This is a genomic window from Endozoicomonas ascidiicola (genome assembly GCF_001646945.1).
GTDB lineage: Bacteria > Pseudomonadota > Gammaproteobacteria > Pseudomonadales > Endozoicomonadaceae > Endozoicomonas > Endozoicomonas ascidiicola.
Genome location: NZ_LUTV01000009.1, coordinates 27,268 through 67,868, shown reverse-complemented (window position 1 = coordinate 67,868; position 40,601 = coordinate 27,268). Strand labels below are relative to the sequence as shown.

Below are 40,601 nucleotides of genomic sequence, written 5' to 3'. Positions count from 1 at the left end.
AACATAACGAGAAGCCCAAGCCGTTTATATGGACAGCCAAGGCTAATGACATACTGGAGAAGGTAGTTCGAGCTAATTGCCGCTTAAGCAGCAAAAAGAACGGSGCACTACACTAGCTTAAGAAGATTTAGGCTCACCTGCCTTGCAACTGCTAGATTCTCCGCTGCATAGCCCTCACGTGACCTGCAACGATCTTCATCAAAAGCAACATCAAGAACCCAGTGCAATTGATTCTCGATCAACCAGTGCTTTCTTGTGGCTTGAACCACCTCTTCAGCAGACAGCTTGCGGCTGGATATAAAATAACGGATTAATGTACTCCCTTTGCCTTTTTTCTGACTGTCTAACTGGACGGCAGCTATCGTTTTGGTTTTCCAGCCAAATGCGTTGGAATTTTCAGCAATGTCGTTTATAACCCAACATCGACGGTGTTCCATGCGACCATGTGATTTACCTTTCTGTTCGGCAAACTCAAGGCAGGGCGCATCTTCCGGATTTTCTTGCCAAAGCTGTTCGAAAGCTTGTGTCAGTTCGCCATAGAGCTTCTTCTGGTTGCCTTTCACAGCAAGCAAATAGTCTGCCTCTTTCTTTAGGATTGCAGTGGCAATTTTCTTTTGGCAACCCATTGCATCAATAGTGACCAGACTGCCAGCCAGTTCAAGGAGTTTGAGCAGCGCTGGAATGGCGGTAATTTCATTAGACTTGGCATCCACCTTATATTGGCCCAGGGACAATCCAGCTTCGGTGCACCAGGCGTTGACCATGTGAATGGCGTCTTTGCCCTTGTTCCAGGCCGAACCTTTAACCGTCTTGCCATCTATCGCGACGATTCTGCTGTCAGAAAGTTCAAGACCCGAAAGAACGTCCCGTATCCACTGGATAAAGATCTGACGAAACTCATCTGGATCGATTGCAGCAAAAACACGATTAAATGTAATGGCGACAGGAATTCCACCGGGTAAGGTCAGATACTTTCGAAACCATTTTTCTTTAGTTTCGGCGAACAGTCTAATGGCGTTCCAGTCATCTGCGCCGCACAAAATGGCACAAACGGAGATAAACATAATCTCAGCCAGAATATGCGTTGTTTTCTTGGGATCTCGAGGATCGGTGAGTGTGCTGAATTTGGAGAACAGGGCTTTTGCTGACATAGATAGGTAGAAAAAAACGGTATTCTGCCGTTTTTCAGCCCGCCTGTCTGTTCAAAAAATACTCATGTTTTTGCCGTGGTCATTGTCCCAACCCGCAGCTAACCGTTTCAGTTTTATACTGTCGTTGGTTTCCGTGTCCTGAGTGTGGATATTCAGTGCTATTCGGTTAAGGATCGAGACGTTCTCAATGGCGCAATTATTGGTAGTCTGATTTTTATCTTCGCCAAAAGCAACGTCAAGCCTCCAGTGAAGTTTGTTCTCCACCTCCCAGTGCTTACGGGCAATGTCCAGTACCTCTGCAGCACTGAGCTGTTTGCTCATGATGTAATAATGTACCTCCGTAGTGACTTTATTATCAATTTGTCGATCACGCTGTATCATGGCTACTTGCTGTAATCCTTCCCACTTTTTGGCTTCCGTAATTTCAGAGAGGTCTTCCATAACCCAGACCATACGCCGCTCAGTCCGGCCATGTCCTTTTTCCTGCGTTTCTGAATAATTGAAACCAAGGGTCTGCTCCGGGTGCCATTCACATTGTTGCTCAGCTACTTTTTCAATCTGCTTGTGAAGGTTCTCCTGGTTGCCCTTAACTGGAAGCAGATAATCGCCGCCCTGCTCGATGCAGACTTTAACAATCTCTCTCTGGCAGTTGAGTGCGTCTGCAGTGATAACGCAACCCTTTAGATACATAGACCTCAAGAGTTCAGGAACGGCAGTGATTTCATTGGATTTTTCATCAACCTTTCGTTGACAGAGAACCATTCCTGCGCGGGTGCTCCAGGCGCTTACCATATGAATGGCCTTTTTGGATTTACTCCTTGAACCTCGAAGACACTTTCCATCAATGGGGATAACATCCAGTCCATCGCCGGAAAAGTTTCTGAAAGTATCGGAAATCCATCGTGTAAAGCATTCTTGAAAGGCAGTTGGGTCGAGAAGGCAAAAAGTTCGGTAGAAAGTGTCATGAGATGGAATACCGTTGGGTAGTTCCAGAAAAGTAGACAACCAGCCTTTTTTCTTACGGCCAAACTTTGTCATACCCTCCCAAGTCTCAACGCCACAGAGGACAGCACATATGGCGATAATGAGGATATCTATAAAGTTATGTATGCGCATTCCTTCACAGCGGGGATCCGGTACAGTATCGATATAGGTAACCAGTGTATTCTGTTGTAGAGTTTGCATAGCGAACATCTCTGAACCGATACACTATCTAAGCGACAGATACAGTATTATTCAAATTGGTTACTGAAAATAATAAGGAACTTTAGTACCTAGTTGATGCGTAAGCCCTGAGTGCCTCCACCCGAACCTGGACTACTCGAACCGAAAATCCTGAACATTATAAAACCTCTAATTAATCAATATAATTCATCTTCCCTGTTTAAAAGTCCATATTATTCAGACAATGCTATGTAATGAAAATTCAAATCGATCATTGATTTTTCTCTTTCAAAAAATAGAGCGCCCCATAAAAACAGATCAGCCCTGAAAAATCTGCCAGCATATCAGCAAAAGATGGATCACGATAACCAGTCTGCCCCTGTAACACCTCAATCAGCCCACCATACGCCAACAGAAGAACAGGCTTTATAAATACAAATTGCTCTGAAGGATGGGCAAGCTCCTCCATCACAAACGCCAGCATCATAAACACCAGCCCATGCATTACCTTGTCATTCAGTAATGTCGCAGGCCCCTCCTCTTCAACAGGAAGCAATGCCATCACTAACACAGCCAACAGCAACAAATAAAAACCGGTTTTCAACAATGGCGAAGGTAAAGATTTCATCCATTTCAAAATAAACATAGGCACACTCCCTACAAAAAAGCCGGCACAAATGCCGGCTTTTTTGTGTTAGAGCGAATCAGGGTATCTGATCCAGCTCTTCGTTTTCCTTAACAGGCACTATCAGGTCTTCTCGGCTGATCTTCATATACACCAACATATTGGATGCAATATAGATGGACGAATAGGTACCAATACCCACACCCACAATTAGTGCCATCGCGAAATTGTGAATCATCTCACCACCAAACAGGAACAAAGACAGCAGAACCATCAAGGTGGTTCCAGAGGTGGCCAACGTACGACCCAACGTTTGCGTCAGGGAGACGTTGATCACCTCAATAGCATCGCCTTTACGGAGTTTACGGAAATTTTCACGGATTCGGTCATAAACGATAATGGTATCGTTCAAGGAGTAACCGATTACCGCCAGCAATGCCGCCAACACCGTCAGGTCAAATTGCAACTGAAGGAAAGAGAACAGACCCAGAGTAAAAATCACGTCGTGCGCCAAAGAAAGAATGGCACCCACAGAAAATTTGAACTGAAAGCGGAAGGCAATGTAGAGCGTGATCAGCACCATGGCAAACAACATGCCTAAACCGCCCTGATCTCTCAGTCGATCACCCACCTGCGGGCCAACAAACTCGACCCTAACCGCTTCTACCTTACCTTCATAGTTCTGCCCCAGCAGCTTACTGACCGTAGCACCCAGTTTCGGATCATCACCAGGAATACGCACCAGAATATCTTCTGCGGAACCAAACTCCTGAACGACAACGTTATCGTATCCTTCAGCAGCAAGTTGCTCACGAATATCGGCCGTTTTCACCGGCTTATCGTACACCAGTTCAATCAGGGTTCCGCCAGTAAAATCCAGCCCCCAATTGATGCCTTTAGTCAACAATGTTGCTAAAGAACCCACCACCAGTATCAGCGACAGCACCGACGCGAGGCTGCGCAGTCGCATGAAGTTAATGACTTTTAAATCACTCATCACTGCCACCTCAAATATGTAGTTTCTTAAGATTGCGGCCGCCATGGGTGACATTCACCAATGAGCGAGTCAGCACAATCGCCGTAAACATAGACGTCAGAATACCGATACACAGGGTCACCGCAAAACCTTTGATAGGCCCGGTACCCACCGCAAACAGAATGATACCCACCAGCAACGTGGTAATGTTACCGTCAAAAATGGAAACAAACGCGCGGTCAAAACCATCATGAATAGCACGTTGAATCGGTCGTCCGTTACGAATCTCTTCCCGGATACGGGAGAAAATCAGAACGTTCGCATCCACCGCCATACCCAACGTCAGAACGATACCCGCAATACCCGGCATGGTCAGCGTCGCGCCAAACAGGCTCATGACCGCCATCAACAACACCAGGTTGATTGACAGTGCAATGTTCGCCAGCAAACCAAACACACGGTACACCACCACCATAAAGATCAGCAGCAGAATCAGACCAATCACCGTGGAATGAACACCCATCTGAATGTTTTCAGCACCCAGGCTTGGGCCAACAGTACGCTCTTCAGCAAAGTACATAGGCGCTGCGAGAGAACCGGCACGAAGCAACAATGCTAACTCAGAGGCTTCCCCAGAAGAGTCCAGACCGGTAATACGGAACTGATTACCCAACGCACTTTGAATGGTTGCCAGGCTGATGACACTCTCTTCCTGCTGGAAACTTTGAATCGTTTCCTTAACCTTCACACCATCAACGGTTTTGGTCACTACCTTGGTAACAGGCTTCTGCTCAATAAAAATCACCGCCATGGCACGCCCCACGTTATTACGTGTTGCACGGTTCATCACCGTACCGCCATGACTGTCCAAATTGATATTGACCTGAGGCTGCCCACTTTGGGTATCAAAGTTGGACTGCGCACTGGACACCTGGTCGCCAGTAATGATGATGTCTCTTTCCAGCGCAACCGCAGGACGTGCAGAGTTTCTGAAACTGAAGGTTTCGGTACTCACACGGGAAGCATCAGGCAACGCCTCTAAGCGGAACTGCAGGTTGGCCGTCTTACCGAGAATACGCTTGGCTTCTGCGGTATCCTGAACACCTGGCAACTCGACGACGATACCGTTACGACCCTGGCGCTGAACCAATGGTTCAGAAACACCCAGTTCATTCACACGGTTACGAACGGTTGTCAGGTTCTGCCGTACTGCATAATCTTCAACTTCACGAATCGCCGTTTCTGAATAACCGAAAGACACCACCGGGCGACTATTCACTTCCGTATTTTCAACGGTCAGATCTGGGAAATCTCTACTGATAAGTCTCGCCGCTTTATCGCGGGAAGCCACATCATTAAATGCCATCTGTCGTGCACCGTCGGCACGCTCTGGCATAGTACGATAACGAAGCTTTTCCTTACGCAATGCGGTACGGATTTCCGAATTAGCAATATCTAACTTCAACTGCACCGCTTTTGCTGTATCCACTTCTAAAAGAAAGTGCACTCCGCCTGAAAGGTCCAAACCCAGTTTCATTGGGTAAGCGCCGATGGAGGTCAGCCATTCAGGTGTCGTCTGGGCAAGATTGATCGCAACCACATAATCATCACCCAGCGCTTCTTTTACCAATGACTTGGAAAGCTGTTGCTGGTCGGCATGATTAAGACGAACTAACAAAGAACCGTCGTCCAGTTCTACAGATTTAATGTCAACATCCGCGGCAGACAATGCCTGCTCAACACGACGCTGAACCCGTTCATCCATCACTTTGGATGAACTTGCACCAGAGACCTGAACAGCAGGGTCTGCGGGATAAAGATTGGGAAGGGCATAAATAAACCCAAGACCTACCACGACCAGAATCAGCAGGTACTTCCACAATGGATAGCGATTGAGCATGGCTCACCGGTTCCTGATTTAATAAGTATTATACCAATTTTGCTTTAAAATTATGGCTGCGCAGTTCTTTTGACCAACTGGATCTGCTTTGAAGCTCCTCGCCATAGCTTTGGCTATGACTCGTCTCTTCACCTTGCCCAGTTGCCCAAAATAACTTGCTCGCTGCATAATTTAAAAGCGCTATTGGTATTATGCGACTTTAAACGTTTATTGCATGGGCAAATCGAATTGCGCGGGCAGTCCATTCAGTCGTAAAAAAGGCAGCCTAGTGACTGCCTTTTTGTCATTTACTTAATAGCCTTAATCGTGCCTTTTGGCAAGGTCGCTGCTACTGAGCCTTTCTGGAAATTCATTTCCATATTGTCAGCTACCTGAAGAGTGACAAACTCATCAGTAACATTGTTGACTTTACCCAGAATGCCACCAGTGGTGACCACTTCATCACCCTTAGCAAGGCCACCAATCAAGTTCTTATGCTCTTTGGCACGCTTGCTCTGTGGACGCCAGATCAGCAGCCAGAAAATCAGCACAAAACCGCCCAGCATCACCAGCTGGCCAATCATTCCCGGTCCGCCAACTGCTGGCGCCGCGCCTTCGGCGGCAGCTTGAGCCTGACTGATAAAAGGAATCATTCCAATACTCCTAAAACATTCTTACTGTTGATGCAGCAATTTACCTGAAAAATAAACAGTCCGGAAGACAACGCCGTCAATACTGCGTAACAAAGCGTTACCGGAAGTCTTATAACCTAACGGTTTATTGGGACTGACTGAAAAATATCAACCCCAGTCCGGCACTTCCTGACCACGTTTGCGATAGAATTCCACCACAAACGCTTCCAGCTCGCCTTTTTCGATGGCGCCACGCAACCCTTCCATCACTCGCTGATAATAGCGAAGGTTATGAATCGTATTCAGCATGGAGCCCAGAATCTCACCACACTTATCCAGATGGTGCAGATAGGCACGACTAAAATTCTGACACGTGTAACAGTCGCAATTTTCTTCCAGTGGACGCTCATCTTTTTTGTGTGCAGAGTTGCGAATTTTAATAACACCCTCGTCCACAAACAGATGACCATTACGGGCATTGCGCGTCGGCATCACACAATCAAACATGTCCACGCCTCGACGCACTGCCTCCACAATATCTTCCGGCTTACCAACGCCCATCAGGTAACGCGGGTGATCTTCCGGAATCTTGTGCGTAATATGAGAAAGAATACGCATCATGTCTTCTTTACTCTCACCAACCGACAAACCTCCGATGGCGTAACCGTCAAAGCCAATCTCAGTCAGCCCGTCCAGAGATACATCACGCAGCTCTTCAAACATCCCGCCCTGAATAATGCCGAATAGCGCTGAAGGACTTTCACCATGAGCAGCCTTGGAACGTGCCGCCCAACGCAGAGAAAGCTCCATGGACACACGAGCCTGCTCTTCATTGGCATCTCCCGGTGTGCATTCGTCAAAGATCATAACGATGTCAGAACCCAGTTCTTTTTGAACCTGCATGGAGACTTCCGGATTCAAAAACACCTTGGAACCATCCACCGGTGACTGAAAGGAAACGCCCTCTTCAGTAATCTTGCGCAACTTGCCAAGACTGAACACCTGGAAGCCGCCGGAGTCCGTGAGAATCGGCCCATGCCATTGATTGAAATCGTGCAAATCACCGTGCTTCTGAATAATTTCCGTGCCCGGGCGCAACATCAGGTGAAAGGTGTTACCGAGAATGATTTCAGCACCAATCTCCTTAATATCACGTGGCAACATACCTTTAACGGTGCCGTAGGTGCCCACCGGCATAAAACACGGCGTTTCTACTGTACCGCGAGGAAACGTCAGCCGACCACGACGGGCTTTACCGTCGGTCGCCAGCTGATCGAATTGCATAAAACACTCTTCTCTTTTCATGACCGTTTAATCACTTTCAAAAATCAAAAACTACAAATCTCGCACCCATACTTCGAGGTTGTCGCAACCCCCCAAGAACCTCGTTCCCATGCTCCGCGTGGGAATGCATACCGAACTCAGACACAGCGCATAGAAATGAAACATCATCAATCCGTCTTACGTTCCAGCAACATCGCATCGCCATAACTAAAGAAGCGATACCCCTGCGCCACCGCTTCATCATATGCGCGCAAAACATGATCACGGCCAGCAAACGCGCTAACCAGCATCAACAAGGTAGACTGAGGCAAATGAAAATTAGTCACCATCAAATCCACACTCTTAAACTCATAACCGGGGTAAATAAAAATCGTCGAGTCCCCCTGAAACGGCTGAATCTCGCCAGAAGCAGACGCTGACTCCAAACTCCGCACAGACGTTGTTCCCACAGCAACCACACGATTGCCGCTCGCCCGGGTCTCTCGAACCGCCTGACAAACTTGTTCAGACACTTCGATATATTCCGCATGCATCACATGATCTTCGATCTTATCCACCCGCACCGGCTGATAAGTACCCGACCCCACATGCAGCGTCACAAACACCTTATTAACGCCTTTTGCTTCCAGCCGCGCCAGCAATGCTTCATCAAAATGCAGCCCTGCCGTTGGCGCTGCAACGGCACCGTCTTTCTCGGCGAATACCGTTTGATAACGCAGGCGATCACTGTCACCGTCTTCCCGATCAATATACGGCGGAAGTGGCATATGGCCATGTTCCAGCAATATCGGAAAAATTGAAGTTTCAAATCGAAGAATAAACAGAAAATCCTGCCGCCCTTCCACCACAACACGAACAGAACCGTTACCCAACAGCAAAACCGAACCAGGCTTGGGAGATTTACTGGCTCGAACCTGCGCAAGCGCCAGATTATCTTCCTCCACGCGCTCAATCAGCACTTCAATCTTGCCGCCAGTTTCTTTCTGCCCGTACATTCGTGCCGGAATCACACGAGTATTATTCAACACCAGCAAATCGCCGGGCTCCAGCATGCTTTCGATATCTGCAAACTGTCGATGGTTGATGATGCCGCTGTTGCCATTCAGGCACAGCATACGGCTGCCGGTACGATCTTCCGCAGGAAACCGGGCAATCTGCTCATCGGGCAGATCAAAATCAAAATCACTGACTTGCATGGACAATCCGGTAGGTACTCACTACAACACTCTCGCCATTATCTATAAATGCTGCTTATAGTAAGTAGCGCATTAAACAAAGCGTAGAAAAGCTGCGAAGGATACTGCAAAACGGCAACGGTGTCAGGAGAGCTTACCCATAGTCAGCAAACCTTAACCAATAAAATATGCAATAACTGCTTGATCTGAATAAAGTCTTTGATATACTTCGCCGCACTTGAGAGACGCCTCTTCTGGAAAGATTGAAGACTAAAAGAAAGTTTGAAATCAATCGGGAGATAACATAATCTCAACCCAATGCCGGTGTGATGGAATTGGTAGACATAGGGGATTCAAAATCCCCCGCCTTAACGGGCGTGGCGGTTCGAGTCCGCCCACCGGTACCAGATTCATCAAATAAATCCCTCAATGTCCCTGATTGACTAACTTGTCCGTTCGGACACCTTCTACGATCATAGTAGAAATTTAGGTTGTTTTTTTTGTAGAAACGGACACTTTTTTGCAAAAAATCATCTCTATTATTCCAATAACCGGACAGCTTTTCTGAAAATTTTCCGGTCATCTTTGAGCAAAAAAAAAAAATCATTTCACAGCTCAAAATAATCCAAATTCCCCGATATCAAATAGGAATAAAAAAGCCTACCCAATCATTGGAAAGCTGCGTGGTTTATAAAGTGAAATTTCTCGGAACGAGAGTAGGAAGAATATTCAGGAAGGAATTTTAAAAATACAGTTTTTGTTACAACCTTTCAGTTACCTCTCTCCATATTCTTGTGAATTCACCAAACCCATAATTTTTCAACTCGTGCTTCAGCGCTTTTCGCACATAATTATGAGAGGGAAAGACACCAGCACCCAGTAGATCCTGGCACACAGTTTCAACCAATAAAACATTTCTGCGATTTCGCCTTTCTCGCTTTTCATCACGCAGAACATTATTTTTCTCAACCAACCGATAGGTTAATTCTGGAAAATGATACCGCAAATAATTCACGCCAACCTTTAGCTGATCAGCCGCCTGCTTAACAGAAAAAACACGGCTGTGGCCATCTACAATATTCGTCAATTGTTGTTTAACCCAGTCGTACTTATCCGCATTATCATAAGATTTTCTACCATCAAGTTCTGCCACTTTTGCGACAGGATCAATACGATCATGCTGGAACAGCAACACAACCGGGCTGACCTCCACAGCAACACAAAAATTTAACAAAGTACTCAGAGTTGGCCTAGTACCTCGACTTCCATCAGAAAGCCACTGACTGATTGTTGCCTGGGAAAAACAAAGCAGCTGCTCTAATTTTTTTGTTGATGTCACACTCAACTTAGCCATCACTATCTTGATTCCACCTCTTAATAGCTGCAGGAGCTGCATATTTTCTGTTACCCGATGGCGGCTAGCGACAAGATCCAAAAGATACTGTTCTTTTTTCGAAAGCACTTTCTTCCCCATTCCTTTAGCTTCGCTACCAAGAAATGAGCCACACTCAGGACAAAAACCAATCGGAAGCACTCTCTGAACCATGTACTGCTTTGCGCCACACTCAAAACAATTTCCTGCATATAAACATTGATGAACAGGGCATATCGTTAAGCTCTTTAAACTCCAGATTAGCGGCTCATATAAAACCTCTTTATTTGTCCGCCATTCTTGAAAACATTCCGGACACCATTTTTTTGATGGGTGAAATAGCCCCTTCCCCATTGAATCGAGCAATGATTTCCAGGGCAACATCGATAACAAGCCAACACCTTTCTGCCCAGTAAACACTTCTAAAGCATTTAAATACATTTCAGCCTTTGGTCGATACCCATTCATTGCTGAAAATCCATAATTCAGGAATAAATCATTAGACACCGCCCCCTGCCCAAGGGCAGGATTTAAAAAATGACGCAAAAAATGATGCGGCGCTTTCCGGTGAGCATAGGCCAATCGCACAAGATAACTTCCTGCTGACTCAAACATAAACCCATTACCAGAATCCTCTGGTTTTAACTTATATAGAGCAGTTCGAGGAAACTGTTCAAACACACCCATCATAATCAGCACCCCCTGCTTCATCTCGCTCAAGTTTTCGCTGAACACCCTTCGAATCATTTGCAGGCACCACCTTTGTTTTATCACCCAGCAACATTTCTTCAACCTCTAGCATGGATACACGGCAAAAGTAGTCTCTACCCATTCTAATTTCTTTGGCCACCTGTCTCAGTTCACGCGGATCCATGCGATTTGCCATTAAATCTTTAAAAGTCACGTAACTCTTACCTGACTTCAAGGTTCTATAGAGCGTTTTTGTTAGCCAATCCTTAAGAATACCGATGCACCCACAACAAGCGAGATGGATATCTTCTACTTTTTCGAAAATTATGTCTGCGAAAGCTGTAGGGTAACGTTGCAGTAAAGCATCAAGAGCTTCGCCAAAATTTTTTAACTCAGCAACAGAGCCACGCTGATAGGGTCGCAACTCAATAATCTCTGAACGTCTTCCAAGCTGCGCACTGATTTCACCAAATCTCAACAATCGGTAAGTGCCCACCAAAACAATGATACACCCGCTCAAGGTTGCTATTGACTTCAGCATCTCCATGCAACGAAACGCTTCCTTCGGGGTACGACAAGCATCAATAATATGCTGCGCCTCATCAATAATAAGATATTGAACTTTACGTTTTTTCAAAAAACCTTGAACCACTTCAGCGAGATCTGGAATGCTGTTATCTTTCAGTAAAATCCTGGATATTTCTTTCTGGCTAACGCCCTCAGAATAATCCAAAACGTAGTTTCCTCGGTCTAGCAATAACTCTCCTCCTGTCTTCAAAATATTTTTAAATAATGGCTGCCAAGGGAATCGGTCACCTACAGACGCTGGGCACTCAACATAAACAACAGGAACCACCTCAGGATTTTCCTGCATATATGTCTTATTTTCTTCCAACTTCCCCTTGGCAAACTTCTTGGCCGCCCTAGTTTTTCCAGCTCCCGTTGAACCAACCAGCTGAATAAACTCAACCCCCCCGACAGGCTCCGCTTTAATCAGTAAATCATCATAGGCTTCGCTTAGATTCGCATGCTTGATTCTCTGATTTGAAAAGAAATCAATTTTTTCCTCAATAGACGACTGCAATACTTCATCGCCAAAAGTTCGGTTTTCGTGCAATTTGTTTTTCATTAAAGACCTTCCTAAGCCTTGTTAATTTTCGCTTAATACCTGAACATGTCATTTACAGCACTCAATACTGCTCAGACAATTGTACTTTCATTACTGAATGGTACTTGAGGGTCGCTTTTAGAAATCCTCAATATTATTTTCACCTGGCACAATTCTGATCGATGAAGCATCACTATCACTAACCGCTGTAGACTTATTCTCAACCTCCTCTACCCCCTCCCTTAATCGCTTCTCTTCATCTGAAATTTTCCGATTAAATGGAACAGCACGCTCCGCTATCTCTTTTTGAGAGTAAAAGGAATGTGTATAACCGTTCGCCTCTGTTAAAACTGAGCGGTCAATACCGGGAAAATATCGTCCCTCAGTAACCACCCGTTCACATCGTTTCCACCCATCCAGATTACAGTAAACATAAGAGTCATCCTCGGGATCTATACGAAGCTCAACCTCTTTCCCCAACCAATCAGCACTGCTGAATAATTCATGTCCGTAATACAACCCCTTTCTGACAACCCCTTTAACTGGCTGAATAACTCGAGTACGCTTGTTCCCATCATGAGGAAGCATCATAATGCGCAGATTCTCATCATCCGCACCCACTTTTCGATAATCACGCTCACCATGACGTATAAAACTGTCTTCCAAAACCTCGTCCGGGATCATTTTGTGCGCAGGATGCTCTGTTTTGTTGTAGTGCCCATAGAAGAAATCTTCCAAAAGCTGTTTCAATGACTGAAAATCCCACAACGCATTAAGAACAGGGTTTACACTAGCTGACAACTGACGTGGGTTTTTCATAAGCTTCGAATTGCCTGTCAACGTATGAACAACGGCCTCATTAAGCTGTTTAAAGACACTTTCAACTGCCGACCCACCCCGCGGGTTACTTTTACGACTGTGAATTGTCACAGAAAAGTAAGCACAAAATTGTTCGAACTGGACACTCTCAAACTCTGCACCACCGTCAACACAAAATGATTCAGGCAGCCTTCCGTGACGCTTAATCAGCTCTCTGACCACCATCATAACTGAGTTATTGGATGGACTACTCATCGTTAAATAAATTGCCAAAACACTCCGGGAGTACAAGTCAACTATGACCGTCAACCACGGTTTGGCAGGTTTTTTATTGGGAAACTTCAAAAACTCATCAAGCTGAGTATGATCAACATGAAGATATTCAAATGCACGGGTTCCCCGCCTACTTTCTATAACACCATCACTGGTTGTGATGGGCATCAATGCATTAGCTTTCTTATGACCCTGCCTGGTTCGAACCCGCTTGCTAAGACTCACAGTTTTAATCCGGCGCCTCATCCAACTGTACGACCCCGGCTCTACACCTTCATCCTTACAAAGCCGAACATAGTCACGATAACAGGCAGCTACACTTTTACACTTCGCATCAAGATATTCTGACTCAATAACATCATCAGCCAACTCCAAAGGCTTGCCATTAATGAATGATTGACTATTCCCCTTGCCGCGATGATTATCAACCAGCTCCGCAAGTCCATTTCCTCTGCGATCAATGCCTTCGGCATATCGCTTCATATATCGTCGCAGTGTTCTTGTAGAGCATCCCAAATACTCTGCTGCTTGTTGGCGATTCATATCTCCCATTAGCACTTGATGCAAGGTGTGATGCCGCTTAAGCGCCTCTTTTTGATGATCTTCATTAGCCGCCAACATCATCTGTGTTTGCTCATCATTCAGCTTATCGTTGCTCTGATCACCCTCTACAACTTCTAATTCTTTAGATTTGATCAGCTCTCTAACATCCTGAATCCTTACAGGCTTTAGCTGAGACAAACCTTCACCCGTAATTTCGATCAGCACCGTTTGCCTTGAAGGATCAATAGACTGAAGCTTCCATACCTGTCCTCCTCGCTGGCAAACCATTCCCTCCTTAACCGCCATCTCCGAAGATTTAAAATGAAACCCATTCGATGGTTTCACATCTCTTGTTGTTATATACACTTGACACGCACTTTTAGACGTAAAGACCCTGCACGTTTCAGGCTCAGACAGCAGCTCTCGCTCCATGGCCACATAAAGTGCGCCAGAAGCAACAAGCTGCAACACATGATCAATTTTTAAAGCGGGATGCCCAACCAAAAACTCACTAATAGTCATCGTAGGCGAACTGCCGATAAAGCTGACGCAAGCCTGTTCTATCTCACTGGAAACAGCTTCCTTCTTCTTTAGCACTCTTATGTAGTCCAATAAATGCCTGATGTTGGCCAAAAGCTTGGGGTTACAATCCGCATCAGTAAAAAACCGATATTTAACACCAGTACGCTTAAGTTCCCGTTCCATCACTGGCGAACGAAAACACCCCTCAACTTCGTCATAGATATATCTGTCCGGATATTTCTCACAGAGCTCCATGAGTTCAGCCACCCGTTTACACTCAACAAAAGAAACTGCATCTTCTTCAACCAAAAAAGCATCCGGCGTGTGTCGTATTCCCTGACGCTTACCATTTTTCATTACTGGCGATATCTGAAAAGTAATTGGCTGATCGAAGATCCCCCGAACAGAGGGCTTCATTTCACTCATTATCTGAAGCGCTTTCTCTAAATCACTTTCTGACTTGTTGACAACTCCCATCAGCGGGCTTGGGAATAAACTGGCTCTACCCGGCCCCCCTCGATTAATGTGTCGAACTGGGTTACCCATTGATTGCTGAACATAGTCCAACCCTTCATCATTCACACCCAAACGCTCAGCGTTAGCCTTAACATACTCCAGCAGCGCTTTTGGCTTATCCATGCAGAACTCCTATATTCTTTTTTTTGCGTAGCTTTATATTCAGAATTCACAAACTTTTTCGTTAACTCAATCATTTTTTTTCAACCACTTGCACTTGACCCTGAAACATAAACAATGTTACATTGGCTATTAGCCAAAAATATAAATTAATTTTTTTTACCGTTGTAAATCAGCAGGTAACGGAAATAAATTTTATGTATATCCGGCAGGATTGCTCCAGCATGACAGGATTACTGCCTATTAATTCCATGGAAAATAATTTCAAAATTTTCTGATTTTCTTGATTTTTAGCATATATGCTGTCAGCTTATATGCTTATTATAGACTTTTTATGACATTTAACCAGGAAGAAAAAGATCGCTTTATTAAAACTGTCCGCGACAATATCGTTTGTGCTTTAAACAAAGCATCATCAAAATCGAAGCCTGGTTCTCATATGACAAAATCAGAACTGGCTACCTTATTGGGCATAACACCACAACAACTCTTCAAAATTCTCAAAAATGGTAATCCAACCCTTGCTACCATCTGGCAAATCAGCACTGCATTGAATGTATTACCAGAGTCTCTCTTTGCTGGCACAAAGCAGGGTCAAAAAAAACGCATTGAACCCAATATGGAGAAAATGCTGAATGATAGAAAAAAACAGTCATAGCCAGCGTATACACTAGACAGACTTCTTACGGTGGATATTAAGGAGTGTTCCACGTGCGCTTCAGCAGTACTTCGCCATCGAAATCAATTGATTCATTACATGAATAACGTCTCTTTTTCGCTGCCCTCGGAAACAGCGGACAAATCCCTCTATCCTAAGAGACAGGCTTAATGCATAGCAGTCCTTACTAGGTGACTCCCAAATAGCTACAACTCAGCAACTCATAAGCCTACAGGCTAGGTTACATATAAGCTTTAATGCTGAAAGAAAATGATATAACCTCTCTTCAAACTTACCCCCTTGAAAATTTACTGCCAAAGAATCTGCCTGAATAATTCTAACCAGCTATGACAAGTAGCTACATGCTTACTACCTAAAACACCACATCGGTAAAACCGTATTCCCAAACCCTGCCTCATCACCTATGTTCACCCTTTCACCTGCTTATACCTCCTTCATGCGCCGCATACTATTTATCTCCACACTTGCAGTAATAACTCTTACATTCGGCATCGTCACTTTGACCAAATCCGCTCAGGACGAACAGCTGAAATCGGCCATGTCGCTAGTGCACCAAGGTGATTTTGTAGAAGCCATCAGCCGGTACCAGGACTTACTGGCTCCGGAAGAGTTGGATAATGACATAGATGAATCCCACTATCGCGCGTGGATTAATGCATTACTACTGTTCGGAGATAAAACCCAGGCAAATACATTACTTGAGCAGCGAACAGCACTGTTAAAAAAGTATCAACCTGAAGCAGAAAAACGACTGCTGACAATCACTGCCGCTTCGATGTTTTCGAAATTATTGAATGGCAATCCGCAAGGTGCCATTGACGACTATGTGCAGTTACCGACTACTATCCGCCGTGAAGGACCAGAAGCCGGAAACCTCTTCCTGTTATTGGGCGATGCATCAAGGCAGCTCAATAACGTTCCAAACGCAGAATACGCTTACCAGCTGGCCTTGCTGAACACTGGCAATCATCATTCGAAAGTCACCATTTTGCTCCACTATGCAGGGTTGCTCTACGAAACACGAGGGAGCCAAAAAGCCATTGAGCTACTCAGTCAGCTTGACGACTTTAACCCGGATGTTCAGCCTGAAGTCTTACCCATCTATTTTAACGACAGAGCACTGGCATTCGCTTTTTACGGCCGCTTGCTAATTGATAAGGCAAAAGCCAATCCAACGCTTCGAAGGGATACCGCAACCAAAGCGCTCAAACTCTATGAAGAAGCCATGAAATCCCTCAAAAAACTGCCCAGAACAACCATGTTCCAAGGAACAAGCCTCGCAGTCACACTCGAAGCGGCAAGAGCCTTTGAAGATATGGGCTACCGAGAACAAGCGCTGGCGCTTTACGAGTTATTAGATGGCTTTCTTGGCAATCAAAAACCCAACAATCCGCTATTCGCCCGGGCATTCTGGGAGGTCAAATTCCGTCAAAGCCAGCTCCAAAAAGAAGATAAATCGATTCAGGCTCACTTGGCTATGTCCCGGGTCAATGCATTTACTAACACCATTCCCGCCGACAGTCCTTTACTGTTCGCCCCTAAAGCAGAGCTGGCCTGGAAACTAATAGACATTGGTGAGACCAAAACAGCAAGAAATCTACTCTTCAATATTTTCGATACCTATAACCAGCATATAGATGCCTTCGGTACCTGCGACAATGGTTTAGACAGTCTTTACGCCAACAATTTGCTCAAAGCACTCACTCCCAGCGAGCTGGTTTTCATTGCTGATGAAGTACTGCAAAGGTTACTTATGGCAAATAGCCAAGGTCGCAATATCTGGCAGTCACGAAATTGTCGAATGGCGCTGTACACCATCATGGATGCCATGGAGAAATTTCAGCACCTGTTCCCTGTAGAATCCCACCCTGCTGAAAGGGCAAAACTGGACAGCATTAATGTACTGGCCGCACAGTTGCATCGCTACAGTCCTATGGCTCACTCTCTGGCCATTAGAAAACTCAAGCGCGATACACAGACACTGCCTTACGGTTCGATGATCAATCGCCTTCTCTCTATCGGTGAGGAACAGCATCGTCTAAGAGTGCAATTGCGAGACTCTATGACAACGCAGGGGCAATCAGCTCAAGCGGACGAACTTGCCAAAGCGATAGAGCGTCTGACAGAAGAGCATCAATTGCTGCTGATAAAGGTACAGAAACAATACCCCAATGCTGTGATACCTACATTGCCAGCCCCAGCCCACCCTGCATCCATCATGGAAAATTTAGCCGATGACGAAGCAGCTATTCTCTGGGCAGTGGACGACTATGGATCAAAAGCCATTGTGATCACCAAACAGCGAGTGCAGTCAGTGGCACTGCCCATCGACCTTGCTGATATGGATAAACTGGTCAACGACATCCGTCTGACACTGGATCAGCCAGACATCCGCTCCCCCATAGATATACGACCTTTTGCCATGGAGCCAGCCTTTCAACTCTATAAAGAGGTGTTTGCACCGCTAATCCCCCTTCTCAAGGATAAACAGCGCCTCTATCTGTTGCCCGATGGCCCACTGTCCAAGCTGCCGTTTCAAGTGTTACCCATGGCGCTTCCAGAGAAACCCGTTAACTCAGCACTGGACTTTATCAACTATCGAACCGTTGCCTGGCTTGGCGACCAGTTCCAGATGAACTATCAGCCATCGCTAAACAATCTCTACGATCAGCTGATTGCCCAAAAAAGCGGGAAGACGTCAGCCTCTAGCCACCCGTTAGCGTATGCCGGATTTGGCAACCCTGTGATGCCCAATAATGAAGAAAGCGCTATTGTCGATCAGCTATTTTCTTCTACCAGTAACCGTATCAATAAAGTTCGCCAGTCATTGCAGTCGTCCTTTAACTTTATGGGCGACAGTGCATTAGAAAACCTCAGTCGTTTGGCTCCTTTGCCAAAAACCGAGCAACAGTTACATGCCATTGGTGAAATACTTGGTGAAGATGATTATATCTATACTGGTAGAGCCGCCACCCTTCAGCAGCTGGAACAACTGCCTCTGGAAAAATTTGAAACCCTGGTCTTTGCCACCCACGGTCTGACTGCCGGTAAAGACATGCCTGAACCCGGCTTGGTGATGACGCCCAACGGGAATGACTTCACTTCTGCCATTCTCGATAGCAGCACCATTGCCGGGCTTAACCTGAATGCCGATCGTGTGGTGCTGTCTGCCTGTAACACCGCAGAATTGGGTCAGGATAACGGCCTTGCCAGCCTCAGTACTGCGTTTTTTCAGGCCGGTGCCAAAAGTCTTTTAGTGTCCCACTGGTCTACGGAACAGTCGGCTACTACGGAACTGATGGTCAGCGTCTTTCAACACATAAAGCAGTATCCGGAACAAGGCCTTACCCCGGCACTGCGTCATGCAGCACAAACCATGCGAGATCACGACAAAAACTCGTTTCACGCCCACCCCATGTTCTGGGCACCTTTTGTGGCCATTGGCCAGGATCAATAAAGAAGTCAGTGTATGAGCAGTAAACCAGCCCCCGATATCATGGCGGATGAAGCACTCATTGAACGCTACAACAATGGGGATGCTGCTGCTTTCGATATTCTCTATGAACGCCATCGAAAGCAGTTCTACAACTTCCTGGTAAAAACCACCCGGGACACTTCCCTTGCAGAAGACATCTACCAAACCTGCTGGGAGAAAATCATCGAAAAACGGGATGAATTTGTGCTGCGGATTCACGCCGGTGATCCGCCGTTTAAATTCATCAACTACCTCTACACCATGGGGCGAAACGCTTGGCTGGATCACACACGGTCTTCAGCCTACAAAACTCAGATATCAATGACGTCAGAAGACGACGATGAACCATCGCCATTTGATGGTATCAGTGATGACGATTCATCCAACCCCGATGAACGTTATCGCCACCAGCAACTGCTGAACAAAATAAACGACGCTATTTCACTGCTGGCACCTGAGCAACGAGAAGCTTTTCTCTTAACCCGAGATAATCGCCTCACCCTGGAGCAGGTTGCTGAAATACAAGGCGTGGGCAGAGAAACCGTGAAAAGCCGCAATAAATACGCATTACAGAAACTCAAACACCTTCTGCAGGAGTGGCTGCCATGACCAACGATCATGAACTGCACGCGTTCGAAGAGGCCATTACGCCACTTGCCCAAGAGGCCATGGTTGAACCACCCGCACACCTGGATAATGCCATCAAGGCAAAAGCCCGAAGAGCGGTGAGTGCCGGCCCAATGTCTGCAACGACTGCCCAGAAAAAACAAGGCATCTTCCGTCGTAAGGAGTTATGGCAGGTTCCACTATCGCTGGCAGCCGGGCTAGTGTTGGGTGTATTGATTATGCCGGGCATGCAGTCGACAGAGTCAACATCGCCACTGTCATCGGATATGGTATTTATGGGAGATAAGCACTCTGCGCCAGTTGAAGCCGAGCCATTGGCCAATCAACCACCGGAAGAATGGCTTCGCACTATAGCGGGTTTATTATTGCAGGGTGAGCCTCGTAAGGCGGAAGCATTATTATTAGAATTTAATCGTCGATTTCCAGATTACTCACAAGATTAAAATTTAATCTCTTTACACTGCAAGCCCTCTTGGCAGGGCTTGCAAACATAAAAAATCATAGACCTAACAATTTCCTTACCCAGGCTTCAGACGCTTTATTTGTAGTGATCGTTTTCTTTCGCAGGACTCTTTTTTGGCTCACTGCTACCTTCTTCGCTTTATTTCTCGGTTTCACCGTGCCTTTAATGCTCACCGCATTAATCACTCTACAGCCACTGTATTGATCTCTGTTTTTCTGCATAGTCAGACAGTATTCCAAGTCATGAATCCGGTTTTTAATAACAATCTTTTCTGAAATATCGCGAGTCATCTTCAGGTTATGTCTTAGTGTATTCAGCTTGAGCTGAATATTGTTAACCTCAGCATAAGGGTCTCCCTTTGCACAAGACGATTTGATCATGGAATGAACTAGACTGGTTGTATATTGCATATCACTCTCTATCAGTATTTCGTTAAGTTGTCGTATAAAAAAAACGCTATACTTCTATAACGAACGGAGATCAGAGGTGGGGCTAAAAAAATATTATTTTTTTGCAGATATAGAAAAACACCCCGAAAACCAATCACATAAAGGTCTTCAGGGTTAAGAAATGAACATTGAGCAATATAAACACTTCCACCGTTCCCCACATCAACACAAAGAACGGCAGAAGATTTTATTTACACCTGAGGCATCAGGACTCAGCTCCATGACACATCGGCGTCACCGTATACAGTGTCGGGCTGGTCTTCCAGGCCGCTCCGGAAATCAAATCGATAGGAATTGAGATCAGTCCGAAGTCCACAAAGAAGCCCAGCAATGTGGTGGCATCAAACGACTCACCGGTTTCGATAATGATATCTTCACAACCTTCCTTGGTGACTTTGATAGTATGCGGATTACCCCGCCCAACCTGGGCAACCGCATCATCAATGCCGCGTCGTACACCATCCACGTAAATCGTGGTTCCTCTTTCCAGGGAGTTTACCGTCACGGTATCCTGGGTTCCTTTAATTACCGAAGCACAACCTGTCAGAAAAACAGACAGAATACAGGCAGACGCTATGACAACTTTGTTCACACATAACTCCAAAAAAATGTGCAGAATAAAACCACGCTTTAAAAAACGCTGAAGTTAATCTTCAGCTTCACTATAAAAACCAACCCCAGCCATCGCAGCGACTTCATCAAGAAAGTAATTCCACAATGCCTGAGACTGACTCTTAATTTTTACTTCTGATTCAGAGAACTGTTTGTCCACCGCCCAGCGAACAGTTCCATCTGCTATACGATCCTTATATCCCGGTCCTTTGCCCCACTCTCGCTGCTGGGCATACCAGAACTCACCATCCTGTTTCAGCGTTTGGTCCAGAGATAAGGTGGCCAGTGCAGCACCTTGTTCATAAATTTTCTGAATCTCTACATCCAGTGTGGCTCTAATTTGATGCACTAATCCTGTGGCACCGGACTTCTCCCCCAAACGTTGCTGCAAGTTGTCCAGTAACGACATGAGCTCTGCCTGGTTTGGCTCAAAGTGCCGAACCAATTGACTTCTGCACGCCTGAGCAACCACATGGTACACATCCAGGTTGTACCAACTCCCCCAGCGATTGACACTGGCCCGGACACTGCCGAGGTGAGTTACCCGAACCTCCCGGGCTACAGTCTCGAAGAAACTCTGCTGATTCCAAACACTTCCCGACGCTTTGTACAACCAGGGCTCAATGGTGGCTCGAACGGTTTCAAGATCCGGGTTTTCTCCCAACCTTTTTGCCTGCTCACTGAGTTGACTCACTGATTCTGCAATGCCATCGATCTCCTGATAAATGCGAGCCTGTAAGCGCATCAGCTGATCAGCAATGGCCATCAATACTGGCGCTGTGTCATCCTGTTTCATATTATGAAACTGAATAGCCACATCACTCAGCTTCAACGTTTGCTGAATCTGCTGCTCAACCTGTTCCTGGCGAATCGCCCGCCCCAACTCAATATCGCCCACCGGCTCATCAACCCCGATCACATTCTCGGCATCACCCGGACGATCCAAAACCAGCAGCAAAGTTTCATCAGCCAAGTATTTTGATTGCCCACCTTTTACTGCCAACTCCAATAATGATTGGGTGGCTTTATCCGGTGCATCGTTAAAGCCAGTACACAAAACATTCAGAGTACGTCGGCTATTCATCTTCTCCGCCAGATCTGCACGGTTGGCGGTATCATCAATACCTTTGGTATCCAGTAGGCATAAATCTCCCGGTAAATCCGCAAAAAATGGCAGATTCAACGTAATGATGATTTTCTCCGGTAAAGAAGCACTGGCATTTAACCCATTATTCAAGGCAGAAAACGTTGTCTTAATCCAATCCAGCAGCTTTGATTGATCTTCCAACGCAGGAGCAAACCGAGTCTGCTGACGGGCTTCCAGATTAATTCTGCTTTGCAACGCAACCATAAATCGCCTGGCATCTCCTGACTCAACCAAAAGATCAGCTGCATGGTCAGTGGTAAGAACTTTGCCCGCTGGAGTTTTTGTCAATTTCACGGGCAGGTTCAACATATTACGCAGAGCACGCTCAATCTCACTGCTTGGGCGAACACCGGCACCACTGCCTTCCGCAGAGTCGCCCTGTTTAAACGCCAGGTACTGTGTGAACTCTTCCAAATAGGCGTGAATGGTTTCTGCAGTTGCAGGCACTGCCTCAATTTTCGGCTCACTGCCAAAACGAAGCTCTACTTCGCAAACCGTGGTACGACCACTACCAGTATTTAACACTTCACCTTTAGGGGTTTGCAGGCCCAGCAAATGGCAGAGCGCCGATGTTTTGCCCACGCCTACACGCCCCATAAAGGCGATAGTCCAATCACCCCGGTAGAAATCAATAATCGCTTTATCCAACAACATGCGGGTATTTAGCAGCTTGTGATAGAGAGCCGTTTCAGGCTCAACCAAAGCAAGGGCTGTTGCGATCTGATCACCTATTTCCAAGGCTTTATTGCGGTACTGTTGTTTTTCAGGGTTCATAAGGCATGTTCCATGTAAATCAAAAAGTTATTGATATAACGGAACAAGGTGTGAGGTGGGTCTAAACAAATTTTTATTTTCTTGGATTTGTTTAATTTTGCATACGGTCAAGCAATGAAAAGGTTCGTTACTGGTAATGGTCGGCTAAAGATTTACGACATACAATCGGATCAAATACAGCTGGCATAAGCAGACAAAGTCAAACAGCCATATACCAAAAGGTCTGCCTATCAAGCTACTGCGTAATGTCACAACTACCTAACTCTTACCTCTGCCCGTATAATTTGTGCAACCTGAAAATCATTCCAATCTGAGCTTCCTGATCCTGCGTTATCAAAATTCGGCAAGTAATGTTGGCGCAAATCATTGGGGAAACCTGGGTAACAAAAAACAGTATCCGGTAAACCCATAGCATGAGGATCAAGAATCAATAATTGGAAAAATAGTAGGATCTACGTATAGTCACGCTCAATGAATAGTGCCGTAATAATACGGTCATCGAGCTGCTCCCTACTGAAACGAGTCGATTCGATTTCAATTAAGGGGCTTACAGATCATATACGAAGTATTCATACTTATTTCAAAGGACATCGGAGACATTGAATACTGACTCTCAGTACAAATTGTGAATTGATCGTGTTATCGAAATACTGTCTGGGCATTTCCAGCAGATAACTATCAGCTTGATTTTGGCTTATCTATGTTAGCAATTGAAAACAACCCATTTCGGGTTATTGGTGTTCTGGCAAATGCCAAAGAAAAAGACATACACCGTCAAAAAGTAAAAATCAGTAAGTATGTTAGCGTTGGCAAGAGCGTAAGCTCTGAATACGACTTTGAATTTTTATCGCCTCTGGAACGGACTGAAAAATCCGTTAAAGATGCGTTCGCAAAAATTGACCAAAGACAGGATAAACTAGAGCATTCTTTGTTCTGGTTTGTTAATTGTTCTCAGTTCGATGAGATTGGTCTTTTTCATCTTGGTGATTCTAACCAGGAAAGGGCAATAATAACATGGGCGAAGGTTATTGATGGCCGGGAGGTAACCTCTAAAAATATATCCACTCTGAACAACTACTCAACACTGCAACTTTGCTCGATCTCTGAAAATCAATTTTCCAGTGGAATCGCTAACAAACTGAAACTTATTCAGGCCCATGTATTTCCTGAGTTCGTTGCGGCTGTAACAGACGATAGCTTTATCGTAGATGCTCATAAACTATCACAGAATTTCATCAAACGTATTGTCCAGCTGCAACTGAATAACAGCAAGCCTGAGACGGAGATAGTAAACAGCTTTTCACAATGCGAACAGTGGGTGAAGGACTTCGTAGCCCAGAGCTTTTGCGAAGATTTAATTTTTGATATTGAACGAGCTGTCACCGCTACAGAGAAGCAACGGAAAAAAGAGAAAGAAAATACCTATTCTCTGGCTGTTACCTTAAAAAACAATGTCATATACAAGCTGAAAAAGGTTTCAGACTTGATAGGCACTCACCACATCAAATTCAAAACTGTTTCTGATGCCGTTGCTCAAGAAATCGTTAATTGTGATGTTGCTTATTATAATGCGTCACAAGAATCCGGAAAACTCTTTGATCAGTCTCTGGAGCTGCTTGGTTATGCAAAAATGTTTGCCGTCAGCGAAAAACTAAAGCGCGATATCCAGGGTAATATAGATGACATGCTCAAACGCAAAGAGCAGCATCTTGTCAGCAAGTATTATGACGATATTTTCGAGGAAATCGAAAATTTTAAGAAAAGGTATGTGTCTATTGAAAACACGCAAGCGTTTATCAATATATGCATACCTAAACTCAATGCATATTTGTCAAAACAAGGACGAACAGAAGATTTCATAAAACTAAGCAGTATTGTTGTCACAGTAGCGCTTAACGCTCTCATTGAGAAAGTCAATGGTGTGCAGAATGGTGGTTATACCAGTGAAATTATCACAAACACCTTTAGTCGTGCCTGCACAGCCATGAGTAGTCTATCCAGACTTAACATGAATGCTGAAACTCGTGCCAGGTTCAACACTAACAACCAAACAATCACCGACCTGCATAGCAAGGCATCGGTGTGGCATCAACAGCAGCAGAAAAAACAGGAAGGCTGTTATATCGCCACCATGGCTTACGGGGATTATGAACACCCTCAAGTCATTAAACTGCGTGAATTCCGGGATCAAATTCTGGCCAAAAACTGGCTGGGGCGGAATTTCATCAAATGGTATTACAAATACTCACCGCTTATGGTGCAGACATTAGAGAACAACCATACGGTAAACAAGCTGGTAAGAAGTTGTCTGGATGGTTTCATTATGCTGATGGGTAAAAAATGAAGAAGTTAATTATTGGGTTGTTAACATTCTATTCAGTGAGTCTATGGGCGGATACGGTAGAAACACCTACATCCCCTGTCGCTCAGAACGTAGAGGTAAGATTGACCGACGTTGAAACTGTCTTGAGCGACCTTCAGGCTCAGTTCGATATGTATAACCAAAACTTTGAAAGCATCAAACAACGGTTCGATGTTTTCGAGCTGGTCAAGGCCAACAATCAAGTCAAAATCCAGAACGCTGAACTGCAAAAGCACTATGCTGAACAAACGAAACAATCTGATGTGTTGAGTCAACAATTGAGTCAGCAACAGGCTCTGGTTGATAGCGTTAACTCGGCAGTCTCTGAGCTGAAGGCAAGCCTTGCAGGTGCAGATGAAGCATTGAACACACTCAATCAACAAATTGCTGAAGGTGAATCGACGGTTGCAATGCTTAACAAAGAGCTATCCAGCCAGTTGCAGGAGACAAACACCACCACACAGGCAATGGTCAACCAATTTACCCTGGTTGCTATCGGCTTTGGTATTGCAGTGCTTTTGATCGGTGGTTTCATTTTCATTCTGCGTCGCAAAATAGATGCATCCGGAGTGGATATGGAGCAGAAGATTCATTCTGCTAAAGCGTCTTTGGAAGAGAATGCCCTTAGCCTGGATCTAAAGTTGGTTGAGGTGCTTGAGAAGCAGATGCAGCTTTCGCAAGAGCAGAAAGTCATCACTGTAACGGAACAGCAAGATGTCGAACCAGACCACTCCCTGTCGCTGAAAGTAGCTGATGAAATTACTCGTATGCAGAAAAACATCTCCCAGATGGATCAGGGGGTTAAGGGCTTAAAACCGCTAACTAAAGGCTTGGAACGAATCCGGAAGAACTTTATGGCTAATGGTTATGAGATTGTTGATCTCTTGAACAAGCCATTTGATGATCGCATGAATATTGATGTTATTAATATGATCGATGATCCTAGCTTAGGAAATAATGAGAAAATTATCGTTAAGGTATCCCGCCCACAAGTCAATTTTAATGGTGCACTTATCCAGCGTGCACAAGTAGATATTGCAGTAAATTAAGGAGTTAAGATGAAACGTCTAAATGTAGATTACGGTATTGATTTGGGAACTACTAACTCTGCTCTAGCTCGAGTTGATGGTGAGAGACTGACGATAATAAAATCAGTCGATGATCAACGGGACACTACACCTTCATCAGTAGCATATAACAAAAAAGGCGCACTACAGGTAGGCACGGCTGCATACTCCATCTATCGAGAAGAATGCAAAAAAAGCATGAGGCGGAACATTGACTTCAATGCATATATTGAATTCAAGCGCACTATGGGAACCGATGAAAGCTATTATTCCTCTCATAAAAGTGAAAGCTTCTCATCTGAACAATTATCTTCTGAAGTGCTGAAATATTTGAAGGGTTATGTATCCGATGAAAATATAGACGCAGCTATCATCACGATTCCTGCCGCCTATACCATGAATCAGATTGATGCTGTAAGAAGAGCAGCCTCTCTAGCCGGAATGAAATATATTGAAACTTTACAAGAGCCAGTTGCCGCCGCCATGGCCTATGGTGTTGAAGGCAAGAATAAAGATGGTTTCTGGCTCGTTTTTGACTTTGGCGGTGGAACTTTTGATGCCGCACTTGTTAAGGTTGATGAAGGCATTGTGAAAGTTATTGACTCAGCTGGCGACAATCGCTTGGGCGGAAAAGACTTGGATACCGCCATCGTCAATAACCTAATAATTCCGCATATACAGTCAAATTATGAAATTGATGACTTATTAGAAGACCCAATTTCTAGCTCTGAATTTCGGTCGGGCTTAAAGTTCTATGCTGAACAGTTAAAGAATCAACTTTCCTTCCAAGATGAATACGAACTCTACATCGAAGAAGGCGAGGTTCGAGAAGATGATAATGGGGAGGATATTGAGATTGATTTCACAGTCAACCAAAAAGAACTCAAAGTCGCCCTTGAACCTGTAATTCAAAAGGCGATTAATATTAGCTTGGATCTTTTAAATCGCAATAATTTAACCTGCAATCACTTGATTTCACTAATTCTAGTTGGCGGTCCAACATTATCACCGGTGCTCAGAGACATGCTCAGAGAGCAAATTTGCGCACCGGACACAAGTGTTGATCCTATGACGGTGGTTGCTCGGGGAGCTGCTATTTATGCTTCAACTGTTGTATTACCTGAAGAGCTGATTGACTCCAATCGCGATAGAACTAAAATTCAACTAGCCCTTGATTATGAATCGTCAAGTGTTGAATTGAGTGAGTTTGTAACACTAAAAACCCTTCCTGGAAAAACTGAAGGCATAATTCCAGATATGATTTATGCGCAATTAAAGCGCAATGATGGCGCATGGACTAGTGAAAAGTTTGAAATTGACTCCGTTGGTGAAATATGTGATGTCGACCTTGTAGAGGGTAAAACCAATAGCTTCAACATTATCCTTTTTGATAACACAGGAAATCGAATAGAATGCGAGCCAACATATTTTAGCATTATTCAAGGCTCCGTACTTGGAGGTATGCCACTACCCCATCACATTGGCATTGAAATACTAGAAATTTCATCGAGCAACTTCGCATTTTCTGCCCTGAAAGGCTTAGAAAAAAATACTACCTTGCCATCTACTGGAACACCTAAAAAAGAACTAAAAACTCAAAAAGATATTCGTCCAGGCATGAAAGAGGATTTTCTTAAAATACCTCTATATCAAGGAGACTATGCCGCTGAGGGTACTAAAGCCATTCTCAATGAGCATGTCTATGATGTAATAATTTCTGGAACAGAAATCCCAAAACTACTGCCTGCAGGAAGCTCTGTAGAGTTAGCGGTCTCAATTGATCGTAGCCAAAAAATCAAGGTCGAAGCATACTTCCCATATCTGGACTACACCTTTGAAGTCAATGTCCCAACAGACGTTGTTCAATCTGTTGATTCCAGAAAACTGGTCAATGAATTCACTTCCGCCAGTGATGTGCTAAATGATATCGATGCTCCTGAGGAGCTGAGTACTCGGCTCGAAGAAGCAGAGCGGCAGTTAAGTGCCAATCCTGAGTCAATGGATACCAAATTAAAGGCACGAGATGAGTTAAGGAAAGTTCTTAAAGAAATCGACCTCCTGAACAAAGGCGCTGAATGGCCAAACATGGAGCGCAAGCTCAAACATGAGTTCAAGCGTCTCGAAGATGCCAATACAGAACTGGGCGATGATGAGACAACACAACATGTCGATTCCATCCGGAATGATCTGACTGATGTACTGCGGTCACAAGATATCAAAGCCGCAAAACAGCTCTTAGAGACAATCGGCAGCCTGTTCTTCCAGCTTACAAAGCTCTATCAATTTATGGGTTTTGTTCGTGACTTTGATAATCATTTCGACAGCTACCATTGGACTGATAGAATTGAGGCTCGAAGCCTGGTCAATGAAGCAAAAGAGCTGGTAGGTCAACGTGCAGGCGTTGAAGAGCTTGGCCCAGTACTCTTTAAACTTTTTGCATTAATGCCAGACAGTGAACGCTCTGAAATTGATGACAGCCTACTTGCAGGATAATACGTAATGAGTAGCGACTTATTGCCGCTGCTTAGTCGAGGCCAACGGGTAGGTGATACCTACCAGGTTGGCTTCCTGCTAAACGCAAGCAGTTGGAAACAAACCTACCGTGTAACAGACAGCTCTGATGGCTGCTTTGTCTTGCAGCTATTTATCTCAAAAGAGAATGGTACTGAGGCCGGACAAAAACAGGCAGCCCTTTTGCAGTGTTGCAAAGATGATTTTGCACCGGTTTTTATTGCTGACGGAATCCACAAGGTTAATGGTCAGCCATTCTACTATCTGGTTCAGAAACATATCAGTGGTGAGCTGCTGAGTGAAAGACTCAGCCGGTTGAATGGCATTTCAACGGTGACGGCAAAGCATATCGCTCTGGCCCTATTGCATGGGCTTAATTCACTGCACTCGGGTGAAAAGCCCATTATTTGCAACCATCTTTCCTGCCAAACCATTATGATCAATATGGCAGCATTGGATGAAACGTATCATCTTTCAAACTTTGATAAAGCTCATCTTGAGGGCGAAGAGTTTGATCCGGATATGGACCATAGTGAACTTGCCTACGTTGCAACAGAAGCACTTGATGGCAAAGGTTCGGTTCAAAGTGACTTGTTTAGCGTTGGGGTAATCCTGTACCGCCTGTTGTATGGTTCACTTCCCTGGCGGTTAAATTTTTCTGAATTTAAGCTAAAGTCTGAAGGCATTCAGCAAATCATCACAAAAGCCCGTAACGTTGGTGTTATCTGTCCTACTCTATCGGACCAATCCGACAAAGATCTTTTTGATGTTGTACAAAGTGCCCTGATAGAAGACCCAACCCAGCGTTATCAAACGGCTAAAGAGTTTATCAATGCTCTCGAAGGGAAAACTAAACCCAAGGTAGCGCCTAGAAAAAAGCAGATCACGAAAGCCGCCGACGAATCGCCTAATGTTGGTTTTGCCGCCATAGCAGGAATGGATTCCCTCAAAGAAACCATTCAAACCGATGTAATTGATGCCCTCAATGAAAGGGAAAAGTATCAGCATTATGGGCTGGATATTCCTAACGGTATGTTACTTTATGGGCCGCCCGGTTGTGGTAAAACTTTTTTTGCTGAGCGTATGGCTGAGGAGATTGGTTTCAGTCTGTTTCATCTCAAGCCCTCTGACATTCAAAGTAAATGGGTAAATGCTACGCAGGAGAATATCAAACAACTCTTTGATAAAGCCCGGGCGAATGCGCCATCTATTGTCTTTATCGATGAACTGGATGCCATTGTTCCCAAGCGGGATAATGATAGCGTGAGTCACATGAATACCAGTGCAGTCAATGAGTTTCTGGCTCAAATGAACAACTGTGGCGCAGATGGCGTATTTATTGTCGGGGCTACCAACAAACCTGAAAGCATTGATCCTGCTGTTATGCGCACCGGCCGAATCGATAAAAAGATTTATATTCCGCCCCCAGACCATGAAAGCAGGATGATGTTATTTGAGAAGCTTCTGTCATCCAGGCCTATGGGGAAGGATGTTGATCTACATATACTTGCAGCACAGACTGAGGACTATATGTCGAGCGACATAAAATTCATTTGTGATGAAGCGGCAAGGGCCGCCCTGAAGAAAAGTCAGGATATCTCGCAGAATGATTTAATGACGTCCATTGCAAAAAACCCGCCATCAATCTCACCGTCTGAGTTGGCTGGTTACTCTGCTGAAATCAGGTAATTGTTTATTTTTTATCGAATATATAACTACTCCGTCAGTAGTAATACATAGGTTATATGTCGTCTTAACGGCATTTTTTGGAAATTACTGCTCATTCTACTGTTTGAGAATTTAATTAACGGTAAGAGAAGCGTTTTCTCTTACGCTTTTACCAGCAATTTCTTGCGAACATCCGCAGGAAGTATTTTTTTGAGAAGTTAGCGTTGAAGATCAAATCGTAACTGCTCAAACAGCGTAGGTAATATCGGCAGTGAGGCGAGTTAATTTTTCACGCACCAGCGCTGACAACTGTGGCATAAGACCGGCGCCTGAAACTCTGTCTTTCAGGTATTTTGAGAATGACAGGCCATGAAGCCGACACGTTTTCTTCAGGCTCGCGAATGTGTCCCGACAGCGCTGGCCAAGTAAGCTGCGAGTACCACCACTGACCTTTCGTCGTTTTACATACTCCCTGATCTGTCGTTCACTCAGGTTGTTATGCAGTGGTAACCATGGATATTTCAGCACCAGTAACAATTCCTCACGAGCACGGTAAATTTTACCCAGTTCCGCTCGAAGTTCCGGGTAATCTACCTGCGTTGTCACCCAGTGATTGAAGTCCTGTTCAAGCTGTAGTTTTCGAGCCTCTGTTGGCGTCTCGCAATAAGCCTCTATATCGTCGTATAGATTCCAGTATTGTTTTTCTATCCAGTTACGGGCTGCTCGCTCCCTGTTATTGGCAGGAATCAGTTTTGCCAGAGGGCGGCTGGCATGGAACCAACACAGGGAATGTTCAAATACCGTATCGAACTGACGGGCTCCATCACTATGGATGATCATGCTCTCTGGAAAACCATTGCTCAGCAGCCCCGCCTTGAGAACAGCTTCTGTCGCCCAACGGCGTTGCTGTTTAGCAAGCAGTTTGTGGTCATCCAGAAAGGCTGACCATGCGACCTCATTCAGAAAATGGGTTTCACCGTAGGCTGACAGGGCTTCAATCCATTTGGCAGCCATTCCGACCTGCTCCATATACTTGATGGCTTCCGGGTTCAGTACATGGCTTCTGCGTTGTCCCTGCAAAAGACTCAGGAAATTGATACGGCTTTTACTCGGAGTCGATGCAAATACGGTAAAGGCCTCATTGCCGATAACCGTACAAAAGCCATTACTGCCATCGTGTCGTGCACCTGTGTCATCTACAAGAAGTGCGCGGGAATGGGCTATCCCCGTTTCCAGAATATCTTCTCGCTCCTGGTGAAAAGCATCGTGATTCTGAGTCAACAGGTTATTAAGTGTGCCCTCTGAAATTGAGCAACCATGGCTGTGTAACCAATCAAGCAACAGGGGCTGGGTCACACTACAGGAGTGATAAAGATCCAGAACCATTGCGATGAGGTTATTGCCGAACCGGCCTTTGACATGTTTGGGCAGTGGTGCGATGACAGGTCCTTGAGGAGTGAGCCAGAATTCGCGTCGGTAACAGGTCGCCGTAAACTGAAGATCAACATCTATATGGGTAAAGTCTTTGTACCCCTTGAACTCCCAGTCTTCCTGCACACCTTCTGCCTTACGGATTTCCTTGCGGATAGAAGTTGGTGCCGGCTTGCTTGTACGTCCGGGCTTTTCTGATCGTTGCCGTTTCGCTTTCGGGGGAGGTGTGCTGCCTGAATCGGATGCCGGTTTTTCGCTTTTATCATTGTTGCTGGATTCGGAATTCTTTTTCCCGGGTCGAATTTTAGGCTGACCCTTGAGTTTTTTCAGGTGCCGGAGTTCCTCACGCAGGGAGGTGTTTTCGGTGGTCAGCTTGTTGACCTTGTCGAGTAGATTGTTGACAAGTTTTTTAAGCTCGCTGATTTCTGTTTCGAGCGATGAGGTTTTCGACGGATTCATGGTTCAGAAGTATGCCTGAACACAACTCACTCAGTTTTGATCTGGGTGTCTTGATGTGACGTTTTCCACCAAATTTTGAGCAGTTACATCAAATCCATCATCATTTTATCAAGCCTTATATCGGCCAGTGCTATGGCGTCCCAGAGTTATGTTATGCCACCGACCTCTTCCACCATGGGGTATGTGCCAGTTATTTCTGATGAGAAAATGGAACAGTGTGTAAAACTGTATAATCAGTCTAAGCAGTTATCTCAAAAACTGAGATACACTCATGTAGACAACTACAGCCAAAAATCAGTTGATGATTACAATTACATGGTTAATCAGCAATCGAGAATGACCAATAAGTTCAACGCCGAATGTGCTGGTAAGCAATCCCGATCTGCTTGTAAAGCAGTACAAAAACTAAATAAAGAGCAAGGCCTACCTTCTCAAAGCTGTTGATATAATTCCCCACGCTTTCTGAGCGTGGGGTTACCAAACAGTGTTTGGTGGAACTCACATAAAAGTAGGTATATTTTAATAAATTATTACTCGCCCCTATGCACTCAAGCTATGAAAACTCTCAAAAATATTTTCTCGGTGATAACATAAATACGCCTTATGCTTTGCCTCTATTTTCGAGAGTTTCATCGAATCATGTAACCCGAGTACTTCCCTGTCGTTTGCTGATAAGAAGCTTGAAATAATTATTTTCCCTGTATCTTCAAAGCTGATGTAGCCTTTATCAAAGCAGTCATCCAGTGCTGGAGATAGTAAAAGACCATTGAAGGGGTCTAGCCGTTCAGCAGGGCTGGCACTTCTCCAGGGCTTAATATGTGACGCATACAGCAAAACGGAGCATCCAGTCACCGAGCAGTTGGACCAGTAACTTTCAACATCCTTCCTGAACTTATCCTGCCCAACCCGGGTAATCACTGTTGACTCACGCTCTGTGGTTATCTCGTTTGTGAGTTCAATGGCTTCTGATATGGCGTCATGCCGCTCCATCTGGTTAGACAGGATCCAAGTGAATGAGTGTGCATCCAGCAGGGGCACGTCATTCCCTAATTGTTCAGACAGCAGGCTCTTAATATTCCCCATAACTTCAAGGTATATGGAATAATTTTCCCACGAACACTTTCTACTGGTCTTGAAGTCAATGCCTAACAGCTCACAGGATCTGTCCATGTACTGAGGGGCTAAAGGAAGAAATTGGTTTTTATCTTTAAGGAATAGCAAGTAGGCGATCAGGGAGTATTTTTTACCAAGGAGCGCTACTAACTGGGTAAATGAGTCTGCTTCTTTTGTTTGGCAGTAAAGTTCAAAAAGAACACGCTCAAGCTGTACCGTTGAACTTTGCGATGACTTTGCGGTATGCAATAGGTGATGTGGCTGCTTTTCTTCACCATACTTTGCCTGCCATTGAACCAAATTGTTTTCAGGTATTTCAATGGACTGAATGGTAGCTTCAAGAATCTCACCGCTCCCTATATCCTCTTCTTTCCATGCCTGGAATGAAAGTCGCTCCCGCCCTGACTTATAAACCTCATATTTGTAGCTTTCTTGGTGGTCGGTATAGTGATGAGCAAAAGATTGAAATGACATACCATTCTGTTGTTGGAGAAACTGTCTGAAGTCCCCAAATCGCTTAAGAAAAAGTGCCTTAGGTACATGGGGGATATCTGAAGTCATAGAACTGTCCAATGTTCAGTAGAAAAAATATTAACGACGCCGACTCTGAAAGATTGAATCTGACCACAACTGGAGATTAATACCCCCAGCCAGAATCCCCTAGAGGTTCTCCACGCAATATATCCCGACTCAGCCGCCACTGCGGAAGAAACCGATCCATATACGCCTTAAATCGATCGTTATGGTGCCTTTCCCGCAGGTGAACCATTTCATGCACCAGAATGTATTCCATGCACTCAATGGGTTTCTTAATTAGCTCAAGATTCAACAGAATGCGCTGAGCCGCAATGTTACAAGAGCCCCAACGGGTTTTCATTTTTCGGATATGCAGGTCAAGTACTTCAACACCAACAACCTCTTGCCATTTTGTCAGTAACTGAGGAATCTGCAGCTTCATCTGCTCCCGATACCACTCGGTTAGCACTTTTTCACGGTTTTCCGTACTGGTACGGGGTGAGACGGTCAGTAACATCCACTGATTATTCTTTAGTGTTACTGAATGCTTACCGTAGCTCTCAACAACTTCAAGCCGATAGCGTCGGCCTTTAAAGTAATGGCTTTCGCCAGAAACCATTTCTCTGGGCGACTGACGGGGCTGACTATCAAAGGCTGCCTGCTGTTTTCTGATCCAGGCCAATCGTGAGATAACCGCAAGACGAATGTTGTCATCAGTGACATGGTCCGGCACTGCAATCCTGACCCTGCCATCGGGTGGATAAACCGCCAGATGCAAGTTTTGAATATCCTTGCGAACCACTTCAACAGGGATGTCCCGAATCACTATTATTCTCTGTTCAGTATTCTGTATCGTGCTCAATCCGTCCTGCCTTTTGTTGATGGCGTGATATCCACTGCACATTAATCAATAGTCGTCCTGACTTATTACCAATTCAACAATAGCATCCAGTTGGCCAGCCTGATCGCCTAAAACACCTTCAATGGACTTTCGAACTTTCTTTAGCTTAAACCGTTGATGACGCCAACCTTCATTTTTGGAAACGATCACCGCCTGATCCACTTTCAAAGCCAAGTCTTCGTCTTGATTCAGGTTGTCGTATAAAGCACGCCTTGCAGCTGTATCCAGAGAAGATGGATAACCACCTGAACCCACACCATCAGGCTTTTTCACCCCTACAGCCAATTCTTTAACCCGTTGCAAATACTGCCCGTAATCCAATGCTTCTTTTTTCCGCTGTTTAATAAGTGCATCCAGAAGCTCTGACATCTTCTCGTAGTACTTGGGGTTATTCGACTGCACATCGATAATGACCTTCCGTATGTTATTCTCAATAGTCTCTGCCATTGAGTCTTTATCCTTGCGGATATTTTTTGGAAGTTTCTGCAATACACTCAAGTCATTCTCAACGATCAGATCGATCAGCCCCATATCTTCAAAATCAGCAATGGTTTCACTGTCTTCTGCCCGAATGTAATTATCAAACAAGTGCCGCATCGCAGGCTCGTAGAGCTTCATATCGAGATAATCGGCACTGGCCAGCTTGATCTCCTTGCAGACGTTATCGTAGTGAGTCACATCCTTTTTAAGATCTGCAATCTGTTCTGCCGTAAAACCAGCCTCTGGCATTTCATTGGCCAAGTTAGCATAAGCTCTTAGCAGTGAGGCTACTGCTTTATACAGTGCTACCCGCTTAGGCTCATTTTCCTGCAGTGCATCTTTATCGCTGGTATCTTCGGCACAGAAATAATGTATGTAATCTCGAGTAGCCCTCGGTTCTTTAACCGGCTCGCAAATGGCCTTGACTGTTTCCAGCGCTGCTTCCAATTGTTCCCGGCCTTTTTCCAACCGATCGCTCAGTAAACCTTCCACATCCTTATCGTCATAACCATCCAGAGCGCCGCCGGTGTAATCTTTAATGGCACCTTCAAGACGTTTGAACAGATCTTTGTAATCAATGATGTAACCGTATTCTTTCTCATCCCCATCCAAACGGTTCACCCGGCAGATCGCCTGAAACAGCCCGTGATCCTGCATCTTTTTATCGATGTAAAGATAAGTTGCAGAAGGCGCATCAAAACCAGTAAGCAACTTATCAACCACAATCAACAACCGCATCTGACCGGGTTCTTCAATAAAGCGCTCTTTCACCTTGGTCTCGAATTTATCCGTCATCCCCATGGCTTTATCTTCAGGAAGATCAAAATAATCAGCCAACATCTTTCGGTAGATCTCATACTGCCGGAGCTTTTCCGTCATACCTTCACCGCTCTCCTCCCCCTTGATATCTCCGGGAGCAGGCTGGTAGCTGGTGATGATGGCGCATTTGCCTTTAAGGTCGGTCTGATTAAACATCTCATAGCATTTACAGGCTTGATAAATGCTTGAGCAAACCAGAATGGCATTACCGTAACCATCCATCAGGCGAGGTTTGGTTTCCATATCCATCAGGATATCGGCAACAATCTTGCGCAGCCGGTCCTGACTGGACAGCACTTTTTTCATCGTGCCCCACTTCTGCTTCAGCTGGCTTTTGGCAAGATCAGATAATCCTTTGGTTTTCGCTTCAAACCACTCATCCACCTTTCTTTGATTGGTGACACTCTGGTCAATATCACGGGCTTCGTAGCGCAAATCCAGCACCACCTTATCGTTCACTGCCTCATTGAATTTATAGGTGTGAATGTAAGTACCAAAGACTTCGATACTTTTCTTCTTATCTTTTTTGAGCAGCGGAGTACCCGTAAAACCAACAAACATGGCACTGGGCAGAATCACCTTCATAGCGTCGTGCAATTTACCAGACTGGGTACGGTGACACTCATCCACAAAAACAAACAGCTCCCCTTTAGCCTTAAAACCGTGGGGCAAGCTTTTCTTCATGGCATCGATAAAGGCTTCAGTGGCCTGATCATCCTCTTTGTCAGAACGACGACCAAACTTATGAACTAACGAACAAACCAGCCATTCATCCGGGTTGTTTAGCGTGCTGACCAGGTTTTCACCACTGGGTGCCCGATAAATCTCTTCATCAACACCGTTGAATACTTTCTCGATCTGTTCATCCAGCTCGGTACGGTCAGTGATGATAACAACACGGGAATCTTTAACGTTCTCTCTGATCCACTTGGCCAGCCAGACCATCGTTAAGCTTTTACCGGAGCCCTGAGTGTGCCAGACGATACCGCCATCACGGCGAGCAATTCGCTTCTTGGCGGCCTGAATGCCAAAGTACTGATTCTGTCGGCAGGTCTTTTTTACACCCGCATCAAATACAATAAAATCGTGAATCAACTCCAGAAACCGCGCCTTATTGCAAATTCTCAACAGAGCGCAGTCCAGCGGATTATCCGATTGATCACAATGGTCACTGGGCAAAAATTTGTCGTCGTCTGCCAAGCCGGGAAACCAGTCTGGATTCTGTTCCTTCCAGCTCAGGTAATATTTCTCAGGCGTTTCAATTGTGCCGTAGCGCAAGCCCTCGGTATCATTACCGGCCATCACCAGTTGTTGGGTAGCGTAGAAATTACGAATAAACTCTTTTTTCTGATTATCCAGATTCTGTCGAATACCCTCACCCACGGAAACCCGTGAACGCTTCAACTCCAGAACCCCCAGCGCAATACCATTGACGTATAAAACAATATCCGGGCGTTTGTCATTTACGCCTTTGATGGAAACTTCTTCAGCAACAGCAAAGTGGTTATTCTCAGGATTTTTCCAGTCAACCAACCAAACCGTCTGGTTTTGGTCGCCGGTGCCTTCCTTCACCTTTGCGCCATAACGCAGCAACCGGTAAACCTCTTTGTTAGCGTCATACAGGTTTTTGCCTTCACCAAGCGCAGCATTTTTGTCCAGTTTTTGCAGGGCCTTGCTAATCAGGCTTGCGCTATAACCCTGTGAGGTCAGCCATGGTTTCAGCAGGCTTTCTTCAATGTTGCTATTACCTTCACGCTTTTCCCAGTTATCCAGATAGTCATAGTCCAGCTTTTCTGTGAACAGCTTAATGACTCGGTCCTGGGTTGCCCGTTCCCTCTGGCCTACCGTACTCATTCACTTTCTCCCCGAAGCTTTCTGACTTCTCTTCTGACAGATCGGTAATAGCTGACAAACCTGTCGATCATATCGTTTTGATGCTGTCTGGCCAGATCATCATTCCACTGTGTGTGTTCGTAAATCAATGCCATCTTCAGCGAATCCACACCACTACGGTTTTTATTAAGAAAACGCTGTCGCTTTTCATTATACGGCAGGTTGCTATATTCCGAGTTTATGCTTCGTGAGACCAATGCCAGGTTACCAAAGCTGTCTAACACATCATCGCTCACCCTGTTGGTATCTCGGAGCTCCGGTGTTTGTGGCGAAATATGCTCCACCGAGTTTCTGGCTGTTATCCTGAATGAGCGCCTTCGATCATCCTGCTCACCCTTCAACTGAGTCCAGAGAATGTACTCAAGTTTGTAAAACCAATAATGAGCAAAGCCGACACCCACATTTTCTTCAAGATCCTCAAACCGTCGTTTGCGATGCAAAGCATACGTTTCATCCAACGGTTTTCTGGTTCGCTCTATCAATGCATCACTTCTACCCGTGCAGAAAAGCTGGTTATCCAAATACTTCAGATAGAGATAAGGATTACCGTCAGGATGATCCAGCAGGTACTTTAATAACGGTGTCAGCCAGTATTGAGTGGTCACCTGTTGGGAGTGGTAAAGCATGCTTTGTAACAAAGCAAAACCTACATTGGAGTGAGTACTGTCTCGACTCAGGCTGTAGGAGATATTTCTGTTGGACGTGTTCTTATTCTTTCTCAAACGACGAATAGCGTGCACTTCGTCATCCTCATCCTCCACCCATTTGATCACATACTTATCGAACAGGTAGCGGGTTTCCCAAAGTAACTCAATAAACGCTTTTACTTCTGATTCACTGGCGCCATTTTTAAACCAGCTCTGTTCAAAAATGGCGATCAGATCCTTATCAAGAATCTTGGCAACATCTGGTCGGCCTTCTCCGGCCAGCCAGATTCGCAAAACATGTTGCAGCAGCATTGGGAAGGTAATGATGCTCCGCACCTTGTCGGACTCATAATCTTCTTCATTGCCCAGATCACTTTGACTGACATCAATATCTGATGACTCAAGAATGGCCGAGAGAGGTAGCGGGCTACTGTCTTCAGCTTCCAGCAAGCCGTTGAGTGCCTGCAACATTCTGGGAGCTGATGCCAGTGTCTCGCTGTTGTTATCGCTATCAACAGGAGAGTTCTCGAAATAATTAACCAGCTTGATGTTGGTCGCCAACTTCAGGTTTTTCTCGACATAATCACCCATATACGAGCAAGCATCCCAAAGCTGACCGTAACATTCCCGTTCCTGAGTGTTAGTAAGTTTACCCAGTAACCGGGCTTTGAGAATCTCGTGGTGTTGCAGTTGAACACCCCGGTTATTAATTACCTCAAACAGCTTGTTCAGATCAGTGTTTTCCGGCACCTGAGTAAACACGAGTTTGACTTTCTCGAAGATAAAGCGGGTCAGCCCAGGAATATCCAGCGGGTCACTATCCTGTTTCTTCTGACTGACGAAGTTCTCAATGATCGCCATAGCATCTTCCAGTTGTCGAGCCTCTGGCAAACTGGTAGGACGCCCTGCTAAGGCCGCATCAAAAAAAGTTTTAACTCCCGGGCGAATGGCAAAATGGATTCGGTGTCGCAGCCCTTCATTGGTTTTCTGATAACGGTAATCCTTAAGTGCTTCCTGCCATGCCAGACTGATCAACCAGAGCGTGGTGAAACGCTGTTGCCCGTCAATCAGATCAAAGCAACGTCCTTCCTGTATCGGGCTGTCCCGATCCATAGCACGCTCTATAACAAGCGTACCGCCCAGATAGAACACGTCTTTTTCTTCTTTACAGGCTTCCCAGATATCAGAAAGCAGAGTTTCAATCTGGTTTTTCCCCCACACGTAGAGCCGCTGATATATGGGGATATTGAAAAAATAATCCTGCTCAACAATATCGTTCAGCGTGACCAGTGTAGACTCAACCTGCTGCAACTTACTCTCCACTGATCCTTCCTTCTATAAGCTTTTCTGTAATCCAGTGCTGTTTGGCATCTAGTGACGCTTTGCCATAATAATCAAACACAGCTTTTAGATAGCGCTCCTTAACGTTTCGCCCAGGTTTCAGCTTAAGAACTGAAGGGGTTTGTTGAACCAAGCCGCTAACGCGGCAAAAAATACCGTAGATACTCTCCATTTTACTATATCCAATACTTCCTAATAACCGCACCACTCAGGTTCGGCTTATTAGGAAGCAATCAACATGGAACGTTCTGAGCAAACCCGGTTCGACGAACTATACCAAAAACACCTCACCACCCTGAAGCTTCAAGGTAAAAGAAA

The 40,601-nt window shown here is 45.2% G+C and carries 29 protein-coding genes and 1 tRNA gene; 10 read left to right on the top strand and 20 right to left on the bottom strand.

The window, feature by feature from the left end:
* Positions 1 to 107: 107 nt before the first annotated feature.
* The 8 genes from AKL11_RS21760 to queA form a co-directional block, all read right to left on the bottom strand.
* A complete protein-coding gene (locus AKL11_RS21760; protein ID WP_067521952.1) occupies positions 108 to 1,151 on the bottom strand; it encodes an ISAs1 family transposase in 1,044 nt (347 codons plus the stop codon).
* Between the two features lie 51 nt (positions 1,152 to 1,202).
* Complete coding sequence (locus AKL11_RS21755; RefSeq protein ID WP_067521950.1) at positions 1,203 to 2,336, bottom strand: ISAs1 family transposase; 1,134 nt, start codon at positions 2,334 to 2,336, stop codon at positions 1,203 to 1,205.
* A 250-nt stretch (positions 2,337 to 2,586) separates the two neighbouring features.
* Positions 2,587 to 2,961, bottom strand: a complete 375-nt coding sequence (locus tag AKL11_RS21750; RefSeq protein WP_095210612.1) for a VanZ family protein — start codon at positions 2,959 to 2,961, stop codon at positions 2,587 to 2,589.
* Positions 2,962 to 3,019: 58 nt separating this feature from the next.
* Positions 3,020 to 3,937: a protein translocase subunit SecF gene (secF, locus tag AKL11_RS21745; RefSeq protein WP_067522128.1), complete on the bottom strand. Its 918-nt coding sequence runs from the start codon at positions 3,935 to 3,937 to the stop codon at positions 3,020 to 3,022.
* Between the two features lie 10 nt (positions 3,938 to 3,947).
* A complete protein-coding gene (gene secD, locus AKL11_RS21740; RefSeq protein WP_067521948.1) occupies positions 3,948 to 5,816 on the bottom strand; it encodes a protein translocase subunit SecD in 1,869 nt (622 codons plus the stop codon).
* 287 nt (positions 5,817 to 6,103) lie between these two features.
* Positions 6,104 to 6,448, bottom strand: coding sequence for a preprotein translocase subunit YajC (gene yajC / locus AKL11_RS21735; protein ID WP_067521946.1), 345 nt, complete (start codon positions 6,446 to 6,448; stop codon positions 6,104 to 6,106).
* Between the two features lie 147 nt (positions 6,449 to 6,595).
* Positions 6,596 to 7,711 (bottom strand): tRNA guanosine(34) transglycosylase Tgt, encoded by a 1,116-nt coding sequence (gene tgt / locus AKL11_RS21730; RefSeq protein ID WP_067521944.1) that lies wholly within the window; start codon positions 7,709 to 7,711, stop codon positions 6,596 to 6,598.
* 167 nt (positions 7,712 to 7,878) lie between these two features.
* Positions 7,879 to 8,907, bottom strand: a complete 1,029-nt coding sequence (gene queA, locus AKL11_RS21725) for a tRNA preQ1(34) S-adenosylmethionine ribosyltransferase-isomerase QueA (protein WP_067521943.1) — start codon at positions 8,905 to 8,907, stop codon at positions 7,879 to 7,881.
* 299 nt (positions 8,908 to 9,206) lie between these two features.
* Between queA and AKL11_RS21720 the strand changes: the two genes are divergently transcribed.
* Positions 9,207 to 9,293, top strand: a tRNA-Leu gene (locus AKL11_RS21720).
* Positions 9,294 to 9,646: 353 nt separating this feature from the next.
* Here the strand turns inward: AKL11_RS21720 and AKL11_RS21715 are convergent.
* The 3 genes from AKL11_RS21715 to AKL11_RS21705 all read right to left on the bottom strand — a co-directional run bounded on the left by AKL11_RS21715 (position 9,647) and on the right by AKL11_RS21705 (position 14,852).
* On the bottom strand, positions 9,647 to 11,005 hold the full coding sequence (locus tag AKL11_RS21715) for a TniQ family protein (RefSeq protein ID WP_095210611.1): 1,359 nt from the start codon (positions 11,003 to 11,005) through the stop codon (positions 9,647 to 9,649).
* Positions 10,932 to 12,077, bottom strand: coding sequence for a TniB family NTP-binding protein (locus tag AKL11_RS21710; protein ID WP_067521939.1), 1,146 nt, complete (start codon positions 12,075 to 12,077; stop codon positions 10,932 to 10,934). The genes AKL11_RS21715 and AKL11_RS21710 overlap by 74 nt, the downstream gene beginning before the upstream one ends.
* Before the next feature lie 117 nt (positions 12,078 to 12,194).
* The gene (locus tag AKL11_RS21705) at positions 12,195 to 14,852 is read right to left on the bottom strand and encodes a TnsB C-terminal domain-containing protein (protein ID WP_067521937.1); all 2,658 of its coding nucleotides are present in this window, start codon (positions 14,850 to 14,852) and stop codon (positions 12,195 to 12,197) included.
* A gap of 280 nt (positions 14,853 to 15,132) precedes the next feature.
* Between AKL11_RS21705 and AKL11_RS21700 the strand changes: the two genes are divergently transcribed.
* The 4 genes from AKL11_RS21700 (at position 15,133) to AKL11_RS21685 (ending at position 20,073) form a co-directional block, all read left to right on the top strand.
* Complete coding sequence (locus AKL11_RS21700; protein WP_157673714.1) at positions 15,133 to 15,507, top strand: helix-turn-helix domain-containing protein; 375 nt, start codon at positions 15,133 to 15,135, stop codon at positions 15,505 to 15,507.
* A 559-nt stretch (positions 15,508 to 16,066) separates the two neighbouring features.
* Positions 16,067 to 18,985, top strand: coding sequence for a CHAT domain-containing protein (locus tag AKL11_RS21695; protein ID WP_157673713.1), 2,919 nt, complete (start codon positions 16,067 to 16,069; stop codon positions 18,983 to 18,985).
* Positions 18,986 to 18,997: 12 nt separating this feature from the next.
* The gene (locus tag AKL11_RS21690) at positions 18,998 to 19,612 is read left to right on the top strand and encodes a sigma-70 family RNA polymerase sigma factor (protein ID WP_067521931.1); all 615 of its coding nucleotides are present in this window, start codon (positions 18,998 to 19,000) and stop codon (positions 19,610 to 19,612) included.
* The gene (locus AKL11_RS21685) at positions 19,609 to 20,073 is read left to right on the top strand and encodes a hypothetical protein (RefSeq protein WP_067521929.1); all 465 of its coding nucleotides are present in this window, start codon (positions 19,609 to 19,611) and stop codon (positions 20,071 to 20,073) included. The genes AKL11_RS21690 and AKL11_RS21685 overlap by 4 nt, the downstream gene beginning before the upstream one ends.
* A gap of 55 nt (positions 20,074 to 20,128) precedes the next feature.
* Here AKL11_RS21685 and AKL11_RS21680 read toward each other — a convergent pair whose 3' ends face one another.
* The 3 genes from AKL11_RS21680 to AKL11_RS21670 form a co-directional block, all read right to left on the bottom strand.
* A complete protein-coding gene (locus AKL11_RS21680) occupies positions 20,129 to 20,503 on the bottom strand; it encodes a hypothetical protein (RefSeq protein ID WP_067521927.1) in 375 nt (124 codons plus the stop codon).
* 244 nt (positions 20,504 to 20,747) lie between these two features.
* Entirely contained in the window at positions 20,748 to 21,134 is a 387-nt protein-coding gene (locus tag AKL11_RS21675; RefSeq protein ID WP_067521926.1) for a YajG family lipoprotein, read from the bottom strand.
* Between the two features lie 54 nt (positions 21,135 to 21,188).
* Positions 21,189 to 23,075 carry a P-loop NTPase family protein gene (locus tag AKL11_RS21670; RefSeq protein WP_067521924.1) on the bottom strand — a complete coding sequence of 629 codons (1,887 nt, stop codon included), beginning with the start codon at positions 23,073 to 23,075 and terminating at the stop codon, positions 21,189 to 21,191.
* 700 nt (positions 23,076 to 23,775) lie between these two features.
* Between AKL11_RS21670 and AKL11_RS21665 the strand changes: the two genes are divergently transcribed.
* Genes AKL11_RS21665 through AKL11_RS21650 form a run of 4 tightly spaced genes read left to right on the top strand, consistent with a single transcriptional unit; the run spans position 23,776 to position 30,704 of the window.
* Positions 23,776 to 25,419, top strand: coding sequence for a CFI-box-CTERM domain-containing protein (locus AKL11_RS21665; RefSeq protein WP_067521922.1), 1,644 nt, complete (start codon positions 23,776 to 23,778; stop codon positions 25,417 to 25,419).
* Positions 25,416 to 26,486, top strand: coding sequence for a hypothetical protein (locus tag AKL11_RS21660; RefSeq protein ID WP_067521920.1), 1,071 nt, complete (start codon positions 25,416 to 25,418; stop codon positions 26,484 to 26,486). Before AKL11_RS21665 ends, AKL11_RS21660 begins: the two co-directional genes overlap by 4 nt.
* A 9-nt stretch (positions 26,487 to 26,495) precedes the next feature.
* The gene (locus AKL11_RS21655; protein WP_067521918.1) at positions 26,496 to 28,997 is read left to right on the top strand and encodes an Hsp70 family protein; all 2,502 of its coding nucleotides are present in this window, start codon (positions 26,496 to 26,498) and stop codon (positions 28,995 to 28,997) included.
* Between the two features lie 6 nt (positions 28,998 to 29,003).
* Positions 29,004 to 30,704: an AAA family ATPase gene (locus AKL11_RS21650; RefSeq protein ID WP_067521916.1), complete on the top strand. Its 1,701-nt coding sequence runs from the start codon at positions 29,004 to 29,006 to the stop codon at positions 30,702 to 30,704.
* Between the two features lie 225 nt (positions 30,705 to 30,929).
* Here the strand turns inward: AKL11_RS21650 and AKL11_RS21645 are convergent, their stop codons facing one another.
* A complete protein-coding gene (locus AKL11_RS21645; protein ID WP_067521914.1) occupies positions 30,930 to 32,573 on the bottom strand; it encodes an IS66 family transposase in 1,644 nt (547 codons plus the stop codon).
* A 153-nt stretch (positions 32,574 to 32,726) separates the two neighbouring features.
* On the opposite strand from AKL11_RS21645, the gene AKL11_RS21640 reads away from it, so the two are divergent.
* Positions 32,727 to 33,017 (top strand): hypothetical protein, encoded by a 291-nt coding sequence (locus AKL11_RS21640; RefSeq protein ID WP_216636832.1) that lies wholly within the window; start codon positions 32,727 to 32,729, stop codon positions 33,015 to 33,017.
* A 96-nt stretch (positions 33,018 to 33,113) separates the two neighbouring features.
* Here AKL11_RS21640 and AKL11_RS21635 read toward each other — a convergent pair whose 3' ends face one another.
* The 5 genes from AKL11_RS21635 to AKL11_RS21615 all read right to left on the bottom strand — a co-directional run bounded on the left by AKL11_RS21635 (position 33,114) and on the right by AKL11_RS21615 (position 40,455).
* Positions 33,114 to 34,247, bottom strand: coding sequence for an HNH endonuclease (locus tag AKL11_RS21635; RefSeq protein ID WP_095210610.1), 1,134 nt, complete (start codon positions 34,245 to 34,247; stop codon positions 33,114 to 33,116).
* A gap of 76 nt (positions 34,248 to 34,323) precedes the next feature.
* Complete coding sequence (locus AKL11_RS21630; RefSeq protein WP_067522126.1) at positions 34,324 to 35,064, bottom strand: M48 family metallopeptidase; 741 nt, start codon at positions 35,062 to 35,064, stop codon at positions 34,324 to 34,326.
* 45 nt (positions 35,065 to 35,109) lie between these two features.
* Positions 35,110 to 38,256 carry a type I restriction endonuclease subunit R gene (locus AKL11_RS21625; RefSeq protein ID WP_067521909.1) on the bottom strand — a complete coding sequence of 1,049 codons (3,147 nt, stop codon included), beginning with the start codon at positions 38,254 to 38,256 and terminating at the stop codon, positions 35,110 to 35,112.
* Entirely contained in the window at positions 38,253 to 40,265 is a 2,013-nt protein-coding gene (locus AKL11_RS21620) for a DUF262 domain-containing protein (RefSeq protein WP_216636831.1), read from the bottom strand. The genes AKL11_RS21625 and AKL11_RS21620 overlap by 4 nt, the downstream gene beginning before the upstream one ends.
* Positions 40,255 to 40,455: a hypothetical protein gene (locus tag AKL11_RS21615; protein ID WP_067521907.1), complete on the bottom strand. Its 201-nt coding sequence runs from the start codon at positions 40,453 to 40,455 to the stop codon at positions 40,255 to 40,257. Before AKL11_RS21615 ends, AKL11_RS21620 begins: the two co-directional genes overlap by 11 nt.
* Between the last annotated feature and the right edge of the window lie 146 nt (positions 40,456 to 40,601).

What these genes read in the sequence shown, in the direction of transcription:
- AKL11_RS21685 (WP_067521929.1), top strand. Translation starts at nt 19,609, where the DNA reads ATGACCAACGATCATGAACTGCACGCGTTCGAAGAGGCCATTACGCCA.
- AKL11_RS21705 (WP_067521937.1), bottom strand. Translation starts at nt 14,852, where the DNA reads ATGGATAAGCCAAAAGCGCTGCTGGAGTATGTTAAGGCTAACGCTGAG.
- AKL11_RS21750 (WP_095210612.1), bottom strand. Translation starts at nt 2,961, where the DNA reads ATGTTTATTTTGAAATGGATGAAATCTTTACCTTCGCCATTGTTGAAA.
- AKL11_RS21710 (WP_067521939.1), bottom strand. Translation starts at nt 12,077, where the DNA reads ATGAAAAACAAATTGCACGAAAACCGAACTTTTGGCGATGAAGTATTG.
- AKL11_RS21650 (WP_067521916.1), top strand. Translation starts at nt 29,004, where the DNA reads ATGAGTAGCGACTTATTGCCGCTGCTTAGTCGAGGCCAACGGGTAGGT.
- AKL11_RS21660 (WP_067521920.1), top strand. Translation starts at nt 25,416, where the DNA reads ATGAAGAAGTTAATTATTGGGTTGTTAACATTCTATTCAGTGAGTCTA.
- AKL11_RS21760 (WP_067521952.1), bottom strand. Translation starts at nt 1,151, where the DNA reads ATGTCAGCAAAAGCCCTGTTCTCCAAATTCAGCACACTCACCGATCCT.
- AKL11_RS21680 (WP_067521927.1), bottom strand. Translation starts at nt 20,503, where the DNA reads ATGCAATATACAACCAGTCTAGTTCATTCCATGATCAAATCGTCTTGT.
- AKL11_RS21695 (WP_157673713.1), top strand. Translation starts at nt 16,067, where the DNA reads ATGTCGCTAGTGCACCAAGGTGATTTTGTAGAAGCCATCAGCCGGTAC.
- queA (WP_067521943.1), bottom strand. Translation starts at nt 8,907, where the DNA reads ATGCAAGTCAGTGATTTTGATTTTGATCTGCCCGATGAGCAGATTGCC.
- AKL11_RS21640 (WP_216636832.1), top strand. Translation starts at nt 32,727, where the DNA reads ATGCCACCGACCTCTTCCACCATGGGGTATGTGCCAGTTATTTCTGAT.
- AKL11_RS21645 (WP_067521914.1), bottom strand. Translation starts at nt 32,573, where the DNA reads ATGAATCCGTCGAAAACCTCATCGCTCGAAACAGAAATCAGCGAGCTT.
- AKL11_RS21665 (WP_067521922.1), top strand. Translation starts at nt 23,776, where the DNA reads ATGTTAGCAATTGAAAACAACCCATTTCGGGTTATTGGTGTTCTGGCA.
- tgt (WP_067521944.1), bottom strand. Translation starts at nt 7,711, where the DNA reads ATGCAATTCGATCAGCTGGCGACCGACGGTAAAGCCCGTCGTGGTCGG.
- secD (WP_067521948.1), bottom strand. Translation starts at nt 5,816, where the DNA reads ATGCTCAATCGCTATCCATTGTGGAAGTACCTGCTGATTCTGGTCGTG.
- yajC (WP_067521946.1), bottom strand. Translation starts at nt 6,448, where the DNA reads ATGATTCCTTTTATCAGTCAGGCTCAAGCTGCCGCCGAAGGCGCGGCG.
- AKL11_RS21635 (WP_095210610.1), bottom strand. Translation starts at nt 34,247, where the DNA reads ATGACTTCAGATATCCCCCATGTACCTAAGGCACTTTTTCTTAAGCGA.
- AKL11_RS21655 (WP_067521918.1), top strand. Translation starts at nt 26,496, where the DNA reads ATGAAACGTCTAAATGTAGATTACGGTATTGATTTGGGAACTACTAAC.
- AKL11_RS21690 (WP_067521931.1), top strand. Translation starts at nt 18,998, where the DNA reads ATGAGCAGTAAACCAGCCCCCGATATCATGGCGGATGAAGCACTCATT.
- AKL11_RS21755 (WP_067521950.1), bottom strand. Translation starts at nt 2,336, where the DNA reads ATGCAAACTCTACAACAGAATACACTGGTTACCTATATCGATACTGTA.
- AKL11_RS21615 (WP_067521907.1), bottom strand. Translation starts at nt 40,455, where the DNA reads ATGGAGAGTATCTACGGTATTTTTTGCCGCGTTAGCGGCTTGGTTCAA.
- AKL11_RS21715 (WP_095210611.1), bottom strand. Translation starts at nt 11,005, where the DNA reads ATGATTCGAAGGGTGTTCAGCGAAAACTTGAGCGAGATGAAGCAGGGG.
- AKL11_RS21670 (WP_067521924.1), bottom strand. Translation starts at nt 23,075, where the DNA reads ATGAACCCTGAAAAACAACAGTACCGCAATAAAGCCTTGGAAATAGGT.
- AKL11_RS21625 (WP_067521909.1), bottom strand. Translation starts at nt 38,256, where the DNA reads ATGAGTACGGTAGGCCAGAGGGAACGGGCAACCCAGGACCGAGTCATT.
- secF (WP_067522128.1), bottom strand. Translation starts at nt 3,937, where the DNA reads ATGAGTGATTTAAAAGTCATTAACTTCATGCGACTGCGCAGCCTCGCG.